The sequence below is a fragment of the Paenibacillus arenilitoris genome, from assembly GCF_014705655.1.
Lineage (GTDB): Bacteria > Bacillota > Bacilli > Paenibacillales > Paenibacillaceae > Pristimantibacillus > Pristimantibacillus arenilitoris.
Genome location: NZ_JACXIY010000025.1, coordinates 57,349 through 115,019 on the forward strand (window position 1 = coordinate 57,349; position 57,671 = coordinate 115,019).

At 57.3% G+C, this 57,671-nt stretch carries 48 protein-coding genes (2 of these 48 only partly in view); 9 read left to right on the forward strand and 39 right to left on the reverse strand.

The features are described from left to right. Positions 1 to 213 carry the beginning of a sensor histidine kinase gene (locus IDH41_RS20410; protein ID WP_190864307.1) on the reverse strand. It extends 1,128 nt beyond the left edge of the window, so the window shows 213 of its 1,341 coding nt (coding positions 1-213); it begins with the start codon at positions 211 to 213; its stop codon lies beyond the left edge, outside the window. Beyond that, the gene (locus IDH41_RS20415; RefSeq protein ID WP_190864309.1) at positions 203 to 901 is read right to left on the reverse strand and encodes a response regulator transcription factor; all 699 of its coding nucleotides are present in this window, start codon (positions 899 to 901) and stop codon (positions 203 to 205) included. The genes IDH41_RS20410 and IDH41_RS20415 overlap by 11 nt, the downstream gene beginning before the upstream one ends. Before the next feature lie 175 nt (positions 902 to 1,076). On the opposite strand from IDH41_RS20415, the gene IDH41_RS20420 reads away from it, so the two are divergent. The 3 genes from IDH41_RS20420 (at position 1,077) to IDH41_RS20430 (ending at position 5,239) form a co-directional block, all read left to right on the forward strand. Further along, positions 1,077 to 3,203: a multicopper oxidase family protein gene (locus tag IDH41_RS20420; protein WP_190864311.1), complete on the forward strand. Its 2,127-nt coding sequence runs from the start codon at positions 1,077 to 1,079 to the stop codon at positions 3,201 to 3,203. 166 nt (positions 3,204 to 3,369) lie between these two features. Continuing rightward, complete coding sequence (locus IDH41_RS20425; protein WP_190864313.1) at positions 3,370 to 4,290, forward strand: ABC transporter ATP-binding protein; 921 nt, start codon at positions 3,370 to 3,372, stop codon at positions 4,288 to 4,290. Continuing rightward, the gene (locus IDH41_RS20430; RefSeq protein ID WP_190864314.1) at positions 4,283 to 5,239 is read left to right on the forward strand and encodes an ABC transporter permease; all 957 of its coding nucleotides are present in this window, start codon (positions 4,283 to 4,285) and stop codon (positions 5,237 to 5,239) included. The genes IDH41_RS20425 and IDH41_RS20430 overlap by 8 nt, the downstream gene beginning before the upstream one ends. An 87-nt stretch (positions 5,240 to 5,326) precedes the next feature. On the opposite strand, the gene IDH41_RS20435 is transcribed toward IDH41_RS20430, so the two are convergent. The 5 genes from IDH41_RS20435 to IDH41_RS20455 are packed head-to-tail and all read right to left on the reverse strand — an operon-like array spanning position 5,327 to position 12,265. Beyond that, complete coding sequence (locus tag IDH41_RS20435) at positions 5,327 to 6,376, reverse strand: glycoside hydrolase family 18 protein (protein ID WP_190864316.1); 1,050 nt, start codon at positions 6,374 to 6,376, stop codon at positions 5,327 to 5,329. Positions 6,377 to 6,379: 3 nt separating this feature from the next. Beyond that, positions 6,380 to 8,986: a transglutaminase domain-containing protein gene (locus tag IDH41_RS20440; RefSeq protein ID WP_190864318.1), complete on the reverse strand. Its 2,607-nt coding sequence runs from the start codon at positions 8,984 to 8,986 to the stop codon at positions 6,380 to 6,382. A gap of 6 nt (positions 8,987 to 8,992) precedes the next feature. Continuing rightward, positions 8,993 to 10,018: a carbohydrate-binding family 9-like protein gene (locus IDH41_RS20445; protein ID WP_190864320.1), complete on the reverse strand. Its 1,026-nt coding sequence runs from the start codon at positions 10,016 to 10,018 to the stop codon at positions 8,993 to 8,995. A 46-nt stretch (positions 10,019 to 10,064) separates the two neighbouring features. Continuing rightward, positions 10,065 to 10,943 (reverse strand): sugar phosphate isomerase/epimerase family protein, encoded by an 879-nt coding sequence (locus tag IDH41_RS20450; RefSeq protein WP_190864322.1) that lies wholly within the window; start codon positions 10,941 to 10,943, stop codon positions 10,065 to 10,067. Positions 10,944 to 10,978: 35 nt separating this feature from the next. Further along, positions 10,979 to 12,265, reverse strand: coding sequence for an alpha-L-fucosidase (locus IDH41_RS20455; RefSeq protein WP_190864324.1), 1,287 nt, complete (start codon positions 12,263 to 12,265; stop codon positions 10,979 to 10,981). A 106-nt stretch (positions 12,266 to 12,371) separates the two neighbouring features. Here IDH41_RS20455 and IDH41_RS20460 point away from each other — a divergent pair, with 106 nt between their 5' ends. Further along, on the forward strand, positions 12,372 to 14,648 hold the full coding sequence (locus tag IDH41_RS20460) for a helix-turn-helix domain-containing protein (RefSeq protein WP_190864325.1): 2,277 nt from the start codon (positions 12,372 to 12,374) through the stop codon (positions 14,646 to 14,648). 71 nt (positions 14,649 to 14,719) lie between these two features. Here the strand turns inward: IDH41_RS20460 and IDH41_RS20465 are convergent, their stop codons facing one another. The 10 genes from IDH41_RS20465 to IDH41_RS20510 all read right to left on the reverse strand — a co-directional run bounded on the left by IDH41_RS20465 (position 14,720) and on the right by IDH41_RS20510 (position 23,612). After that, positions 14,720 to 16,354, reverse strand: coding sequence for an extracellular solute-binding protein (locus tag IDH41_RS20465; protein WP_190864327.1), 1,635 nt, complete (start codon positions 16,352 to 16,354; stop codon positions 14,720 to 14,722). A gap of 40 nt (positions 16,355 to 16,394) precedes the next feature. Next, on the reverse strand, positions 16,395 to 17,303 hold the full coding sequence (locus tag IDH41_RS20470; protein WP_190864329.1) for a carbohydrate ABC transporter permease: 909 nt from the start codon (positions 17,301 to 17,303) through the stop codon (positions 16,395 to 16,397). Between the two features lie 15 nt (positions 17,304 to 17,318). Next, on the reverse strand, positions 17,319 to 18,281 hold the full coding sequence (locus IDH41_RS20475; protein ID WP_190864331.1) for an ABC transporter permease: 963 nt from the start codon (positions 18,279 to 18,281) through the stop codon (positions 17,319 to 17,321). Between the two features lie 349 nt (positions 18,282 to 18,630). Continuing rightward, positions 18,631 to 19,461: an ABC transporter permease gene (locus tag IDH41_RS20480; protein ID WP_190864333.1), complete on the reverse strand. Its 831-nt coding sequence runs from the start codon at positions 19,459 to 19,461 to the stop codon at positions 18,631 to 18,633. After that, positions 19,458 to 20,429: an ATP-binding cassette domain-containing protein gene (locus tag IDH41_RS20485; RefSeq protein WP_190864335.1), complete on the reverse strand. Its 972-nt coding sequence runs from the start codon at positions 20,427 to 20,429 to the stop codon at positions 19,458 to 19,460. The genes IDH41_RS20480 and IDH41_RS20485 overlap by 4 nt, the downstream gene beginning before the upstream one ends. A gap of 236 nt (positions 20,430 to 20,665) precedes the next feature. Beyond that, positions 20,666 to 21,457, reverse strand: a complete 792-nt coding sequence (locus IDH41_RS20490; protein WP_190864337.1) for a pirin family protein — start codon at positions 21,455 to 21,457, stop codon at positions 20,666 to 20,668. A 166-nt stretch (positions 21,458 to 21,623) separates the two neighbouring features. Next, positions 21,624 to 21,914: a hypothetical protein gene (locus tag IDH41_RS20495; protein WP_190864338.1), complete on the reverse strand. Its 291-nt coding sequence runs from the start codon at positions 21,912 to 21,914 to the stop codon at positions 21,624 to 21,626. A 12-nt stretch (positions 21,915 to 21,926) separates the two neighbouring features. Beyond that, positions 21,927 to 22,685 carry a GNAT family N-acetyltransferase gene (locus IDH41_RS20500; protein WP_190864340.1) on the reverse strand — a complete coding sequence of 253 codons (759 nt, stop codon included), beginning with the start codon at positions 22,683 to 22,685 and terminating at the stop codon, positions 21,927 to 21,929. After that, positions 22,682 to 23,260: a hypothetical protein gene (locus IDH41_RS20505; RefSeq protein ID WP_190864342.1), complete on the reverse strand. Its 579-nt coding sequence runs from the start codon at positions 23,258 to 23,260 to the stop codon at positions 22,682 to 22,684. The genes IDH41_RS20500 and IDH41_RS20505 overlap by 4 nt, the downstream gene beginning before the upstream one ends. Continuing rightward, positions 23,250 to 23,612: a winged helix-turn-helix transcriptional regulator gene (locus tag IDH41_RS20510; protein ID WP_190864344.1), complete on the reverse strand. Its 363-nt coding sequence runs from the start codon at positions 23,610 to 23,612 to the stop codon at positions 23,250 to 23,252. The genes IDH41_RS20505 and IDH41_RS20510 overlap by 11 nt, the downstream gene beginning before the upstream one ends. 217 nt (positions 23,613 to 23,829) lie before the next feature. Here IDH41_RS20510 and IDH41_RS20515 point away from each other — a divergent pair, with 217 nt between their 5' ends. Beyond that, complete coding sequence (locus tag IDH41_RS20515; RefSeq protein ID WP_190864346.1) at positions 23,830 to 24,426, forward strand: NAD(P)H oxidoreductase; 597 nt, start codon at positions 23,830 to 23,832, stop codon at positions 24,424 to 24,426. After that, a complete protein-coding gene (locus tag IDH41_RS20520; RefSeq protein WP_190864347.1) occupies positions 24,419 to 25,861 on the forward strand; it encodes an MFS transporter in 1,443 nt (480 codons plus the stop codon). The genes IDH41_RS20515 and IDH41_RS20520 overlap by 8 nt, the downstream gene beginning before the upstream one ends. A gap of 94 nt (positions 25,862 to 25,955) precedes the next feature. Here the strand turns inward: IDH41_RS20520 and IDH41_RS20525 are convergent, their stop codons facing one another. From IDH41_RS20525 to IDH41_RS20535, 3 genes are all read right to left on the reverse strand, one after another. Further along, a complete protein-coding gene (locus IDH41_RS20525) occupies positions 25,956 to 26,660 on the reverse strand; it encodes an SGNH/GDSL hydrolase family protein (protein ID WP_190864349.1) in 705 nt (234 codons plus the stop codon). A 45-nt stretch (positions 26,661 to 26,705) separates the two neighbouring features. Beyond that, positions 26,706 to 28,658 carry a GTP-binding protein gene (locus IDH41_RS20530; protein WP_190864351.1) on the reverse strand — a complete coding sequence of 651 codons (1,953 nt, stop codon included), beginning with the start codon at positions 28,656 to 28,658 and terminating at the stop codon, positions 26,706 to 26,708. Positions 28,659 to 28,799: 141 nt separating this feature from the next. Continuing rightward, positions 28,800 to 29,426 carry a TetR/AcrR family transcriptional regulator gene (locus IDH41_RS20535; protein WP_190864352.1) on the reverse strand — a complete coding sequence of 209 codons (627 nt, stop codon included), beginning with the start codon at positions 29,424 to 29,426 and terminating at the stop codon, positions 28,800 to 28,802. Positions 29,427 to 29,612: 186 nt separating this feature from the next. On the opposite strand from IDH41_RS20535, the gene IDH41_RS20540 reads away from it, so the two are divergent. After that, on the forward strand, positions 29,613 to 30,284 hold the full coding sequence (locus tag IDH41_RS20540) for a cation transporter (protein ID WP_190864354.1): 672 nt from the start codon (positions 29,613 to 29,615) through the stop codon (positions 30,282 to 30,284). Positions 30,285 to 30,449: 165 nt separating this feature from the next. On the opposite strand, the gene groL is transcribed toward IDH41_RS20540, so the two are convergent. The 9 genes from groL to IDH41_RS20585 all read right to left on the reverse strand — a co-directional run bounded on the left by groL (position 30,450) and on the right by IDH41_RS20585 (position 44,718). Then, the gene (gene groL / locus IDH41_RS20545; RefSeq protein ID WP_190864356.1) at positions 30,450 to 32,087 is read right to left on the reverse strand and encodes a chaperonin GroEL; all 1,638 of its coding nucleotides are present in this window, start codon (positions 32,085 to 32,087) and stop codon (positions 30,450 to 30,452) included. A 68-nt stretch (positions 32,088 to 32,155) separates the two neighbouring features. Continuing rightward, a complete protein-coding gene (gene groES / locus IDH41_RS20550; protein ID WP_190864357.1) occupies positions 32,156 to 32,437 on the reverse strand; it encodes a co-chaperone GroES in 282 nt (93 codons plus the stop codon). 279 nt (positions 32,438 to 32,716) lie between these two features. After that, a complete protein-coding gene (locus tag IDH41_RS20555; RefSeq protein WP_190864359.1) occupies positions 32,717 to 34,840 on the reverse strand; it encodes an alpha-galactosidase in 2,124 nt (707 codons plus the stop codon). After that, complete coding sequence (locus IDH41_RS20560) at positions 34,797 to 36,383, reverse strand: extracellular solute-binding protein (protein ID WP_190864361.1); 1,587 nt, start codon at positions 36,381 to 36,383, stop codon at positions 34,797 to 34,799. The genes IDH41_RS20555 and IDH41_RS20560 overlap by 44 nt, the downstream gene beginning before the upstream one ends. Beyond that, positions 36,380 to 38,569: an AraC family transcriptional regulator gene (locus IDH41_RS20565; RefSeq protein WP_190864363.1), complete on the reverse strand. Its 2,190-nt coding sequence runs from the start codon at positions 38,567 to 38,569 to the stop codon at positions 36,380 to 36,382. The genes IDH41_RS20560 and IDH41_RS20565 overlap by 4 nt, the downstream gene beginning before the upstream one ends. Positions 38,570 to 38,726: 157 nt before the next feature. Continuing rightward, positions 38,727 to 40,319 (reverse strand): extracellular solute-binding protein, encoded by a 1,593-nt coding sequence (locus IDH41_RS20570; RefSeq protein ID WP_190864364.1) that lies wholly within the window; start codon positions 40,317 to 40,319, stop codon positions 38,727 to 38,729. A gap of 48 nt (positions 40,320 to 40,367) precedes the next feature. Continuing rightward, positions 40,368 to 41,252: a carbohydrate ABC transporter permease gene (locus IDH41_RS20575; RefSeq protein ID WP_190864366.1), complete on the reverse strand. Its 885-nt coding sequence runs from the start codon at positions 41,250 to 41,252 to the stop codon at positions 40,368 to 40,370. A gap of 51 nt (positions 41,253 to 41,303) precedes the next feature. After that, entirely contained in the window at positions 41,304 to 42,221 is a 918-nt protein-coding gene (locus IDH41_RS20580) for an ABC transporter permease (RefSeq protein WP_190864368.1), read from the reverse strand. A 229-nt stretch (positions 42,222 to 42,450) separates the two neighbouring features. Continuing rightward, positions 42,451 to 44,718, reverse strand: a complete 2,268-nt coding sequence (locus IDH41_RS20585; RefSeq protein WP_190864370.1) for an AraC family transcriptional regulator — start codon at positions 44,716 to 44,718, stop codon at positions 42,451 to 42,453. 223 nt (positions 44,719 to 44,941) lie between these two features. On the opposite strand from IDH41_RS20585, the gene IDH41_RS32285 reads away from it, so the two are divergent. After that, complete coding sequence (locus tag IDH41_RS32285; protein ID WP_190864371.1) at positions 44,942 to 47,392, forward strand: LamG domain-containing protein; 2,451 nt, start codon at positions 44,942 to 44,944, stop codon at positions 47,390 to 47,392. Positions 47,393 to 47,395: 3 nt separating this feature from the next. Here IDH41_RS32285 and IDH41_RS20595 read toward each other — a convergent pair whose 3' ends face one another. From IDH41_RS20595 to IDH41_RS20640, 10 genes are all read right to left on the reverse strand, one after another. Further along, on the reverse strand, positions 47,396 to 48,595 hold the full coding sequence (locus IDH41_RS20595) for a DUF2264 domain-containing protein (protein ID WP_190864373.1): 1,200 nt from the start codon (positions 48,593 to 48,595) through the stop codon (positions 47,396 to 47,398). Positions 48,596 to 48,611: 16 nt separating this feature from the next. Then, positions 48,612 to 49,742: a glycoside hydrolase family 88 protein gene (locus IDH41_RS20600; protein WP_397328313.1), complete on the reverse strand. Its 1,131-nt coding sequence runs from the start codon at positions 49,740 to 49,742 to the stop codon at positions 48,612 to 48,614. A 181-nt stretch (positions 49,743 to 49,923) separates the two neighbouring features. Further along, positions 49,924 to 50,514, reverse strand: coding sequence for a TetR family transcriptional regulator (locus IDH41_RS20605; RefSeq protein WP_190864375.1), 591 nt, complete (start codon positions 50,512 to 50,514; stop codon positions 49,924 to 49,926). A 79-nt stretch (positions 50,515 to 50,593) separates the two neighbouring features. Next, complete coding sequence (locus tag IDH41_RS20610) at positions 50,594 to 51,760, reverse strand: YhgE/Pip domain-containing protein (protein WP_190864377.1); 1,167 nt, start codon at positions 51,758 to 51,760, stop codon at positions 50,594 to 50,596. A gap of 285 nt (positions 51,761 to 52,045) precedes the next feature. Beyond that, complete coding sequence (gene tatC, locus IDH41_RS20615) at positions 52,046 to 52,798, reverse strand: twin-arginine translocase subunit TatC (protein WP_190864422.1); 753 nt, start codon at positions 52,796 to 52,798, stop codon at positions 52,046 to 52,048. A gap of 105 nt (positions 52,799 to 52,903) precedes the next feature. Beyond that, a complete protein-coding gene (tatA, locus tag IDH41_RS20620; protein ID WP_190864378.1) occupies positions 52,904 to 53,137 on the reverse strand; it encodes a twin-arginine translocase TatA/TatE family subunit in 234 nt (77 codons plus the stop codon). Between the two features lie 33 nt (positions 53,138 to 53,170). Next, a complete protein-coding gene (locus IDH41_RS20625; protein WP_190864380.1) occupies positions 53,171 to 54,226 on the reverse strand; it encodes a molybdopterin-binding protein in 1,056 nt (351 codons plus the stop codon). Then, on the reverse strand, positions 54,223 to 54,717 hold the full coding sequence (locus IDH41_RS20630; protein WP_190864382.1) for a MogA/MoaB family molybdenum cofactor biosynthesis protein: 495 nt from the start codon (positions 54,715 to 54,717) through the stop codon (positions 54,223 to 54,225). Before IDH41_RS20630 ends, IDH41_RS20625 begins: the two co-directional genes overlap by 4 nt. A gap of 41 nt (positions 54,718 to 54,758) precedes the next feature. Beyond that, positions 54,759 to 55,229 (reverse strand): cyclic pyranopterin monophosphate synthase MoaC, encoded by a 471-nt coding sequence (moaC, locus tag IDH41_RS20635; RefSeq protein WP_223829893.1) that lies wholly within the window; start codon positions 55,227 to 55,229, stop codon positions 54,759 to 54,761. Positions 55,230 to 55,286: 57 nt separating this feature from the next. Further along, the gene (locus IDH41_RS20640; RefSeq protein ID WP_190864385.1) at positions 55,287 to 55,892 is read right to left on the reverse strand and encodes a 5-formyltetrahydrofolate cyclo-ligase; all 606 of its coding nucleotides are present in this window, start codon (positions 55,890 to 55,892) and stop codon (positions 55,287 to 55,289) included. Positions 55,893 to 56,044: 152 nt separating this feature from the next. Here IDH41_RS20640 and IDH41_RS20645 point away from each other — a divergent pair, with 152 nt between their 5' ends. After that, on the forward strand, positions 56,045 to 57,671 hold the 5' portion of the coding sequence (locus IDH41_RS20645) for an ABC-F family ATP-binding cassette domain-containing protein (RefSeq protein WP_190864387.1). 311 nt of this gene lie beyond the right edge of the window; the window shows 1,627 of its 1,938 coding nt (coding positions 1-1,627); it begins with the start codon at positions 56,045 to 56,047; its stop codon lies beyond the right edge, outside the window.

The following is a 57,671-nucleotide window of genomic DNA, read 5'->3' on the forward strand; positions in this document are numbered from 1 at the left end:
GAACTTGGCGGCCGACACGTCGGCCCAGGAATGGCCGTTGTCCGCGTAATAATGCTCAAACTCCTCGCGCAGCGCCTCAAAGACCCCCTTATCCTCGAGATAGGACAGGTCGCGGGAAATATAAAATTGCACATGCGTGGCGGCAAGCAGAAACAACATAATAAATACGATCAAAACGCTCATCGAGAGAATAAGCTTGGTTCTAATCTTCATGCTCCGCTCCAAAACGGTAACCAAACCCGTAAACGGTTTGAATATATTCGGATGAAGGGCTGCCGGCCTCGATCTTCCTGCGAAGCTTGCTGATATGCGAATCCACGGTTCGTTCGTCGACGACGAATTCATCTACGAAAGCGTGCTGAAGCAGCTGCATTCTGCTATACACGCGGCCGGGTTTCGAAGCCAAAAGATGCAGGAGCTTGAATTCGGTCGGCGTTAGGCGAAGCTCCTCCGTCCCTTTGAACACCTGCATACTGACTTCATTGATGGTCAGAGCGCCTCTTCGAAGCACGGAGCCGGGCTCGTCGTTCCCGGTTCTGTTCATGCGCCTCAATAAGGAGCGAACTCGCGCGGAGAGCTCCCGCAGGCTGAAGGGCTTCGTCAAATAATCGTCCGCGCCCATCTCGAGGCCGACGATTTTGTCGGTTTCCTCGGACTTGGCCGTGACCATAATGATCCCGGGCGTTCCTAACCTACGCAGCTCGCGGCACGTATCCAGACCGTTCATCTGCGGCAGCATCCAATCCAAAATGACGATATCCGGTTTTTCCTTCGCAAAAAGCTGCACCGCGGATTTTCCGTCCTTCGCCGTAACGACGTTATACCCTTCGGATGCAAGGAACGATTCCATCAGCGACAAAATTTTAATTTCGTCTTCCACGATCAGCACTTTGATTCCCATTTCCGTCCTCCCGTCCGCTCATCCATCTTCATTTACACTTTATAGCAATTCGCACATCGCCACAACTCCCCGACAGCATCACCACAAGTTCGCAACACTTGGTTGTTAGGATGGCTTTAAAGAAATTAGCGGCGACGATACGCCGATTAAAAATCAAGCGTATGGAGTGATAGAAATGGCGGAAACGATCATTGGTTTGATTTTAACGGCGGCCATGGCCCTATTGTGGGGATTGGCCGGTTTGGCGGCGACCGGTCTGCCTTATGCCAAAAACGCGCGGCGATTGAAACGCGCAGCATCCTTTTTGCTCGCGATGAGCTATATCACCCTCATATTGTGCGCGTTGTGGTATGCGACGATCGCGATCTTGATGGTCCGAAGCGGCTGGCTGTTCGCGGAAGGCACCGTCAAAGCGGTTGTTCCTTTCACACTGGTCTCGGCCGGCTGCGTCGCAGCGGCTACCGTACCGAGACTGCGGAGCCTGCGAAAATCGGGCACGGAAGAGCCATTATCGCAGGAAACGATAGTCCAAGCCGCCCATCCCGCCGTGGCTTTGCCATACTATTCCGCCGCGCTGGCTTCCGGCATGGCTGCCTTCAGCCCTATTTTTGCGCAGGCCGTCCTGCCCGATCTATCCGACATCATGAACAGGCTTCTGCTCCTTGCTCTCCTGCTGCTCGTGCCTGCCTTGCTTATAAGAAGACGGCATCTCCTTGTTCGGCGCGGGGAAAAACGCCGCACCGGGCTTGGAATCAGGCTGTGGAACGCTATCGTTGCGGCCGTGCTGACGTCCCTCATAGGGATCGCCATAATCGTGGCTAACGTCATAACAGGAAGCCTGGCATCCAGGCTGCCGGAAGCATCCGATATGATGAACCATGAACATGTCGACGAAGGGGGCGGAAGTCCGACCTTGATGTCCGGTCTCCGGGGCCATGCCCACGTTCATCATGCGGTACAAAGAGACGGCGGCGCGAGTACCATAGAGGTGTCGGCCTTGACCGGAAATCTTTCCGCGCCGGCGGATGTCAAGTTTGAACTTGTCGCTCGGCGGCAACAGCTGACCCTCGCTTCCGGCGCCAAGATCAGCGCCTGGGCGTATAACGGAGAAATCGCCCCGGAGCTCCGCGTGCGGCAGGGGGACATGGTCGAAGTGAAGCTGGTGAATAAGGATATCGATAATGGGGTTACGATTCATTGGCATGGTTATAATGTGCCCAATGCGATGGATGGCGTGCCGGGCATAACGCAGGACGTCGTCAAACCCGGACAGTCGTTTGTCTATAAATTCCGGGCCGAGCAAGAAGGCAGCTATTGGTTCCATTCGCATCAGCAAGCTTCGGAGCAAGTGGCGAGGGGACTTTTCGGATCGCTTATCGTGGAGCCCGCGAATAAAGATAAGTCTTATGATGAAGAACTGACGGTCATCCAGCACCGCTGGGAGACGGATCAGGGACACAGGCACGCTTTCGGGACTGAGGACGGCATGCAATATGAGCAGATGAAACCGGGGACGAAAGTGAAGCTGAGGGTTATCAATACGCATAATCTATCGCAGAACTATATCCTTCAGGGAGCCGACTATCGAATCGCCGCCATTGACGGCGTGCGGATACGGGAACCGGGCCTGCTGCCGGACGGCACGGCCTTCCGGCTTGGATCGGGAGCGAGACATGATGTCGTCTTCACGATGCCGGATCATCCCGTCATGTTGCGAACAGGCGATTCGAATAACGGCAAGAAGGACCTTGCGATCGTGCTCTATTCGGGCGCGCGTCCGGAAGCGCCGAGCTTCGAGGCGGCATCCGGCCAGTTCGATCCGTCCCGCTACGGCCGGCCTGCGGAGAACGAAGAGACCTCCGCCGCGGCATTCGATCGCGAATTCGAAATGATCCTCGGCAACAGGATGGGTTTTTATAACGGGAAATTTCATTTCCTGTGGACCGTAAACGGCGAAGTGCACCCGAACACGCCTACCTTTGTCGTCAAGGAGGGAGAGCTGATCAAGACGACGTTCGTGAACAAAAGCTTGGCCGAGCATCCTATGCATCTTCACGGCCATCATATGACGGTACTGAAGAAGAACGGCAAGAAAGTGGAGACGCCATGGCTCGCCGATACACTTAACGTGCACCCGGGCGAAAGCTATGAGGTCGCTTTTAAGGCGAACAACCCGGGAATGTGGATGGATCATTGCCATAACCTGGACCATGCGGCGACCGGCATGATCCTGCATCTCATGTACGACCACGTTCGTCCATCCTACGAAGCGGGGACGCGGTCCGGGAACTTGCCGGATTGAAGGCCTTCGTCCTCGTGAACCGCGGCTGCATTGCGCTCTGCCGTCAATTTGCAAAAACGATCATCCTCGACCTGAGCCGGGGAAAATCCTGTTCGAAGGTCTGTTTTGCGGCCAAGCCTCTTCCGGTATAGTTCATATGAACAACAATTCTGGGAGGTTTTATCGCATGACAGAAGCCGTCTTACAGCTTCGCAACGTGACCAAATCGATCGGCGGACGCAAGATCGTCGACGATCTTAGCTTCGATATACCCGCAGGCGAAGTATTCGGATTTCTCGGACCGAACGGCGCGGGGAAGACGACGACGATCCGGATGATCGTAGGTTTAATCTCGATGTCGAAGGGCGAAGCCCTTATAAAGGGCATATCCGTCCGCGAGCACTTCGAGCTCGCCATGACGCATGTGGGGGCGATCGTCGAAAATCCGGAATTGTACAAATTTCTGACCGGCTATCAAAATCTCGTTCATTTCGCCCGCCGGCATAAAGGCGTTACGAAGGAGAGGATCAACGAGGTCGTTAAGCTTCTCGGACTTCAGAACCGCATTCACGAGAAGGTTAAGCGTTACTCCCTCGGCATGAGGCAGCGGCTTGGCGTTGCCCAAGCGATTCTGCATCGTCCGTCGCTGCTCATCCTCGACGAGCCGACGAACGGGCTCGACCCTGCGGGCATTCGGGAATTGCGCGATTATTTGCGCAAGCTGACGAGAGAAGAAGGCATCTCCGTCATCGTCTCTTCCCACCTGCTGTCCGAAATGGAGCTGATGTGCGACCGGGTCGCGATTATACAAGCCGGCAAGCTCGTCGATATCCGCTCGCTGCAGGAAGCTCGCAATTCGATTCAGTCGAAGATCGTGATCGAAGCCGGTGATATACTTGCCGCCCGGGAGCTGCTATCCGCCATCTTCGATGCAAGCCGCATTACGTTGAACGGCCATCTGCTTGAAATTGCGGCCGACAAAGCGGCCATCCCCGACATTACAAGACTTCTCGTCAGCTCGGAGATCGACGTGCTCGGCATACAAGCGGCGCAGAAGTCGCTTGAAGAACAGTTCCTCGAAATGACCGGAGGTGAGATGATTGTCTAGTCTGTCCAATCTCATTCGAAACGAAAATGTGAAAATTTACCGGCGTCCGCGTACATGGCTTATGATCGCCTTCCTCGTTTTATCGGTCGCGTTAATGAGCGGCATCATGAAGTGGGACGCAAGCCAAAGCGTTACGAGCGACTGGCAAAACGGCTTGATCGAACAAAACCGCGGCTTGCAGCAGGAACTTGAGCAAAACAAGGAGCTTTCCGAAGAAGATAAAACGCGCATCGCGAGCGAGATCAAGCTCAACGAATACTATTTGGAACAAGATTTAAACCCTGACGAATTGACGTTATGGAATTACGTGAGCACTTCGTCGTCCTTAACGATGCTGGCGACGCTTCTGACCGTCATTATCGCCGCCGATATGATCGCGGCCGAATTCACGTGGGGCACGATCAAGCTGCTGCTTATCGGTCCGGCTTCGCGCACGAAGATCATGATAAGCAAATACGTCGCTACCCTCGGGTTCGCGCTGCTGCTGCTCCTGTTGACCTTTGCTTCCGCTTACGCGGCCGGCGGCATACTCGAAGGCTTCGACGGAACAAGCCAGCCGATGATATCGATTACCGACGGCGGCGTGATCGAAGAAAGCTCCTATTGGTTGCATGCGTTGGAGAAATACGGCTTCTCCGTCGTATCGATGCTCATGTACGTGACGATGGCTTTCATGATTTCGTCCGCGTTCCGCAGCGCTTCGATGGCCATTGCCTTCTCGCTTCTGTTCATGCTGGTCGGCAGTTCGCTGTCGGCGCTTCTCAGCGGCTATAGCTGGGTCAAATATTTGCTGTTCTCCAACATCGATCTGACGCAATATATGGAGGGAGCGACGCCGCTAAGACCGGAAATGACGCTGTCGTTCTCGATCATGATTCTTGTCGCCTATTACATCGTATTCCAATTCGTAGCCTGGCTTCTGTTCACGAAACGAGACGTTGCCGCTTAAGGGCAACAACAAAAGCGCAAAAACCTCGGGCGCCGCTCGCAAGAAGCGGTACCCGAGGTTCTTTCTTTTATTCAGATGAAAAATGCCCTACTGCTGCCCGGATGACCCGAGTCCCTGATGGATCGCCTCAAGCAGCCGCCCCGTACGGTCGCAGCTGTACTCCCAGAACATCATGCCGCCAAGCCCGCCGCTCTTCACATACTCGCATTTATGCCGCAGCGATTGCTCGTCGTCGTAGGAGATGAAGGCAGCCCCGTCGAACAAATACGGAGCCTTCGCTTCGTCGTCCCAATAGCGGGCATATCCGTTCTTATCGATATATTCCGCCGCGAGAGCCGTAAAATCCGGGCCGTAGCCGCCCGTGCCGCCGGCCATCTGATGCAGTCCGTTGCCGCGATCCGGAACCTGGCGCCACATCCGGGAATAGAACGCCGCGCCGATCACGATCTTCTCCTTCGGCACGCCGGCGCGGACAAATAGGCTGACGGACGCGTCGACGCTGATGCGGAACAAATCGCCCGTCGGCGTATGCAAATTCGTATGATGCCCCGTCAGGATTTGAAAGCCGCCGCGCATGTCGTACGTCATGAGCTGCACGAAATCGAGATGCTTCTGCGCCTGATCCATCTCCGTGCCGTCCACGTAATACTGATCGGCGCCCGCGGCGATCGTCAGCAAATAACGGCGTCCGTCCCTCTCGCCCTTGCGGTCCAAGGCTTCGCGCATCGTTTGCAGCAGCAGCGTGAAATTGCGCTTGTCGTCCGGGCTTGCGGCGATGCCCGCCTCCCCGTAGCAAGGATATTCCCAGTCCAGGTCGATGCCGTCGAACGGATAATCGGCCAATACGCGAAGCGCCGATTCCGCCATCCGGCTTCTTCCTTCCGGAGTGGACGCCGCTTCGGAGAAGCCGCCCGCGCTCCATCCGCCGACGGACAAGAGAAGCGTCAGGTCGGGATTGATGCGCTTCATCTCTGTCAAATGCGCCGTGTTCTTCAAGTGGTCCGTCGTAATCTCGGCTTCCCGAACGTGGCCGAAGGCCACGTTCAGATGGGTCAATTTCAGCAAATCGTCCCGCGAAATTTCGGGAAGCACGTGATCGGATGCATAACCCGCCACGATAAACTTGTTGTTCGTCATCTTCTAATCCCTCCGATCCGCCGGCCGCCGTACACCGGATAAGGCAAGCATCGCTTCCTTCCCGGTTCCGATCCTGTAGCCTGACGCGGTATAACGAATTTGAGCCATGCCGTCAAGCACGGCCAGATGCGGAAAGCCAGCTTCCGCGGCCGGCGGCTGCGATAGCAATGCCGGCAGACTCGCGTCTACGTTCGTACGGACGAACACGGCGTTCGGCGGAAGCGCCGGATAGCCGGCCGGATCGATCCCGCCGTCCTCCGCCACGAGCACGATCGGCGCGCCAAGCTCGGCGAACGCTACGGCAAGCTCGCCGATTTCGCGAAGCAGATGCTTGGTCGGCTCGCGTTCCGGCTCGAGCCATGCCACGATCGCGCCGTCCTCCCCGATCAGCTCGCCGAGCGTTCGGTCGGTTCCGTCCGACATGACGTAAGCGTCGTCCCGCTCCACCCGGCCAAGCACGGGAAGCGCAAGCTCGGCTTCGCGGAAGGCGAGCGGAACAACGGACGTCTCTCCGTCGCGGATTTCGAAATAGGCAAACCGCGCCCGAACCGTCCCGTCCTTCAAGCGTATGCCCGTCGTCAGCCGGTACGGTCCTTCCTCGAGCTCGAGAGGCTCATCATAGACGTCCGATTTCCCGTGCGGGTAGACGAGCGTTTTGTAGACGCCCCCCTCCAGCCTCGCCAGCGTGAAGTTTTCGGCATACGATGGGGCGACTTCGCTCGAACGGAGCAGGCGAAGCGCGCCGCGAGCCCGCTCCTCCGCCGGTTCCGCCGTGCCATGCGCGAACAGCGCGTCGTGCCAGCCGCCGTCCGACCAATACTGCGGCTTCTGCTCGCTCGGATGCAGCCTTGCGGGAATGCCCAGGCTACGGCAGATCGCCACGAACAGGATCGCAACCGACAGCCGGTCCCCCTTCTTCAGCTTGAAGGTGCCCGCGGGCGTCCCTTTGCCTTTCAAATTCGGCAGGTCCTCCCATAGCCCGAACTCCTCGTCCAGCCGCCTCGCCAATGCGGCAGGGTCGGTCCGGAACGCGTCCGCTTCCGCTTCGGTGTACGCCGCCTGGAACAATTGCCGGTAAGGCGTAATCATCTCGTATAAGACGCGAGGACGGAGCACGTAGGGGACGAACAGATCATCCGGCAGTTCGCCTCGCCGCGAGAGGGAGCCGGTCAAATGATCGTCGAGCGCGGGGCGGAACGTATCGATCAAATCTTTCTCGTTCAAGCTCTCGAGCAGACGCAGCGGCCACTCGCCGTATTGCCCGGTCCGCTCCTGCAGGAAGGCGGCGAGCTCGCAGCCGTTCCCGCGCGCCTTGCGGAGCACGTCCCGCACCCGGTCCTCCGGAAGCCGGACGAGCCGGGCAAGCTCGGCCGCCTGCTCCTCGTTCATGTACGTTCGCTCGCCGGCCGTACGGATCCGCGTGCCCTCCTCGATCCGGCGGTTATGCGCCAGCAGCTCTTCCTCCCCGGGCTCCTCGGCCGCTTCCCCGCTCCTCTCCGGGGGAGGAAACATGTCGAAGTCCACCGTCCCTTCCGGCTGCCGCGAGCGGTCCAGCACGATGTCGACGATCCCGCCGTCCGCGGCCGACACTTTCCGCTCTCCCCACTTACCATCCTTCGCGGCCCGGATCATCAGGTCGCCGAAGCCGGTCTTAAAGGAAGCCTCCCCGAGCTCGTTTGCCGGCAGCTCCGCGATCGGGAACAGCTCGGCATAGTTGTAAAGCTCGAAATATACGGCGGCGCCGCCTGCCGGCAGCCCGTCTTCGCCCGTTACCCGAACGGCAACGGTTCGTGACGGCGCATAGCCGTCGATGAGGTTAATTTCCGTAAACCATTCATCGGCAAGCGTAACCGGCTCCGGTCCCGGATAATTGGCGAATACCCGCGTATTGACCAGCATCGCCCGCCTGGCAGGCGGCGTGAACCAGCCCCGGTCAAGCCTCGGCTCCGGTTCGCAGGCTCCGATGTAATGCCATGCGCCGTCGGCCCATGCCTCGACCCAGGCATGGTTATCGTCGCAATGCGCCCAGCGCGGCGTATACACCTGACGGGCCGGTATGCCGATGCTGCGAAGCGCCGCGACCGCCAGCGTCGACTCCTCGCCGCAGCGGCCCCGAGCGCAGCGGATCATCGTCAGCGGCGAGGCGGTTCGCAGGTCGCTGCCGATATAGGTCGCTTTCTCGTGGCACCAGTAGTTCGTCTCCAGAATCGCCTCCGCCATCGACAAATCCGCGGTTCGCGCCGCCAATTCGTTATGCAGCAGGCCGCGCGAATCCTCGATGTTCTCCGTATTGACCCGGTACGGAAGGACGAAGTGCAGGAAGAGGTGATCGGGCACCCGCGCTCCCCAAGGCGCTTTCCTCCGGATGTCGAGCGTCTGCCGCACATGGCTCAGAAACAGCGTCCCGTCGTAATCGGCCAAGTCGTTAGCCGGCATGTACGCGTACAAATATTTGAGCGCCCACGTCTCCTCGTCGGTCAGCTCCTCCTCGAAAATGCCGAACAGCTCTCGTTCCCTCGCCTCGGCAAGCTTCCGCTTCTCGCGGAATTTGCGCTCGATCAGCGCAAGCTTGCCGGGTTCCAATGAAAATACGGACGTTTGCTTCGCCATTTCCGCTCACTCCTTCCACAGCAGGCCGTCTTCCCGGATACAGAAGACGGACTTGCCGTCCGCGGACGGCGCCGATAGTTGAAACAGGCTGCGCGTCGTTTCGATCGCGGGGACGATGGTCCACGTCTCGCCTTCTTGCATAAGACTCGCCGCGTCCTTCGCGAACTCGCCGCGATCGGCGAAATAATTGCGCTGGCGGTAATAGAGCCTGCGCAGCTCCCACTTCACCCGCTCGTCCTCCGGCAGCGCAAACGAATGCGGCCCGTCCCCGTCCGCGAACAAGACGTAGCCCCACAGCTCCGGGTAATGCATATTGATAAGTCCCATCGGCGACCATACCCAGTTATCCTCGGGGAAAGGCTTGCCCGTATCCGGATTTACGATCTTGCGGTACTCGCCGTCCCGCTCCTCGGCCCGCCACTCGACGCGGGAGAAGTTGACGCGCCAGAACTCCCCCGCCGCCGGCGGGCGCCCGTCCGCGGCGCATTCGCGGAGAATGCTCCACGGCATGGCGACCTCGACGCTCCACCTGCGGTTATCCGCGCCCGGACGGTTCAGCTCGCCGTCGATATGGACCGCCGTCTTAAGCCCGCTGATGTCCCAGCCGTTCACCGGCGGTCCGCCGTCCCGATACGGCTTCACGAGCAGCAGGTCCCAGACGGTGTTAAGCGCGTTGATTTCGAACTCGTAGTAACGATGCGTGTCTCCGTCGGGATCGATGAATATTTCAAAATCGTTGTCGTAAAAAATAACCGAGTCGCGCTCCGTCAGCGTCGCCCATATTTGGTCTTCCATAAGTTCCGCGGCGAAGTAGAAATATTCGTCGTCCCACAGCATTTTGGCCCGCGTCCGCTTGGCGGGCTTCGGCCGAAGATCGCCTTCGATGTCGACGAAATCGTCCGTCCAGCCGGCCGCCTGCCAGAACGGCTTGTCGATCCGGCCGTCCAGCTCGGGCTTCCCTTCCGCCCGGCGGCAAATATAATGTTTTGGAGCATATTCGATGTTCGGCTCCGGAACTCCGCTTCGATTCATACGTTCCCCTCCGACCGCATAGTGATGTGCTGCATGCCCTGCTCCGCTAGACTTCGCATTCGTCCCAGAAACGCCGCAAATTGTCCATCGCGATGCGCGAGGCCGATTTGCACTCTTCCATGCCTTCGAACTCGACGGTAATATAGCCGTCGTAGCCCGACTGCTTGATCAGCTTTACGATTTTGCGAATGTCGATGTCGCCTTGCCCGACGATGGCGCCGCGCATGTAGTTGCCGTTCGAGGACAGGAACCATTCCCCGCCGCCCGGGTGCTGATCGTACGGACGGAAATAGAAGTCCTTGAAATGAATAAGCGACGCATAGGGCAGGTTCTTCATGACGCCGACGACCGGATTCTCGTCCACGCACATGAAATTGCCGACGTCGAGCGTCGTTTTGAAGTTCGGGCGGTCCACCTCGTGAAGGACGCGCTGCACCCGGTCGCTCGCCTGCACGCTGAAGCCGTGATTCTCGATCGTCGTTGTGATGCCGAATTGCGCCGCGTAATCGGCGATGAGCCGGCTCCCCTTCACCATCAAAGGCAGGTTGTCCTCGAACCACTTGATCGTCATGCACTCCCTCGGCAAAGTGAAGGCGGTCACATCATGGCGCATATGCTTCATCCCGAGCCGGCGCACGAGATCGACGTGCAGCTTGACCCGCTCCACCTCCGCGGCGAACGCCTCGTCCGACTCCTGGACGAAGTTCGCCGGCATCGAATAATTGGAGAGCGCGATGCCCGCGCTCTTCGCCTTCTCCCGGACGGCGTCCGCCAGCTCCGGGTTATCGACGAGCGTATAGCCGTAAGGGACGAGCTCCATATGCTCCCCTCCGTTGTCCGCAACCCACGAGATGGCGTCAAGAATGGTCATTTCTCCCGATTTCAACGCTTTCAGCAAGCTGTAAGAGCTTAATCCGATTTTCATCGCCGTTCTCCTCTCCGCTATGAATTTCCCCATACTCAGTTATGCGTCACGACCGCGCCGGACCCGCCGTACATCTCCAGCTCGCCCTCGAGCTCCAGCTTCAGGACGGTAATCTGCTCGTGCGCGTCCTCCGGCGTCATATAGATCCATGTCGTACCCGGAATATTGAACCAAGTCACGCCGCCGTGGATGTCGTGCGCCAGCTCCTTACCGGAATGAAGGACGGTGATCCGCTTGATCCGATTCGTCAGCCCCTTCAGGCACACGTTCTCCCTCGGCGCGTCGTAGACGAACAGGTACAGCGTCCCGCGGTCCTTCGAAACGGTGCTTCCGCCCAAATAATACCGCGTCATAATGCCCTCGTCCGTCCCGAACACCGCCTCTTCATGCGTTCGGATCCACTGCCCGAGACCGAGCAAAATCCGCTCCTGCCGCTCGTCGACCGTTCCGTCCTCCCTCGGCCCGATATCGAGCAGCATGTTGCCGCCCATGGAGATGCAGTCGCAGAACATTCTGATGATCTGATTCAGCGATTTATAGTTATGATCCGTCGGGACGTATCCCCACGAGGCGTTGATCGTCGTGCAAAATTCCCACGGTCCCTCCGGCCGCGTGATCGGAATGCCCTGCTCCGGCGTCTTGTAATCGCCGTGCCCTTGCAGCCGCGAATTGATGATGATATCGGGATTGAACGACTGCAAATACCGCTTGAACGCGGGCAAATTCCACTGCTCGGCGCTCCGCTCCCAATCGCCGTCGAACCAGAGCAGGTCCACGTTGCCGTAATTCGTCAGCAGCTCGGCCAGCTGGCCGTCGTTGAATTGCAAAAACCTTCTCCATCCCGCTTCGTCCTGAACGCCGTCCGCCGGACCGGAGAACCGGTTGACCTTGCCGAGGTCATCCGGCGCCTTGCCTCCCTCGAATACGCTCGGATAATCGGGATGCGACCAGTCGATGAGCGAGTAGTACAGGCCGAGCCGGATGCCTCTCTTCCTTACGGCATCGGCGTATTCCTTCACCAGGTCCCGCTTCGCCGGCGTCCGCCGAACGACGTTCAGGTCGCTATGCCGCGTATCCCACAGGGCGACGCCGTCGTGATGCTTCGTCGTCAGCACCGCGTACTTCGCGCCCGACCGCTCGATCAGGTCGGCCCATCGGTCCGCATCGAAATTCGAAGCCGTAAAGCCGTCCAATTGCTTCATGTAATCCTCGTAGGACATTTTGCCGTTGTAGAACGACCACGATTCCGCGACGCCGTCGACGGCGTAAATCCCGTAATGGATGAATATGCCAAGCTTCGCGTCTTGAAACCATTTTTGCATGCTGATTGCCACCTTTCGCCTTCTCCCGCTCTATGTCCAAATCTATGATTTGTTGGTATGATAAGAATCAGCTGTTTCGACAGAAGACTCATAGGGGGCCGAATGAATGAAGCGAAGCGACTTCAAATCCAGGCTGTTCTTAAAATATATATGGTCCTACTTGTTCATCCTGCTCATCCCGCTCGTGCTGATGACGCTGTTCATCTACCGGAACGCCGTCACGAATCTCCGCTCCGAAATCGAACAATCCCGGCTGGGCCAGCTGACGCAGGCCAAAGTGATCGTCGACGGCCGGATGAAGGAGCTCGGCGAGATCACCTCCCGCGTATCCTACGACGAGCGGCTGACGCCATACCGGATTCACGACCCCTATTACAGCGGCGAAGCCATCGAGGCGCTCGACCAGTATAAGGCGACCAGCTCGATCATCGGCGAGATGTTTCTGTACCTGCACAAGGATCCGAACATTTATTCCGCCAAAGGCTTGTCGAGCCTCGACGTGTTCTCGAAAAGCTACAGCTTCAGCAACTGGAACAAAGAGACCGTCTACGACGATTTGAACGGCGTGAAGTTCCCGACGATGCGGCCGGCCGACAAAGTCGTCCGCAACGCCCATCTGGAGGACAACATGCTCGCCTATCTCGTGCCGATTACGCCGTTCAGCCCGAACCCGCACGGCACGGTGCTTTATCTGATCAAGGAGTCCGAGCTTACGAGCCTCATCGATTCGATACTCGGCAGCTACCAAGGCTTCTCCTACATTTTGGACAACAACGGTCAAATTCTGGTCGACAACCGGCAGGGCGAGGCGCTTACGGCGGCCGAGGCCAAGTCGTTGCACGGCCTGACGACCGGCATTCACGACAGGGTGCTGAACGGCAAGCCGCATTCGATCGTATCCGTCAAGTCGGAGAATATCGGCTGGACGTACGTGACGGTCATGCCGAGCTCGCAATTTTTCAGCAGCGTCGTTCATGTCCGAAGCTTTATCGTCATGCTGTTCACCATTATCGTCCTTGCCGGGGCCGCGCTTGCCCTGCTGCTGGCCAGAATGCAATACCGGCCGATCTCGACGCTGGCGGAATTCGTCCATGCGAAGGCGAAGCCGAAGCATCCGGCCGAGGAGGCGCCGCTCTTCGGCAACGAGCTGGACCGCATCCGCAGCGCCCTGCAGGAATACAGCTCGCGCGTCGATTTGCAGGAACCGTACGCCCGCAACCACGTGCTGACCATGCTGCTCAAATACGGGAACGTCCAGAGCCTTACGCCGGAGCTTGCGGACGCCTTCGACCTTCACTTCGACCGCGCGCGCCATTTCGTCATCGCGATCGGCTGGGACGACGCGGGCGAGACGCAGGAAGAGCTTCACGAACGGCAGGAGAGGATCGAGCTGCTCACCCAGATCCAGTTCCCGGAGCTGCACGCGCATGCGTACGGCGCCGAACTTCCGCAGCTCGACCAGCTCGCGCTTATTATCAGCTTCGATGAAGTCCGGTCGATGGATGAATTCGCCCAAGTCCGCCATATCGTCGAAGCGGTGCGCGGCAACCTGCTGGAAACGTTCGACGTTACGCCGACAATCGGCGTCGGAACATGCTACGGGAGCCCGAATCAGCTTAATCAATCCTTCATCGAAGCGTGCTCCGCTCTCGAGCCGCGAGCGTCGGCCGGACACGGCACGGTCACCTACTTCGAGAAGCTGTCCCACGAGCCGGACCATACGCTATGGATGCCGAGCAACTCGCTCATGAAGCTGTCCCAGAGCTTGAAGCAGGGAAGCTACGACGTGGCGGCGCAGATGATCAGCCCGACGATCCGCGGATTGCGGGCTTCCGAGCTGTCGTCGCTGCTTCGCCGCTGCGTCTGCTTCGACATCCTGAACGCGATGCTGAAGTCCGCGGCCGAGGCCGGCATCCCTAACCTGATCCAGGAAATCGATCCGAACATGATCTACAGCCATTCGCTGAGCGAGCTCGAAAGCGGCTTCCTGACGCTCGCCTCCCGCATTTGCGAGCAGGTCGAGCGCAACAGCCGGAACGAAGAGCAGTCCCAAATGGATCAGATCGTCTCGTACATCGACGAGCATTATACGGACCATACGCTCAGCCTGGAGTCGGTCGCCTTCGCGTTCGCCATCTCGCCGTCGCATGTCAGCCGTACCTTCAAGGAGAAGATGGGCCAGAACTTCGTGCAATACATTTGGCAAAAAAGATTGGACGAGGTCATGCGGCAGCTCAAGGCGACGGACGATCCGCTGAAGGACATCATCAGCCGGGTCGGCTACCTGGACGCGCCGAACTTCATTCGGAAATTCAAGAAGGAAACCGGACATACGCCCGGCCAATACCGCAAGCTGTTCGCGGAGAACGATACCTTCTCATAGACAGGCACCCGGTCAGCGCTTCTCGCATGACCGGGTTCTTTCCTTTTGCCTGCTTCTTGCCTTAGACGGGCTTATTCGCCCGTGTTCCAGCGGTCGTACGCGCCTTGGTACAGCTCCGCGATCCGGTCGCCGCCCATCTTCTTGATCTGCTCGACGTACTTGTCCCAGTTCGCGAGCGACTCTTGGCCGGTTACGAATTTCGCTTCCATCTGCGTCACGTACGTGTTCAGGTCCGACAGCAGCGCCGAAGCTTCGGTCTGCTCTTCGTTCGTCAAATACACGTTCGGGTAAGGCGGCTTCGCGATCGGCGTCAGCTTCTCCGCGTTTTCCTTATCGATCCATTCGTCGAACTCGCTGCGGAGTCCTACCGCGAGATCGCCGGAATTGATGCCCGGCGTCAGGATGCCGTAGTTCGGCGTAATCGTGCCGCGGTATTCCTCGCGGTCTCCGCCGCCCGGAACCGGCAGCCATTCCTTTTCCTTCGCCTCTTTGTTCTTGTACTTCCACAGCAGGTTCTCCGGGCCCTGGTTGAACAAGGTGGCTCCCTCGTAGCTGTAGAGGTAGTCGACCCAGCGCATCGTCGCCTCCGGATTCGGGTTGCTGCTCGTAATCGCGAACGTGCCGTTCGCCGAGATGCCGGGATGCTTGCCGTATACCGGCGAGTCCGCGACTTCGCTCTTGACCGGCGTCATCATCGGGTTGTCTCCGCTCGGCTCGCCGCCCAGCGTGAAGTACGGGAACCAGTCGTTGAACAAAGCGATCTGATTGTTCTGTCCCTTCGCTTTCTTCTGATCGCCGGTCTGCGAGAACGTCTCGTGGTCGAGCAGTTCTTCCTGCCAGAGGCGGTTCATGAAGGTCAGGTAGCCCTTATAGCCTTCTTCCTGAGGCGTATAGTGCACCTTGTCGTTCTTATCCGAATAGACGACCGGGTCGTAGATGCCCCAGAAACCGAGGAAGAACATGCGCAGATCGTCCAGCTTCACCGAAGTGAGCGGAATTTCGTCCTTCTGGCCGTTGCCGTTCGGATCCTCTTCCTTGACGCGCTTCAAGAACGCGTACAGCTCCTCCGTCGTCTTCGGCAGCTCGGTTACGCCAAGCGCCTTCAGGAACTTGCCGTTGTACCACATCGGGCTGCGGTACCAGACGGCCGCCAGATCGATGTAAGGCAGCGCGTACATATGGCCGTCCGGCGTCGTGAACGACTTGCGGATATCCGGGTTTTCGTCGAAAATTTTCTTCAGGTTCGGCGCATAGCCTTCGTCGATGTATTTTTCGAGAGGGATCAGCACGCCTTGCGAGCCGTAGGTGACCTGCTCCGCCGGCTTCAAATCGGCCGCGTAAAAAATGTCCGGCAAGTCGCCGCTCGCGAACACGAGATTTTTCTTCGTCGCGAAGCTGTCGATCGGCGCATTCTGGAATTCCAGCTTGATGCCCGTCAGTTTCTCCATCTCTTGCAGAACGGGCATTTTGGTCCAATCCGCGACGCCGACGTCCTGGGACATCATGGACAGCGTAAGCGGTTCGCTGACGACCGGGAAGCCCTCCTTGCTTACGCCTTCCGTCGCCGCGGATTCCGAGTTGCCTTCCGCGGCGTTGCCGCCGTTCGGACTGCCTCCCTCATTGTTCGGCGAACCGCATGCCGCCAGCATGGACGCGAGCATCGCGGAGCTGAGGACAAGCGTTGATGCCATACGTAGCTTTTTCATCCGATAACCCTCTCCCTAAACAATTTTTTTATGAGCAAAATCAGCCCTTGACGGAACCGATCATGACACCTTGGACGAAGTAACGCTGCAGAAACGGATAGATGGCGATGACGGGCGCCGTCGCCACGATAATGACGGCGTACTTGACGAGCGCGGCGATTTCCGCCTTGTTGTTGAGCGCCGACGCCGTTGCCGCGTCCATCGCCCCGCTGCCTTGGGCCGACATCTCCTGCAGCACGAGAATTTGGCGCAGCACCAGCTGCAAAGGATATTTGGCCGCATCGTTCAAATAGATGAGCGCCGAGAAGTAGCTGTTCCAGTTGCCGACCCCGTAGAAGAGCGCCATTACCGCGATAATCGGCATCGATAGCGGCAGGATGATCCGCAGGAACAGACGCAGGTTGGAGCAGCCGTCGATTTGCGCCGCCTCCTGCAGCTCCTTCGGAATCGACGTTTGGAAGAACGTCCGCGATACGATGATGTTCCAGATCGACGCGGCCGAAGGAATGACGATCGCCCACATCGTATTGACCATGCCGAGCTCCTTGACGAGCAAGTAGGTCGGCACGAGGCCGCCGCCGAAGAACATCGTCACCATGAACATGCCCATGAAGAAGTGGCGTCCCGCGAAATCTCTGCGGCTCAGCGCGTAGGCCGCCGGCAGCGTGACGAACAGATTGATCGCCGTCCCGACCACCGTATACAGCAGCGTATTTCCGTAGCCGGTCCATATGCTGGACGTTTGGAACACGCGCTGGTAGCCTTCGAACGTGATGCCCTTCGGCAGCAGCCACATTTCCCCGGAGCCGACCAGCTTCGGGTCGCTGATGGACGCGCTGATCATATACACGACGGGGTAGGCCACGATAATAAAGGCCAGCAATACGTAAACGTAATTGAACGCAAGGAATAGCTTATCCCTGCCGGATTCTTTCACGGCGGATGTCATCGGTACCTCTCCCCTCTACCATAAGCTGTTTTCGTTCGTACGGCGGACGATCTGGTTCACGACGACGAGCACGATCGCGTTGATGACCGAGTTGAACAAGCCGATCGCCGTCGAGAAGCTGTACTGCGCGTCCACGAGACCCGAACGGTAGACGAAGGTCGAGATGACGTCCGACGCTTCCATGTTGAGCGAATTTTGCAGCAGCAGTATTTTCTCAAATCCTACCCCGAGCAGGCTGCCCATATTCAGGATGAGCAAAATGGTCATGGTCGGAACGATCGTCGGAATGTTAATGTGGCGAATCCGCTGAAAACGGGACGCCCCGTCGATGATCGCCGCTTCGTGCAGCCCGGGATCGACGCCCGACAGAGCAGCCAAATAAATGATCGTGCCCCAGCCCGCGCTTTGCCAGACGCCCGAGAAGACGTACATCGTCTTGAACCACCGCGGATCGGTCAGAAAATCCGGCGCATCGAAGCCGAGCCATTCGATCAGATGCGTGACCAGCCCCGTCGAAGGCGACAGGAACGTGATGATCATCCCGGCCATGACGACGACCGATATGAAATGCGGCGCGTAAGTGACGGTCTGTGCCGTCCGCTTGAAAGCCCCGTCCTTCAGCTCGTTGAAGGCGAGCGCGAGTATGATCGGAATCGGGAATCCGACGGCCAGTTCATACAGGCTAATGGTAAGTGTGTTCCATAACAAGTCCCAAAAGTAATAGGAGTCGAAAAATCGGATGAAATGATCGAATCCCGTCCACGGGCTTCCGAGAATCCCTTTCGTCGGTATAAAGTTTTTGAACGCGATTTGGATGCCGTACATCGGACCGTACGAGAAGATGAGAAAGTAGAAAAAAGCCGGCGCAATAAAAAGATACAATTGCCAATTTTGAACGACCCGCTTCAAGCCCTTGCTTCGAACCTTCCCGCGCTCCGGAAGCACGGTGCCCGTTACGGCGCCTCCAGCCTCCTGCATGGAACCGCTCCTTCCTGGTGTGTTGTAGTGCTGCCGCTTACCTATCCAACGATAGCCGACAAATTAAAATATCGTAAATATGTAATTTTCGCCGTTTGCATGAAAGCGCATCCCTATATAGGAAAGCGCTTAGAAGGCCGACTAGTCTGACAATTTCGGCCGGCGCGAAAAATGTGTCATTTTTGTTGGCGGATAAGCCCGGATCAGCCCAATCGCAAAAATAACCAATCGCTATAATGGTAACCATATAGCCATGACAATCGGAAAAAAGCCCATGCCGATCAGGCATGGACCTTTGTCGATGTCGTTACCGCCGCAATTTGCGGCGATAGGCAATGGCGATTTCAAGCTATTGCTTCGCTTTCTTCAGGTAAAGCCGGAAGGTAAGCGGCGCGAACGCCAGCGTGAGCAGGATCATGCCGCCCAGCGCCGCAATGAGATCCTGCGCCGTCGCGGTGCCGTGCATCAGCCCGCGCGCGGCCGTGGAAGCCAGACTGATCGGATTGTAGGCGACGATGCGGCCGAGCCAATCCGGCATGGTGGACGTATCCGTGAAGACGTTGCTCGTGAACATAAGCGGGTACAGAACGATGTACGTCATGCTCGTGATCGATTCCGTCTTCTTGACGACGACCCCGATGCAGGCGAAGATCCAGCTGACGCTGAAGGCGTACAGAATGACGAGCAGCAGCGCGAGCAGCGCTCCGGTTAGGCCGGCCTCCGGCCGGAAGCCGAGCAGCAGTCCGATGCCGATCGTCGTCGCGAGCGCGGCCGCGTAAGACAGCAGATTCACGAGCATCGTGCCGATAATGGCGGCCGGCTGCCAGAACGGGAGCGTGCGGAACCGGTTGAACACGCCCTTGTCGATATCGGTTTTGATCGCAATGCCGATGTAGACCGTCATCGTCGTCACCGTATAGACCAGCATGCCGGGCAGCAGGAACTGCAAGTAATGGCCGGTCGAGCCGGAGATCGCGCCGCCGAACATATAGGTGAAGATGAGCAGGAAGATCACCGGGAAAATAAGGACGTCGATCGCCATATAAGGAAGCTGGCTTACGGTGTGCCTCATCGACCGCCATGTGAACGTCGCGACGGCATGCAGCGCGTTCGGCCTTGCCGGTCGCGCGCTTACGGACAGAATGCGCAGCAGCTTCGAACCGTTCGTGCTCTCGCTCATGAGACCGCCTCCTCCGCCGCTTCCTCCGCCGGTCTGCCCGTGAGCGCAAGAAACACCTCGTCCAGGCTCGGCTGTCCGAGCGAGAACTGCGTCGTCGCGATTCCCGCGCGGGACAACTCGGTCAATACGCGCGCCGCCGGCTCCGGGTCGGACGCTTGCGCGGACAGCGTCGCGGGGTCCGCATGCAGCCGCACCTCGGCATTCAGTTCGCGCCTGAGCACCTGCTCCGCCAGGCTTCGCAGTTCCGGCCGGGCAAGCCGGATTTGAACGGTGCCGGATCCGACCAACGCTTTCAATTCGGCGGCCGTCCCTTCCGCAATGACGGTTCCGCCGTCGATGACGGCGAGGCGGTCGGCGAGCTGATCCGCTTCCTCCAAGTATTGCGTCGTCAGCAGGACGGTCGTCCCGCCCGCCACCAGCGTGCGGACGATGTCCCATACGCCGCTGCGGCTCCGCGGATCGAGGCCGGTCGTCGGTTCGTCCAGGAACAGAAGCTCCGGCCTGACGAGCATGGCTGCCGCGATATCCAGCCTTCGCCGCATCCCGCCGGAGTATTGGGCGGCCGGCCGGTTCGCCGCTTCCGTCAGCTCGAACGCATCCAGCAGTTCATCGGCCCTTGCATAAGCCGCTTTCCTCCCGTACCCCGTTAACCGTCCGAACAGCTCCAGATTATCGTGGCCGCTCAATCCTTCGTCCACGGCGGCAAACTGTCCGGTCAAGCCGACGATGCCCCGAACCGCGTCGGCATCGCGGACGACGTCCAGGCCGAACACTTCCGCCTTGCCCGCATCCGGACGAAGCAGCGTCGACAAGATGCTGACCAGCGTCGTCTTGCCCGCTCCGTTAGGTCCGAGAATGGCATAGACGGTTCCTCGCTCCACGCGAAGGTCGATCCCTTTCAGCACCTTTACGCTTCCGAAAGATTTTGTTAAGCCCTGCACTTCAATGGCATACCGTTTATTAGTCATTGCTCCTCCTTTATCGCTATGGCGGCCGGCGCCCGTCTTGCGGTTCCCCCTCCTTTCCGAGCGCCTTTCGCCATTTGATACTTCAAGCTTACTACATTAATGCAAATGGAAAGGTTCGATTATTTTCAATCGTCATTTCAGCCGTTTGCCGATCCAAAGCTTCCTGTGATTGTTTAAGGTTTCTTGCAAACGCAAAAAAGCTGCCGAAGCTTTCTTCGGCAGCTTATCGTTCACGATCATCTTTTGTGATAAAGCGGATAATCGACCTTCGAAGGTACTTTAATGAGGATCAGCCGCAGGATGTCGTCCCCGGTATTGCGAATGTCGACCGTCGTCTCCTCGTTTGCGGCGGCCACGATAAAATCTTTATGGCGAAAAGTTTCGGTCGCTCCCTTCGCTTCCTTCGTTTCTTCGCTTAGCTGCCCCCAAGTCCCTTGCCCGCGGATCGCCAGCGCGGTCAACGTGTAGCCCGCCTCCACCGTATGCCGGTAACGGCTGCCGGCTTCCACCTCGACGTCCCACATCCGGGCGTCGGCAACCAGCTGCACGGGAGCTCCGCTCCCGATGACCGTCTTCACGCGGTTTCCGTCTTCGTCGCTTGCCAGCGGAAAGTCCTCGTTCTCATATTGGCGGTAAGTCGGCATTTGCTTCACGGCTTGCGACAAATGCGGCTCGAACCAGATTTGAAACAGCTCGGAATCGGCGCTAATTTTCTCTTGGTGGCTGACTCCCGAACCGGTCTGCATCACCTGCGCCCCGCCTGCGCCTACCATACTGTCGGTGCCGAGCGTATCGCCGTGATGGGCGCTTCCCTCCACCACGTAGGTTATAATTTCAAAGCCTTGATGGGGATGCAGGCCGATCATCGCCTCCTCGGTCGAGGTCGCCCATGCCCAGTAAAACAAAGGGCCTACCCGTTTGATGACCGAGCCTTCGCCCGGAAAGCCGATCGGCTTCTGCTCCTTGATCCGTCCGCCGTCAAATGCGCCGGTTCCCTGCATCGCAGGCGTGTATACGAGTGGTTGCATAGTTATCCGCCTCCTGATCGTTATTTATCTTTACTTTAATAATCTTTAATTTAAGATAAATATACAACGGAATTCGGTATTTGTCAATCGCACAGGAAGGCGGCGCCTTGACGGCCGATGACCCGATAAGTCTTCAGCTGCCGCGGCGCTAGCAATGGCTGAACCGCTATTCTTCTTCATCCTTGACGAGGCCGAACTCCGTTTTTCGAGGCAGCTTCGCGGAACGCAGCGCTTGATAAGCTTCGAGCATCTGCGGCACATGCTTTCTGGTCAGCACGAGGCCGCGGATCATGTCTCTAAGCGGGATCAGCAGCTCCATCTTCATGGAGGCGAGATCCTCGGGCGTCAAGCCGATCGCGACGTTAAATTGTTTTTGGAACGCTTTAATAATTTGAGCTTGATCCTCCGAAGTTATGCCTTTCAGCAGCGCTTTGATCTGATGCTCCTCGAACCTCATGCCAGGCCTCCTTTAACGGGCGTACATTTGAATCCATGCCGGCCAGTAGCCTAAGCTTGCGGCCAATTGGCGCGACCGCAGATTGCCGACTTCGGTTGTGTAATAAGGGACGATTCCTTCGTTCAGAACAGCCTTCGTCAACGTCCCCACGATCGCTTTGCCGATGCCCATGCCTTGATATTCCGGCAATACGTCGACGCCGATTTGCCACATGCGCCCGCAATCCTCGGACGCTCCGGCAATGCCGATTATGGTCCCGCCGCGCTCTGCAACCGTCGCGATTCGGTCGGAGCGGGCGCTATCCGAGCGAAACGAAAGCGCGTGCTTGAATGCAGCATGCCGATAAAGGCCGACGATATCGTTGTCTTTGTAAGTAACCAGATTGATGCCATCCGGGATAGGAAAGTCCTTAAGATCCGCCGACGAACAAACGTATTTCTGATCCGGTCCGGCAAGCAATTGCTTATCGCGCTGCACGAACGCCGAGATTTCGCCGACGGTTCGCGCCGCAAAAATCTGCCCGTCTGCCTCGTTGCCGAGCGCTTGCCTCGCCCATTCCAGCCTTTCGCGGTTACAAGAGACGACGACTCCCCGTCCCATCGTCACGATCGTTAACGATTGCTCGCGAATCGGGAAACGGAATCTTCCTCCCCTTATTTCGGCTTGCCTGATCGAGACGCCGTCCACGTCGAAATCGGCTTCGTCGCATGCGAGATCCGCCGCCAGCACGGCCTTGACCGTTTGAATGACGGTTTTCCGGTCGAGCATCATTGCTCCGGTGCCCCCGCCTCATCGTTCGGTGCTCCGTTAAGTACGGAGAGCTGCTCGCTTTCCTCCAACCAGCGCTTCACCCTGTCTTCCATCTCTTTTCGCAATTCCTCGCCGCTCCCTCCCCCTTTTAGCGCCTGCTCCAAGAACGGCTCGGGAAACATATTTTTTAAAGAATCCGTATATTGATTGCCGTCCATCGGTTCCGTATACCCGGTGACCACGTATCCCGTTTCTTCCTTCTTCAAGCGAATGACGGCCGGCAGCGAATGCCCCGCTTGATTTTCCAGCCCCGTCGCTCTATTGAAACCGCCGAAATAGGAATGCATATAGACGCTGATGATGCCGTCGGACTCGCTCGCGCCGTATACTTTATGAACCTCGAACAGCTTCTCCGCTTGCTCGTACACGGAGCCGTATTTCCGAACGATATAATCCGAAATCGCCTCATGCATCTCTTCGGTCACTTGCCGCCCGCCGCCGGCCGGCTGTTCGACCGGTGCCTGTTCCCTGCCGTTCGAGCAAGCGCCAAGCACGCATGCAACAGTAATCAGGAATACAATGAGTTTAAGCTTCACCCGAATTCCTCCCGTTACTCTCGCGAAACTCCCCCTGCATATATTTTTCTCCCCATTCGCACATCTGATCGAGGATCGATTGCAGCGACCTTCCGATTTCGGTCATTTCATAAACGACTTTGGGCGGTACTTGACTGTAAATTGTCCTGAAAATAATGTTGTCCTCTTCCAACTCCCTCAGCTGTTGGGTCAACATTTTTTGCGTAATGTCCGGCATCGCCTTCTTAAGCTCGTTCGTTCGTTTCGGTCCGTAAGACAAATGGCACAGGATCAGCGTTTTCCACTTCCCTCCAATGACATCGATCGTCGCCTCCGCCGGGATCGTATACCTTCGTTTCGGCTGCGGTTCCATAGTTGACCCCTCCTTTATGGCTAGCATAGTCATGTTAATCCAGGCACTTTTTAGTACCTATATAACCTTATGGTATTAATGGCACAATAAAGTGCGTTCTTCCCTTTTCCCATTATATGCTACATAATCGCCTTACACCAGCATAGGTGTTGCAGGATCCGCGGACCATTCTATTGACACTTTGCTGAATCTTGACAAGAAAGCAGGGATTTCTTATATGAACGTTTTGACCGTCGTCTCTCATCCGAGAACGAACTCCTTTACCTTTGCCATTGCCGACCGTTTCATGCAGGGGCTTCGCGACGCGGGACACGAGACCGAGCTGTTGGATTTGCACCGCAGCGGATTCGATCCGGTACTTTGGGAAGCAGATGAGCCGGATTTTTCGGGAAAGCGAAAAATCTATTCCCCCGAAGTCGAAGCGGAAATGGAACGGATGAGGAAGCACGATGCGTTAGCCTACATTTTCCCGATCTGGTGGTACAGCATGCCGGCCATGCTGAAAGGGTATATCGACCGCGTTTGGAATAACGGATTTGCTTACGGCTCCTCCAAGCTTCATCATCGGCAGGTGCTTTGGCTGGGACTCGCGGGCGCCTCGCGGGATCACTTCCGGAAAAGAAACTATGACGGGATGATCGAGCGGCAGCTCAATGTGGGCATGGCGGGCTACGCCGGCATTCCGAACTCCAGGGTCGAAGTGATGTACGACACCTTCGAAACGACCCCGGGACATCATGAACGGCTGTTGTCGCAAGCCTATCGGCTTGGTCTGCATTATGCCGAAATAAAAGGAGACGCGGCTCATGAATAATAAAGAATCCTTCACTCCTCAAGCAAAGAGCGGCAAAGTATCCTGGGGATTGCTGCTCGTATTATGCGGAGCGATTTTCCTTGAAGGCATCGACGTATCGATGATTAACGTGACGCTGCCTTCAATCCGTACCGAGCTCGGGATGTCCACCGGCGCGCTTAGCTGGGTTGTGAGCGCCTACGTCCTCGGTTACGGCGGCTTCATGCTGCTGGGAGGGCGGGCCGCGGATCTGCTTGGCAGACGACGCATGTTTCTCGCCTGGCTCTTCGTGTTCCTCGTCTTCTCCGGACTGGGCGGATTCGCCACCGAGGGGTGGATGCTCATTATCGCGCGTTTCGTTACGGGGGTGGCCGCCGCGTTCATGACGCCGGCCGGCCTTTCCATCATTACGACCAGCTTTCCGGAAGGACCGCAGCGCAACAAGGCGCTTTTGGTCTACGCGGGAACGGCCGCTGCAGGCTTCTCGCTTGGCCTCGTCGTCGGAGGCTTGCTGACGTCCGTTGATTGGCGATGGGTTTTCTTTGCTCCGGTTATTCTGGCCGCCGTCATTCTCGTCTCCGCCTACGCGCTCATCCCGCGAACGGCACGTCCGGAGCGATCAATGCACGGCTTCGATTTCGGCGGAGCGATCAGCGTGACGGGCGCGATGCTGCTTCTCGTTTCGGCCGTGGTCAATGCTCCCGACGCGGCATGGGAAGTTACCGTCGGCACGCTTGCCTTAGGTCTCGCGTTCTTGGCGGCATTCGTCGCCATCGAAAGGCGCTCTGCAGCGCCGCTAATGAGACTCGGCCTTCTCCGTTCCGGCGCGCTCGTGCGCGCCAATCTCGGAGCGGTATTGTTAGCCGGCTCCTTCTTCGGCTTCCAGTTCATCGCCGTCCTGTACCTGCAGGAGCTGCGCGGCTGGTCCGCGTTCGAGACCGGCCTGGCGCTCTTGGCGGTCGGCGTCGACGCCATCCTCGCGCCGACGCTAACTCCCCGGCTGGTTAGCCGGTTCGGCAACGTGCGCGTCATACTCGGCGGCTTGGCTCTCGCCGCGGTAGCCTATGCGTTGTTCCTTCCGGTAAGTCTCGATTGGAGCTACGCGGCTATGTTTCCGACCATGATCCTTACCGGCATCGCTTTTGCGCTGACCTACGGGCCGCTCACCATTGCCGCCACGGATGGCATCGCGGAGGAAGAACAAGGACTTGCGAGCGGTCTGGTGAGTACGTCGATTCAGTTCGGCGCGGCGCTCGGCCTCTCGGCGGTGACGGCCGTCAGCATCATCGCCACCGGAAGCGACGAATCGCCGCAGGCGGCATTGGAAGGATATCGTACCGCCCTGCTCGTGCCGGTTGCGGCAGCCGTTCTAGGCGCCGCCATTACCGCGATAGGACTTCGCAAGCGCGACGGATCTAGAGCGGCAAATAAAGCAACGGGTGTTCATAGCGGATAGGAGAACGACAGAAATCGAAATAGACCGCGTTCCTCGACATGAGGGCGGTCTATTTCTTTTCGAGGCAGGCTGCACAGCGAAGGTATTTTATGCGCTAAACCCGCCGATTCGCAATTTGGATCATTTTCTCGTAAATCGGAACAAACGGACTCTCCCATTCATCGGGGACGGGAAGCTCGGAAAGCCCGAAGCTGCGGGATATATATTGTGCCATGGCCAGATTGCCCAAGTGGTTGACATGCAGCCAATCGCGCATGAGCTTCTCGTAATCGTTCGGATACATGCGGTAATAAGGCTCGAAAAAAGAATATTGGTCGACGAGCTTCAAGCCCATTTCCGCAGCCAACTCTCGGTTTGCCTGCATATTCGCCTCGAATCGCTCCCGGAAGCCGGGCATGGCATTCGAATAAACGGGACAATAATAGGTTTGCAGCACCGGGATCGCTTGGTAGGAGCGAATAAGGGAACAAATCTTTTTAAGCCGCTCGGCATATAACGCTGTCGGTATTTCGATGGAGGCATCGTTGCCCCCGATGGTAACAATGACAAGCGACGGCCGCAAAGGCTTAACGTCCCGTTCCATGCGATCGAGCAGCTGGATGGTCGTTTCTCCGCCGATTCCCAAGTTCGTTACCGTAACATGATTGCCAATCTCTTTTCTCAAATTGATGTACAGCCAGTCGACCCAATTATGTTTTCCGTCGTTGGCGAGCGATAACTCGGTATTGCTGGAACCGAATGCGCATATCCGGTAGGATTTATCCGACTGCTCTTTCCACTGTTTAATAGGCTCCCACATGTTTATCCCCTCCCGATAAGCTCCTGTACTTTGTCCAATCTCCCGCTACGGCTTCCGCGGGACGTGCATCATCGGCTCCGCCTCGTCCCATCTGACGGAATAACCCGCACCCTTCGCGCAAAAGATCGACGAGGACGTATATTCGGGATCGGCGTCCTTGTCGTAACCGATACGTTCGATTGCCTCTTGCTCGTTATGGCACCGGTCGTATCCCGCCACGCTCAGGCCGATTCGGCCTCTCCCCTGCGTGAAGGAGGCCAGTGCCGCGCCGTAATCCATGAACGTCGCGACCGGCGATTTGCCGGTGACGGTTGCCTTGTTCCCTTCCGTCACGGGAGGCTCGAAGCTGCCGTGCGCTTTCTGAATATCCGTCAATACGCGTCCGATATGGTCCAGATCGACCGTTATTTTGAACTGATAATACGGCTCCAACAGGACGTTCTCCGCTTTTTCCAGCCCTTGCCGAAGAGCCCGGAAAGCGGCCTCGCGAAAATCGCCGCCGTGCGTATGCTTCTGATGCCCACTGCCCGTCAGCAGCGTAAGACGGATATCCGTCAGCGGAGATCCCGTCAGCAGTCCATGATGCTCCCGCTCCAGCAAAAATTGCCCGACCGCGTTTTGCAGGCCGGCCGGCAGCTCCTCGACATGACACGCGCTCTCGTACGAAACCCCGCTATCCCGCAGCGCCGGTTCGATGAGGAGATGGACCTCCGCGTAATGGCGCAGCGGCTCGAAATGCCCATAGCCCCGCACCGCCGACTCGACGGTTTCCTTATACAAAATCTCGGGCTGGCCGAACCGCACCCGCAGCTTGAAACGTTCTTGAAGCACATGCTCCAGCACCTCCAGCTGGATGGCGCCCATCACATGCAGCTGGATCTGCTGCAGTCTCTCCACCCATGCGACGTTCAAGGCCGGGTCCTCCGCCTCCAGCATCCGAAAGACGGCGAGCGCTTCCTTGCTATGCACATGGGGCTCCAACCCGACGCTCGAACGAAGAGCGGGAGCCGTCTCGTAACGCGCCTTCTCCCTCCGGACGCCGATGCCGTCGCCCGTTTGCGCTTCCTCTAAGCCGATAATCGCCACCAGTTCTCCGGCAACGGCCTGCTGCACCTGCTCGTAGCCGCTGCCGTTATACCTCCTGAGCTGCGTCGCTTTGTCCGACAAGCCCTCGCCGTAACGCACCTCGTCCCTTACATGCATTCGCCCGGCCAGCAGCTTGACGAACGTCACTCTCGTTCCCGAGTCGTCGTACCGGATTTTATAGACGCGTCCGTCGAGCTCGGCCGACGCATCGTAATTCGTTTCCGTCAAGACGTGGAACATCTCCAGAAACGATCGGACGCCGATATCCTGCAGCGCCGAGCCTCGGAAGCAAGGATACGACCGTCCCGAACGAATCATTGCGCGCAAGCATACCAGCCAGCGCTGCGCGTCGAAGCCTTTCTCCGCGTACTGCTCCAGCAGCTCCTCGTCCCGCTCCGCCAGCCATTCGGCGAGCTCGTCCGACATCGTCCGCCCGTCGAACGCGTCCGTCATATCGAACAAGTCCGGCGTCAGATTACGGCGAAGCTCCTCCATGACCCGCACCGGATCCGCCCCTTCGCGGTCCGTCTTGTTCATGAAGAAAAATACGGGCACCCGATTTTTGCGGAGCAGCTGCCATACCGTTTCCGTGTGCGCCTCGACGCCTTCAACGGCGCTGACGACGATGACGGCGAAGTCCATCGCTTGGATGGCCCGCTCCATCTCCGGCGAGAAATCCGCATGCCCGGGCGTGTCGATGACGAAATAAGCCGCCCCGCGATAGCCGAATGCCGCCTGATCGGCAAATATCGTAATCCCGCGCTGCCGTTCGATCTCGTGACTGTCCATGAACGCGTCCCGATGATCGACCCGTCCACGCTTCTTGATGCTGCCCGCATGATAGAGAAGCTGCTCGGTAAACGTCGTTTTCCCGGCATCCACATGCGCCAATATGCCGAACGTTTTGTTCATCTCCAGCCGACCGCCTTAATTCCGTTCTATCTTGCAGACGTCATTATAACATAAATTCGCGCATCCCGTGCCCGGCTTGCATTCATCCCTTTGTATATTCATTGAAGCAAAAGATTGTCAAGACCCCTTCGATGACAAGGGTTAGGAACAGTCCCCACCCATCCCGGGTCCGAGTCCGAACAAATGCTTCGCTGCGCTGCCAACGATATGAGTAATCATCAGCGCGATCGTGCAGGCGGATTGCTGCATGCCAGACTGTAGCCAGTGTTGAATGATGCTCAGATTGGAAGCGGCAAAATACGCGATCATAAAGTCCTTTGGAATAACCGTTTGCGCCAAATTCGGTTGCGACTCAACCATTTTGGCAATGTGATTCCTTTTCAAAAATTCCTTAATTCGAACCGCAAACGCCGGGTCGCCTTTGGGACCAAGAATGACCCGAAAAAAATCGGCATTAGCGGCATAGTACTCGATGACGCGAACCATGTTTGGATCCGGTTCGTTTCTGGCGGCATAAAACACGTACTCATGCGGGTCGAGTGCCGCCATTTTTTGCACCAGTCCTTCCCAAACCTCCGTTCTTACCTCGTTAAGCATTTCGCTCGCATTGGAATAGTGCAAGTAGAAGGTGCCTCGGTTCATATCGGCCTTTTGCGTCAGATCGCTGACGGAAACATGCTCGATTCCCTTTTCTTCTATGACCTCAACCAATGCTTTTCGTAAAGCTTTCCTCGTTTTAGCTTTTCGACGGTCCATTTTTGTATCCACTTGTTAAAACCCTTTCGAAAAAATTTTTGTGTTCCTGAACATTCTTTATAAAAGGTGTGGATTAAGCAACAAGGTTTTGAATTTTTGATCGTTGCATTCATGCTAACCCTATTATAATATACAGGCATATACGTTAATCAACAGTATTGTCGTGAAATGCACAGTCCAAAATCGAGGAGTGAAGTGATGGAAATGCGAAATACGCTGCCGGATATTCGAAAGGTACGTGTGCTTGAGGAACCGATTGATAAGGTGTGGAAGAGCATTTCCACCTCGGAAGGAATCGCCTTATGGTTTGTGGATAATGATTTTGCACCTGTAGAAGGTCACATTTTTTATATGGATATGCATAAGCCGCAGGGCAAGACCGATTGCAAGGTTACGCGGGTTGAACCGCAGACTCGTCTGGTGTACAAGGTCGGTCAGGATTGGAGCTGGACGTTTGAGCTAAAGGATTTGAGCCAGCGAACGGAGTTGACGTTTATTTGGTCCGGTTGGGAGTCTAGCAAGAGAACAGAATTCGGCGTGCCCCACACGGAGATCCATGGACAACTAATGGAAGGAACGGACGTGCTCATGAACAGTATGTCGAGAGCGATTCGAAAAATAGGAGCGCGTAAGCAAGGAAACGCCACCCCTTCAGGCAGGGAAAACAGGCAGCAAGCAATCCTTCATGTGAGCGGGATGGCTTGTGAAAACTGTGCCCGTTCCGTTGAAAAAGCGTTGCACGAAATCGGAGCGTCCGGAAAAGTTCAGTTAAAGCATAAATTGGTGAATGTCGACTACGATGAAAGTGTGGTCTCATTGGAAGCTGTAAAGGATGCCATTCTGGATTTGGGGTACGAGATCAAAGCCTAACGCATAGATATACGCCGTAGACCACTCCGTTTACCTTATTAGAAAAAAACAGAAGACACCTTGAAGCGATTTCCATCACTCCAAGGTGTCTTCATTTTAATCGATGTGGGCAATCCATATTACCGAGAAGAGAATCCCTTGCTGCGCAAGGGATCAGCCCCTATATTACATCATGCCGCCCATTCCGCCCATGCCGCCCATGTCAGGCATGCCAGCGCCAGCTGCGCCTTTCGGCTCAGGCTTGTCGGCAACAACCGCTTCGGTCGTCAGGAACATCGCCGCAACGGAAGCCGCGTTTTGCAGCGCGGAACGCGTTACTTTGGCAGGGTCGACGATACCCGCTTCGAACATGTTCACCCATGCGCCGGTAGCCGCGTTGTAGCCTACGCCGATGTTCTCGTTTTTCAGGCGCTCAACGATAACGGAGCCTTCTTGGCCCGCGTTGGCCGCGATCGTGCGGATCGGCTCTTCGAGGGAGCGAAGCACGATGTTGACGCCCGTTTGCTCGTCGCCTTCCGCTTGAACGGCAGCGACTGCGTTGTATACGTTAATGAGGGCCGTACCGCCGCCCGATACGATGCCTTCTTCAACCGCTGCGCGAGTGGAGTTCAGAGCATCCTCGATGCGGAGCTTGCGCTCTTTCAATTCCGTTTCGGTAGCCGCGCCGACTTTGATAACCGCTACGCCGCCGGCCAATTTGGCCAGACGCTCTTGCAGCTTCTCGCGGTCGAAATCGGAAGTCGTGTCTTCCAGCTGCGCTTTAATTTGGTTAACGCGTGCAACGATGTCAGCAGAGTTGCCGCTGCCGTCAACGATGATCGTGTTTTCTTTCGTAATGCGCACTTGGCGAGCGGATCCGAGCTGTTCAACCGTAGTCGATTTCAGTTCGAGACCTAGTTCTTCCGTAATGACTTGGCCGCCGGTAAGAGCAGCGATATCTTGCAGCATCGCTTTGCGGCGGTCGCCGAAGCCAGGCGCTTTAACCGCTACGCAAGTGAACGTGCCGCGAAGCTTGTTCACGATCAGCGTCGCTTGCGCTTCGCCTTCCACGTCTTCCGCGATGATCAGAAGCTGCTTGCCGGATTGAACGACTTTCTCCAGAACCGGAAGGATCTCTTGAATGTTCGTTACTTTTTTGTCCGTGATCAAAATGTAAGGGTTGTCGAGCACCGCTTCCATTTTGTCCGTATCCGTGATCATGTACGGCGAAACGTAGCCGCGGTCGAACTGCATGCCTTCTACCACTTCAAGCTCCGTTACGAAGCCTTTCGACTCCTCTACCGTGATAACGCCGTCGTTGCCGACTTTCTCCATCGCTTCCGCGATCAGTTGGCCGACTTCTTCGTCAGCGGAAGAGATCGATGCGACTTGTGCGATCGATTGCTTGCCTTCGATTGGCTTCGAGATCACTTTCAGCTCTTCAACCGCAGCTTTAACGGCTTTCTCGATGCCTTTGCGGATAACCATCGGGTTAGCGCCGGCGGTCACGTTTTTCAAGCCTTCGCGAATCATCGCTTGAGCCAGCACGGTTGCCGTCGTCGTGCCGTCGCCCGCTACGTCGTTCGTTTTGGTCGCGACTTCTTTCACGAGCTGGGCGCCCATGTTTTCAAAAGCGTCCTCGAGCTCGATTTCTTTCGCGATGGATACGCCGTCGTTCGTGATGAGCGGGCTTCCGAATTTTTTCTCCAATACGACGTTGCGGCCCTTAGGACCAAGCGTTACTTTAACCGCGTTCGCAAGCGCGTCAACCCCGCGAAGCATCGCGCGGCGCGCGTCTTCGCTAAATTTAATTTCTTTAGCCATGATCAGTAACCTCCCGAAAATTATAGTAAGTACTCGTCCGTCTTCTATGTGACCCTATGAGGGGCGGCTTATCCAAAAATCGCGTGAATGTCGCTTTCTTTCATGATCAAATACTCTTTGCCTTCGTATTTGATTTCAGTGCCTGCGTATTTGGAGAACAGAACGCGGTCTCCTTCTTTTACTTCCAAAGCAACACGAACGCCATCTTTCAGCGTACCGCTGCCAACTGCGATTACTTTACCTTCTTGCGGCTTTTCTTTCGCCGTGTCCGGCAACACGATACCGCTAGCAGTCGTTTCTTCTTTCGCGATTGGTTCGATCAATACGCGTTCACCCAAAGGTTTGATCATTGAAAATAGCCTCCTTCTAAATTTGTCGCTTCTTTTTTGTTAGCACTCGTAAGCTTGAAGTGCTAACAACCATTTTTATCATACTCATTTTCGCTTTCGATTTCAAGTGTTTCGTTTTAAATTTCCGTTAACGAAATCTCCGGGAAGATCGGGCTTCGAGCATAAGCTCATCGGGCTAGCTTCCCCATGCTTCCATCTCATGATGCAAATCGATAGATCGCGCCGCAAAAAAAACCGCCCGCGGCTTTCTCGCGGGCGGGTCGTGCCTATCTTTCTATTCTACTTCTCGCTCACGCCGAAAAAGACGATCGCCGCGTCCGCCCGTTCGAAGCGAGCTTCGATGACGGCGCGGCCGCTGCCGTCGAAGACGACCTTGGCATTGTCCGTATGCCACACTCTCGCATCCGCCTGGCGGGCCGTAACATACGTATGCCGGACCGGGCGGGGCCGGTCGAACGGCATGCCGAACGAATTGGCGAACAGCACCACCGCTCCGCGGCCGCTGGCCGCGTTTATTTTCTCGTAAATCTCGGGATTGCTCCCGGCTTCGCCCCGGGTTACCGGATAGCTGGCCGTGATGTCGTCCCGCACTTGCTTGTAGAGCGTAAGCAGGTTCCGGATCCGGTCCGCCCCTTCCTCCGATACCCGCAGCAAATCGCCCCATATGCCGTTATGGCCGAGGATCAGGGAGGCTATGCTGATGTTCTGATTGGATGCGGGGTCGTCGGGAAAATAGTGCGTAAGAAACAAAATCGAAGGAAGCCACCTGTCATAAGCGTACGCGGAACGGCACAGCATGCTGCGCGCGGGCCCCGGATGAAAAAAAACATTATAATTGTAAAATTCGTCCGAACCGTCCGCGGGAATGTCGAAATTCGGAAAATACGGGCCGTTATTGATCAGAAAATATTTTCCCGCCTCCAGGAAAGACAAGCCGACGCACCGGTAGTCCTCCGTCACGTCGAAATCGACGATCGCCTCCGGAATCGCGGCGGCGACCTTCCGCGCGATCTCGACAAGCTTCAAGCTGAGCAGAAAAGAAAAGCGTTCGCCTCTCTCTTCGGGCGTCGCATGCTCTCCTCCATGATCGTGACGAGGGTCGTTGCAGCCGTATTGGCTGATCGCGTCCCACTTGAAATAGACGACGCCGAGACGTTTGGCGAGCTCGATGAGCTTGTCGGCGAACGCCTCGCCGTACGGGCTGACAAGACACATCCTTACGCTCGCTTCCGTTTCCCATATGGCATGCGGCTCCTCCCGCACGCCGTTCCAGGATACGATGCAGGACTCATACGCCTTGTAGGCTTCGCTGGTCAGCGCGACGGCCTTCGGGTCAAACCATAGACCCAGCTTCATGCCGTACCCGTCGAGCTTTTCCTTGATGCGGGACAGGCCGTCCGGGAACCGCTCGGGAGAGACGGACCAGTCGCCCGTTTTCACGAACCATCCGGTATCGATGACGAATACGTCGATGCCGAGCCGGTGGGCGGCGTCGATTTCGTTCAAAATATGGATCAGGTTCATCGAATCGAGATACCGTTTCTTGTTCCAATACCGGTTCCTCTCCTGAAAATTCCAGGTGTTATAAAAAATATAAGGAGTCCGGGAAGCCGAATGCTCGCTCATATGGCGCAGCACGAACGTCCGGTAAGCCTCGGCCAGAGAGGACGCGTCCCCTTGCACGGCGCCGAGCTGCATCCATACGGTACGATAGCCGCGGTCCGCGTCCACCCGCTCCATATGGCAGTAATTCCCCTTGATCGCCTTCATCGCCAAAGCAAGCGACCGCGCGCGATGCGCCTGAAACCCGATGTAGAGGTCGGTCGACGGCGAGCCGTGCTCGTACGCCAGCAGCATGGCATAGCGGTCATTGGAAGCGACGGCCAAAGGTCCGGCGAATACCGCTTCATGATCCAGCTGCCGGTCGGTTACCGGGTTTTCCGTCAGCCGGTATTGATGCGCGAGCTCGTTGAAATCCGACAATCGCACCTCCAGCAGCCGCTCGTATCCTTCCAGCTCCAGGCGCGCATATTCAACATGGTCCGTTCCTCCGTTTTTCGTCAAAAACCGTTCTTCTCCGCGCGCATATAATTGATAGGCAAAACGAACGACGGGACTACCGTCCCAGGTCCGGAAGATCATCTCGAGCACGAGCCCTTCATCCCCGAGGAATTCGCCGCGGAAGCGGCGCTCCGTCCCGCCGCCGGTCAGCCGCGCCGGCTGCCCGGCCTCGCGAATGCACGCAAGCTCCGCCTCGTGCACCTTGCCGCCGAGCTCGAAAGCGGGCGGCCGGACGGAATACGATTCCCCGGACGGTTCCAGCCGGTACGTCCACAGCGCGTCCTTTTGCCCCTTGATGTCAATCCGGTAAACGTCGTTGCCTATAGTCAAAGCTTCCTTCATCGTAACCACTCCCGTCGTTATCGTTCGGCGGTCCGGCGGGCAGGCTCGACAGAAATTCGTCGATTTGGCGCTGCAGTTCGGTTTGAATCCGTTTGACGTACGCCCCGGCCTCGCTCTTGAAGGCATCCCACAGCCGCTCCGGCTCCGCCGCCCCGTTGACCAGCACGCTGTAATAGCGGTTTTCCAGCCTTTGATATTGAAGCAGCTCGCTTGCAACCGGTCTGCCGTCGAAGGAAAAGCCGGTCAGCCGGTCTCGCCTGAAATTGCCGCCGTCCTTAATGAACCGGTTCGCGCGAATCGCGTCCGCGTCCTGCGAGGCGTTCAGCCGGTCGTGGGCGGGATTCCAGATCCACGCATAAGGAAACCAGGAATAGCCGGTACCGAGCGGCCTGTATAGCCCCTCCCCCGCGTCCTCCCAATCCTCGCCTTCGATTCCGTAAGCCAGCAGATCGTAATTTTCTTTCCTGTTCGCCCAGTCCAGAAACGCGACCGCCTTCTCCTTCTTGAGGCTGGAAGCCGGAACGGCAATGAAATTGCCCTGCACGTAGTTGGACACGTTGCTTCCCGGCGTAAACCGGTAGAACGTGACCGCCTCCAGCCGCGCCCCCGGCACGCTAGCCTCCAGCTGCCGCTGAAGCTCGCTCGGCACCCCGAAATCGTTCGACGTGCCCACCGCCTGCCTGCCCGCCGTCAACAAATCGTAATTGCTTCTCGTTGCCATTATATCCGGATCGATAATCCCGTCCAGATAGAGCTTTCGCGCGTGCTGGACATAATCCCAGAACAGCGGCTCCATCCGGTCGAACAGATTGTATACTTTGCCGTCGTTGTTTTTGTAGTAAAGCACGGCGCTCTGCCCGAGCGCGTGCGTGGAGCGGATATGCGTATCGTAATCGAAGCGGAGCCGGATGCTCGCTTCGCCCGAATCGCCCGCCGTGTTGGCCGAGAACGGAACCATGTCCGGATCGTTCTTCTTCACCGCATATTCGAACGCCACAAGCTCCTCGTAGCTCGAGATCGGCGGAATGCCCAGCTTCTCGCGAATATCCCGCCGCACCAGATAGGCATGGTTGCCCGAAGGCGTGCCGGACTGGTAGGCGCCGAGGGGAATGGCCATGATCCGCCCGTCGATCCGATTCGCTTCCCACATCGTTTCGGGTCTCGTCCGGACGATCTCGGAGCCGAACTGCCGCAGCAGCACATCCAGCGGCTCGTAATAGCCCGCGCCGGCCATCCGGTTCAAATGCAGCCAGGGCGCGTCGAAGATCAGATCGACCTCCTCGCCCGTCGTCAGCAGCAGCTCCGTCTTTTGCGCCAAATCCGGCCACGCGACGAACTCGATGTCAAGCTTCACGTTCAGACTGTCCTTCATCCGCCGCTCGGCTTCCGCGATAACGGCATCCATCCTCTCCGGTCGGCTTCCGGGCAGCACGATGCGCAAAGTGACCGCCTCCGGCTCCGCGTTATCCGGAGAGCATCCCGCCGCCGCAAGCAGGACGGCGATCGTACAGGCGAGCAGCAGCCATCTGCCAAGCCGCTTCATCGTTCATTCCCCCCGCCTATGTCCGAGTGCCCGGCTTTCGAATATTTGCGGTATTCGCTCGGCGTCATGCCGGTCGTTTTCTTGAACACCGTAAAAAAGTGGCTTTTGGTCAAAAAGCCCGCCATCTCGGCGATCTCGGTGATGGAGGAATCGGAATTCCCCATGAGCTCCTTCACGTAATTGATTCTGGTCATCAGAATGTACTCGGCCAGCGTAACCTGCAGATGATCTTTGAACAGCTGGCGCAAATACCCCGGAGACAAAGAAACATGGTCGGCAATATCGTGCACGGACAGGCCCGGATTGTGGAGATTCGTATGAATGTAGGTCAAAATCTCCTTCACACGCTCTTCCTTGACGCTGACCGGCTGATTCAGATTCCGCCCCAGCTGCTGAATGATCGCATGCGCCTCCCGGATCAGCCAATCCTCCAGCTCGCCTAGGGAACCGAACCGGTCGACGAAGCTTTGAATGCCCTCCTTCGACTCCAGGGAGGTCAAATGCCCGAACGCCCGGTACAAGCGGTAGAGTAGAAGCTTCAATTGAAACCGGCACTCCTCGTAGGCAAGGCTCTGCAAATGCCGGAAGAGCTCCCCTGCGCGCTTCTCCACCTGCTCCTTCCTGCCGAAGCGGATCGTATCCAGCAGGGCGTTCAGCAGCTCGTCTTCCTCGGTGAAATCCAAAAGCGTGGAATAGGCGCCCAAATCCTTCTCTTCGTATACCTTTCGCTCTCCGGTCAAAAACTTCAGCAGCGTAAGCTCCAGCGCGCGGTTATAAGCCATTCGGAAATCGTCGTCGGCATGCAGCTTGCCGCTTAACGATATAATGGCGTCAATATTCAAATAATTCGAAATTTGGTCCGACGTCTCCTCCAGCGCGCGGACAAGCACGGACGGCTCCGGCTCCCGGCAGCCGATGACAAAAGCAAGATGGTCCGAACCGAAATCGACGCCGAAGACGGTTCTTCCGTTTTTCCCCACGATCTCCGCCGCGATGTTTTGAATCGCGAATTTCAGCAAATTTCGGGAGAAGAAGCTGTATTTGTCGCAAAAGGCTTTGTAATCGTCGATGCGGATGATCGCGATGTAGTAGCACGGATGCCCGAGCAGCGACGTTTCCGCGGCCAGCTCCCGTCTATGGATTTGCAGCAGCCTGCCCTGAAGCAGCCATTGCCTGACGGCCTCCGTCCGGATGAGCTGCTTGTGGTTATCGACGAATTGGCGCAAGTCGACTACGCGCTCCTCGAGCAGCCGGAACCTCCGGTAAGCGCTGCGCGTGTTCCAGAACAGCACCGTCAGCAGCAGAAGGAGAAGCACCAGGGAGCTTCCGAGCAAGGCTCTCTGTACCCTGTCGGCCTCCTTCGTCATGCCGGACATTTCGGTCAAATAATAGATCGTCCAGTTCTCTGCGAGTACGCCGGTATAGCCTACCGACCACTTCCGCCCGGCTATCTTCGTTTCGTACTGGCCGCTCTCTCCTTGCGGACCGCTCCTCAGCGCCTCCTGAAGCTCAGGCGTGTCCAGTCCGAGAATGATCCGGCCGCCCGCGTCCGTCACGACCGTCTCGATGCCCTCTTCCCCGCTGCTCTGCAGCAGGTAGGTTTCAAGCGAGGTCCGGTTCAGGAGCAGAACCAAATAACCGTTATACGAAACCCCGCTTCGCGATGACGGCACGATCAGCGCCTGATGCGTCCTGCCGTTAACCTCGTGGGAGAAGTAATGCAGAGACGCATCGCTGTGCTCGGACAGGCGGCGGAGAATATTGCGGTCGTAAAAATCGTCGAACGTATGCTTGCGCGTCCGGTAATCGATGACGCTGCGCGTCTTCCTATTGATCAGATAGGCGGACTCGATGAACGGCTCGCTCGCGATATATTTGGTCAGCGCGGTCAGCGCGTCGTTTTGCAGCAGTCCCCTGTTTTCGTCCTCGGACGCCTGCAGCCAGTTCTGAATCGAGGCGTCCTGGTAGATGCTCAGACTGTCGTGCTTCAGCCGATCGGTCACGAACTCGACGTTCTGCTGCGTATGACTCAGCTTGTGCCGATTAAACCGTTCGATTTCCTGATAGGCATGATTCGAGAAGAGCCGGGACAAGTAGATCGAGAAAGGGGCGACCAGCAGCGCAAAGATTAGAGCGATGAATAGAAACAGGCGCATATAGGGCCGTTTGGGCCAAAGCTGCCTCAAAGCCGCACCTCCAGTCATGGGGCAATGGCGCCCCATACGCTGGGCGATTGCGGTATCCTCCCCCCATTGTACTATGTTTCCCAGCAAAGGAGTACAAGGGATAGCGGCGGACCGCATGCGCCGCTACTAACGCGCCGCAGGGTCCGCCGGCTCCCGGTTACTTGCCTTTCGCGGCGAGGAACGCATCCATTTGCTTCTGCATTTCCGCCACGATTTTGTCGGTTCCCGCTTCGTTCATCCGTTTGATATATTCGTCCACCGCCTTCTCCACATCCGCTTCGAGGCCGAACAGCAGCTTCTTGCCGTATTCGTCGTACACCGCCTGCCGCGCGGTCAATTCCAGCTTGACGGGCTCCGTGTCGAAGGTAAAGCCGGCGACCAGAGGCATGACATTGTTCGGGTACTCGACATCCGCCTTCGTGCCGTCGGCCAGCGCCTTGTTCGTATCGAAGGTGGAAGGAAGCCTCCACTGCGATCTCCAGAGCGCCCAGCGCCCGTTCCATTCCAGGTATCCGTTCTGGGCGTCCATGCCTTCCGGGTAGGCTACCGTAGCGGTGCCGTCAACCTGCTCAATAACGTAGGTTTTGTCTTTGATGCCGTACATGACCGCGTTGTAGTTGTCCTGGCTCGCGTTCATCCACTCCAGGAACATCATCGCCCGCTCCGGATTGGCCGCGTTTTTGTTAATGCCGAGAAGGTTGCCCGCGGAGCCGGCCAGAGCCGATTTGCTGTCCGGGTACATCATGTAGCCCTTCTTCTCGCCCGGCCCGTTCATGGTGCGGAACGCATCCTCCGTCCCCCTGATGACCGCGGCGTATTTGCCGGAATCGATCCCGTTCACCGTCTCCTGCGGCGCGTTCATGGCGTTTTTCGGAATCCAGCCCTTCTCGTACCACGTTCTCCGGATTTTCGAAGCCTCGAGGAAGGCCGGCGTTCTTTCGAGCGGCACGATCGTCACCTTCGGATCGTTCAGGTCGAAGGTCAGATCGAAGTTGCTTTGGCCGAATTCCCGGCCCAGGCTGTACTTGGTCGCGAGCGCGTTCATCGCATTGTCCCAGTTGTTGATGCCTTGCGTCACGTTGTTCAGGGCCAGAATGCCGGGCTCGTTCTTCGTGACGATATCGAGATAGTTTTCCAAATCCTCCATCGTCGACATCTGCTCCGGAATGTTGTACTTTTTGCGCAAATCCTCGCGGATCGTCGCGTAAGCTCGGTGCGTGGACGGATTATCGGTCGGAATGGCCATAATTTTCCCGTTCACCTTCGCCCATTCCAGGTTGTTGGTGTCAATCAAATACTTTTTCAGATTAGGCGCGTACTGGTCCATCAGTTCGTCCAGCGGCAGCAGGGCGTCGTTCTTGAGCATTGTCGGGAAAATAAACCAGTTGGCGTCGAAATACAAATCGAAATTGTCCCCGGAGGCGGCGAGCAGCTTCATCTTGTCCTGATAGTCCGCCCACGGAATGAAATTAACGTCGAACTTGGCGTTCAGCTCGCTTTTGCTCATTTGCTCGACGTTTGCCCATACCTCCTTCGCCTGCGGCGGCTCGGAGCCGACGAAATAGATTTTGAGCGTAACTTCCTCCAGCGCCTGAGGCTCGCCGCCCGGCGACGCCGCAGGCGGTTCCGGCGCCGACGCGGACGGCGGCGTTCCTTCATTGCCTGCGTTACTGCAGCCCGAGAGGGCGGCGACCAGCATCGCGGCGACGAGCAGCCACCGCGTGAACCCCTTTGCCTGAATCTTTTTCACTGAAATTCCCCCTTCTTCATCTATGCCAACCTGCGAGCAGGTAAAGGCCTATCCTTTGACTGCTCCTACCATTAAACCCTTTACGAAATACTTCTGAAGGAACGGATACAGAAAAATAATCGGTCCGATCGTGATGATGGTCGCCGCATACTTGATGCCTTCCGTCGGCAGGCGCTCGCTGCCGATGATTTTCGTCGCGTTCTCGCCCTGGGCGAATATCGCGTTGGATACGATTTCCCGCAGCAGCAGCTGCAGCGGCATGAGACTTTTCTCCTCGTTCAGCATGATGCCGAGCCACCAGTCGTTCCAATATTGAAGGGAAATGAACAGGGTGACCGAAGCCAGCGCGGGAATGGAGAGCGGCATAATGATCCCGAAAAAAATGCGGAGCTCCCCCGCTCCGTCGATCTGGGCGGACTCCCCGATTTCATCCGGCAGCGACTTGAAATAATTGCGCAGCAGGAACATGTACCACGCATTGGCCGCATAAGGGATGATGAGCGCCAGCAGATGGTTGCGCAGGCCGAGGTACTGGGTCGTAACAATGTACCAAGGCACGATCCCCCCGCTGAACAGCATGGTGAAAAAGCAGTAGAACGCCAGAGAGTTCCGGTATTTGAGCGTTTTCTTCGCGAGCGGGTAGGCCAGCAGGGCATTGACCATCAGGCTGAGCGCCGTGCCCAGCACCGTCACCGCGAGGGTGATTTTGTAGCCGTTTACGACTCTTGCCATGTCCGAGAACAGCAGCTTGTAGGAATTCAGGCTGAGAAGCTCCGGGACAAACGATATCCCTCTTTCGATGAGCGCGTTCTCGTCCGTGAACGAGGCGATGAAGGTCAGGACGAACGGGATCAGGCAGGCGAGAGCCGCCAGAGACAGCAAGCCGATCAGGGCGGCCTGCAGTCCTCTTTCAGCCGTCGTTGGCGGACGCATGGGGTCCCCTCCTTTCATTTATAAGTGCGAAACTTATAAACGCTTATATTTCTAAAAAATGCTGCCCTCATCCTGGTATTTGCGGGCGATCTTGTTGCTCGCCAGCACGAGGACGAAGCCGATGACGGACTGATACAGCCCGACGGCCGAGGACATGCCGACGTCTCCCAGCTTTCTCAGCGTCCGGTACACGTACGTGTCGATGACGTCCGCCGACGGATAAAGAATCGAGTTCTCCCCGATGATCGCGTAGAACATTCCGAAATCGGCATACATGATTTTTCCGATGGCAAGCAGCGTCAGTATCGTTGCGGTCGGCATCAGATGGGGAAGCGTAATATGCCGGATTTTGCTCCATTTGCCCGCGCCGTCGATGTCGGCGGCCTCGTAATACGTCGCGTCGATGCCGGCCAGCACCGCCAGAAAAATAATGCTCGTATAGCCCGCCGTCTTCCAAATGCTGATGAACGTCATAATGAAGGGCCAGGCTTCGTACGAGTTGTACCAGTCTTTGGCGGCGATGCCAAGCAGCTGGAGCCCCTGGTTGATCAGCCCGTAATCAAAATTGAATAGGGCGTAAGCGAACACGCCAACGACGATCCAGGAGATGAAATAAGGCAGCAGGATACTGGATTGAATCGCCTTCTTCACCTTGAGGAACCGGACCTCGTTCAGCAGGATCGAGAGTACCAAGGCAAACAGCGTTCCGAAAAAAATAAACGAAAAATTGAGGGCGAGCGTATTGCGGGTTACTCTCCAGAACGCGTCCGACGAGAAAAAAAATTGAAAATTGCCGAGCAGCGGCTTCGCCCAAGGACTTCCGAACAGGCCGCCCGAGAAGCTGTATTGCTTGAAAGCGACAATGACGCCGGCCATCGGGAGGTAATTAAATAAGAAAAACAGCAGGACGCCCGGCAAGGCCATCAGGTAGAGCGTCCGGTTTTTGGCCAACTCCTTTCGTAAATGCATTCGTTCAACTCCTTCCATCGTGTAAATAAAGCGTTTTCTTCCCGACGCCCTCATTGTACGGAGCCCCTGTCTTCCCGGGCAACAACGAACGCTGCGGAAACGCTCCGAATGCTCCTCATCGTCGGCTCATATTTGTAACGGCCGAGTCCGATTATTCATTTTCGGTGTATACGGCTGTGCGCCGCTCTCAATAAAAAACCTGCGAAAGAGCCGCAGGTTCCAGCTATTTCTAGCCGTTAAGCTCCCGGTACGACAGCGGCGTCATGCCCGTATCCTTCTTGAAGGCGTAGAAAAAATAATTTTTGTTCAAATAGCCCGTAAGCTCCGCGATTTCGCTGACCGCCAGCTTCGTTTCCTTCAGCAGGTTTTTGGCGCGCTCGATCTTGATGCAGCGGATATGATCGTTAATGAACTGCCCCGTCGTTTCCTTGAACAGCTTGGCGAAGTAATTGGCGGAATAGCCGAATTTCCCCGCGATCGCATCGACCGTCAAATTAACGTCGCCGTAATTTTCGCCGATATAATCGATGGCCTCCTGAATCATCTTTAGCGTCTTCGCATTGTTCTTGCCGGCGTTCAGCTCTTCGATTCTGCTCCGGTGCCGCACGAACAGATCCATGTACCACGTCTTCCAATCGTCCAGCACCTCAAGCTCGTCGAGCTTGCGGTAATCGTCCCGGAAATCGAAGGACCCGTTGTTTTCTCCCATGATGCCGTTGACCGTCCGTATGCAGCTGACCGCCAGCTGCAGCAGAACGAGATGGGCGTCCGAGCAGGCCTGGGTCTGCAGAGCTAGCTCCAGCCGGTCCAGCGCCTCCGGCAAGCCGGCTTCCTTGCCCAGCTTGATGCAGTCGATCAGCGTCCGCTCGATCTCGGACGGATACTGCAGCTGGGAAGCCTGCCGGCTGTCTGCATACGACTGCTCCAACAGTTGTCCGTACCCTGCCGTCAGCCTGCAGTCGCTGAGTCCCAGCGCATGTTCGTAGGAGAGCCCCAGCTCCCGCAGCGTTTCCGCCTGCCTTCCGACCGCGATCGTCAAGCTGCGCCCCAGGGCACTCAGCGACTTTTGCTGAATGTCCTTCAGCCTCTCGCGCAAAACGTCCATATCCGGATAGGCGTCCGCGTCTACGATCAGCGCTATTTTCCCGTCCTCCAGCATGACCGAATCGATACATTCGGCCTGCTGGAGGCAATCCTTGGCGATTTGCTCGGCCGTTATCACGTAGAGATGCCTGTGCTCCGGCTTAACCTTGTAATATTCGTCCACCCGCAGCAGGATGACTCTCCGGTTGACCGCTTGGTCATGGAATTCATACTGCTGCGACTTCTCCTGCAAATAGCTATCGTCGAACGCTCCCGTAAGCAGCCGCTTCAGAAAGCTATGCCTGAGCTCCCGCTTGTTCTTGTCGTTATGCTCGGCCAGCTCCTTCATCCTCTCCAGCATGTCCGCGACCCCATCCATAATATAATCCAGCTCGCTTTGCCTGTTCCCGCTTCGTTTTCTCACCAGCTCGGATTTGTTCATTCGCTTGATGAACAGATCGATGGGCGAATAGATCGTTCTGGCCATGAACGCGATCGGAACGATGCTGAGCAACAGAACGGCGCAGCCGATGTACAGAATCGGATTCGTCTTCTCAAGCACGAACGAGGTCAGCTCGCTCCGGTCCGAAGCGGCGAGCAGCGTCCAGCCTGCAGCGTCCACCGGCATGCTGCTCACCGTATAGGTTCGTCCGCCAATCGGAAGGCTTGCGCCTTCCCCGCTGCCGGCTCGGGATAGAACTTCTTCCAGGCGGGCTTTGTCCCGGAGGATGCCGGCAGCCGGACCTTGCACGCTCGAGGCGAGCAGCTCGCCGTTCTTGTCCAGCAGGAGCACGTCCGAGGCTTCGCCGGCTCCGGGCATGCCCGCGGCGAAGAAGTCCGGGACGTTGATGACGATGCTGTGCTCGATCGTTTGGCCGTCCGGCGCGTACTTCGTATACACGTAGGAAATCACTTTTTGCGCAGCCTCTCCGGAGGCGCCCGGAAGCTCCCTCGCCATGACGTTTTTGCGCTCCTGTCCCGCATGGATAACTTCACGGTCGGGGAAGCCTTCGTAGTCCGCCCCTCCCGACTGCGTGGATACGAAATAGCGAAGCTGCCCGCTGTAAATGTACATCGAATGAATGCGGGAATGGATATGCTTAAACCGCGAGAATTCGGTTCTGACCTTGTACTCCTCGTACGGGTCCCATTCCGGCTGATTGAGGAAGCTTTCCACGACGGGATTGGAGATCACCGAAATGAACAGGTAATCGACTTCTTCGTTAAGCTGGCGGATCCCCATCGAGATGCGGCTTAAGCTGTCCCGATAATCGCTGGTCGCCTCCTTGTAGGCGGCTTCCATATAAATGCTTCTGAAAACGACGGTGAGCAGGATCACGATAATGAACGACAGCATGATGAAAAACGAAATGAGCTTCCAATAGATGATCTTTTCGCTTATCCGATTTCTCATCGCAGAATATCCCCCTTTTTTCCGCTAGATGTACCTAATAGCGTAGCCGGAACGGGGGTCGGGCGCCTAGTTCTGATCGTGCAGCATCGGGTATTCATTGTGCAGGTGCTCCGGAACCGGCGGATTCAGCACCGCAGCCGTAAGAAGAGCACTATGCTTTTGGGAGCGCATTCCATAAGCTGTTCACAGGAACGCGAAATCGTTTGGAGAGGTGATGATTATTTTGCTGCAAAAAAATCGTAAGACAAGCCGGCTTCCGCTAGGCAGGCTGATTTTGTCCCTCTGCTTGATGCTACAGGCCGTCCCGTTTTTCCCTGCTCCCGCCGCCCATGCGGCTGCGGATACGTTCGAAGAGCGCGCCGCGCAGCTGCTCCATGCGTTTGCGGCCGCAACCCCGGACAGCTTCCATAATCACGTGTTTTTCTATGCCCAGGCCCGATTCGCCACGAATACCGACGTAAGCACGGCGCTCGCCTGGGTCGATTCGCTGAATAACGGCAGCCATCCCGGTGCGATGTTTTATTATTTGAACGATATCGAGACGTATTTGAAATTCGGCCACTTTTATTCGGAACAGCTGAAGGCCAAGGTGAAGGCGGATTTGACGACGGGCGCCGGCGTCACCTATTACACGTCGAACGGAACGACGGAAAACCATAAGCTGATGTACAAAACGGCGGGGTATCTGGTCGCGCAAACGTGGCCCGATTGGTCGAACGCCGCATCCGAGCTGGCCGGCAACAAGGCGGAGCTTGAGCAGATCATGGACCAGTACGTGCACAAGGGGCTGGCTGAATACGATTCGCCTTCCTACAATGCGATAACCGTTAATTGTTTCATGCTGCTGGCCGAATTCGTGCAGGACCCGGAGCTGAAGCGGAAGGCGAGGATGACGCTGGAGTGGGTGCTGGCCAATACCGGCGCGGAGTGGAGCGGCGGCTATTCCATTTCGTCGACGCTGCGCGTCTATCCCGTCAGCGTTACGCCGCAGGAAGGGGCCGCATCGACCATTCAGAACTGGCTGCTGTGGGGCGGCAGGACGCCAAGCTATCCGGCCTCGATGAGCGATCATAACACGGAGGCTCATTACGCCGTGTCAAACGCGACAAGCGCGTACCGGATGCCCTCCATCCTCGAGCGAATCGGACAGGACAGAAGCGTGCCTTACGTCCACAAGGAGAACGGGCATTGGAATACGCGCACGAGCAAATACAGCTATATAACGGACAAATTCGGGCTCGCGAGCCAGGTGGAGATCCAGAATATGGGCTGGTCGGACCAAGCCCGCCGCTGGCTGGCCAGATGGGATTCCGACAAGCCCGGAAGCACCTTCTTCATGACCCACCCGAGGCTGGCCGGCGACTATAAGGGAGCTACCGTTTATGAGCAGGTCATGCAGCATAACGGCGCCTTGATCGGCGTATACAAAATTCCGGGCAGCGGAACGATCGACGGCACGAATCCGATCTTGCCGTATATCGAAGGGCCGATCTCCACGCAGGCTGCAAAGCTGATGACGGAAGAGGCGGGGTGGATTTTCATCCATGGAGGCAGCGCGATGCTCGCGGTCAAGCCGGTAAAGGGTTACACGTGGGCGGCGGACCGCACAATCAATTCGCAGCTGTTCAAGACGCTGCGCAGCGAGTTCAACAAAAACGGGATCGTGCTCGAGGTCGTTCCCGCAAGCGATTATGCCCTGGCAAGCGAAACGGGACTGCCCGAAGCCGAACGGTTGTCCGGCGAGCTGTCCCGCTTCAAGGCCGATATTCTCGCAACCGTCGTCATTGACGCGTCGCATCTGGACGATACGAATCCAAGGCTGATTTATACGTCTCTATCCGGCGACCGGTTGGACATGACGTATCAATATACCGGCATGTACAACAACAACCGGAAGCTGAACGGTCAGCCGGTCGCCTACGCGAGCTGGCCGCTTATGAGCAATCCCTATATGCACCAGGACTACAACGGAAATTTGCTGACAATCGCGCACGGCGGAGAAAGCTATGTGTACGATTTCGGCGCATGGACGGTCTCCTCCGCCAATTCCCCGCTGCTAAGATGGAAGTTCGACGAGCAGTCGGGCGCCGCCGCCTTCGATACGAGCGGCAGCGGACTGCACGGCGAATTGCGGAACGGCCTGACCTTCGGCGCCGATACCGTTGCCGGCAGGTCGGGCGATGCGCTGCAATTCGACGGGCAGGATGACGTGGTCCGGCGCAGTCTGACGTCTGTGTCCGGCTATCCTTTCACTTTATCCGCCTGGGTGAAAACGAACGCCTCCGCCAATCAGACAATCCAGTATTTAGGAGACGGCTCGGCGTTCGATCAATACGTCCGGGTCGGCATCAACGGCGCGGGCAAAGCGTTTCTCGACCTGCGCAACGGATCGGCAAAGACCGTCTACTCCCAAGGGCCGATCCATGACGGCGAGTGGCATCTGGTTACCGGCGTGTTCGAGAGCGAGTCGAGCTCGATTCTCTACGTCGACGGCGCAGCTCAAGCGGTACTGACGAACGGGGGAGCGCTGCCGGCCTTGAACCGGGTGGCGGCGGGCGCGCTCGACCGCTCGGTGCCCGCCGACCGGTTCGCCGGCTCCATCGACGACATGCGCCTTTACGCCTCCGCGCTGAGCGCCGCCCAGGTCATGAATTTATACAACGGACTGAACTAGCCGCTATTTCAAAGCCGAATCGATCGGGAACGCCTGTCCGGACCATGCTTTCTTCGAGGTCCACGGCTCCGGTGCCCCGCTCCAGAACGGATGGGCGGCATCGAGGCCAAGCGGCAGGAACACCTCCGCGCACAGATAGGCGCTTCCCGTCGAGACGTAACGCTCGGCTACGCCCGGCTGATGTCCGCAGAAGCCGAGCGTCAGCCAGCCGTCTTCCGTGAAATTCCCGGGCATTTCCAGCGTTCGCGCGATCGCGGCGGTAAGCGCGCAGCGGACCTGCGCGGCGCTTACCTCCTCCGGCAGCGCGCTTCGCAAGGCGCTCTGCGCCAGGCTGTGGAACGCGCCGAAGCGGTATGCGAGCGAGCGCCCGATCGGCGGATAGGTTCCGTCAGGGGCGATGAGCCGCTCCTGCACGGCGGCGTAGCGCCTGGCGCGGGCCGCGACGGCCGGCTTCATGGCTTCCCATTCCGCATGCTCCCCGCCTACGGCATCCAGCAGTTCGACGAGCATCGGCTGGATGACGAAGCTGTTGTAATAGTCCCAATGGAATTCGGGACCGTCTCCGTAGGCTCCGTCCCCGAGGTACCACTGCTCGTGCTGCTTCAGCGCGTAGTCGATCCGCATCGGATCCCAATCGTCCTCCCCCAGCTTGTACAAGGCCGCTTCGATGATCGCCGCGAACAGCAGCCAGTTCGAAAATACCGGCTTTCTCGACCGCGTAAGCTTCAGAGCGGCGACTGCGTTCGCCTTCACGCGCGGCTCCAGCAGCTCCCGCAACTGGATTGGCGCGCGCAGCAGCGCCAACGCAAGAAACGCCGCATCGACGATCGGCTGGTAGCCGTCGCCGAAGTTCATGTAATCGGGCGATTGCGGATCCGTCCCCGCGTCGATCGCCTCGCGCGCAAGCGCGGCATACTCCCGGCGCAGCTTCTCTTCCGTACCATCCGCACCGGCATGTTCCAGCCAGGGCGCCATCCCGCTGAGCAGCCGCCCGAGCGCCTCCAAATGCGTATACTTCACCCGGTCCGCGAGCAGAGAGGCGGTGGAATCCGCGCCTGCAGCAGCGCATTCTACCGGCATGTCCGCCTTCAGCCTGCGCTCTCCGAGCGCGCGCAGCACCGGATCTCCGATCCTGATCATCTGGCGTACCCAATACTCCCTGCAATTTCCGCCGTTATTCGGCTCGTTATGATCCGCATGCATAATTCCGTACCTCCATCTACCAGAATGTATCCGATTGGCCCTTCAGCCTGGCCAAGCCTTCGACAAAGAAGTAGTCGCCGTATATAAGCGGCACGTCGATGTTTCTCCGTTCCGGATAGTGGCTCGTTCCGTGCAGGATCAAGCCCTCCTCGGCCGGATCGTCCCATGCGCCGTAATTTTCGTAGAGGGAACGCAATATGCGCTCGCCGCCTTCCCGGTACATGCCGGCTTCTTCGGCCGGAACCGCCGCCGCGATTTCAAGCAGGCCGCAAGCGGCGCAAGCGCCCGCAGACGTATCCCGATAACGCTCGACGCCCGGCGGAAGCCGGAAATCCCAATGCGGTACCGCATCCTCCGGCAAGCTCGCCAGGAAAAAATGGGCGGCCCGCTTCGCCGCGTCCAAATACTCGTCCTTCCCCGTATAACGGTAGCTGAGCGCCATCCCGTAGATCGCCCAAGCCGTGCCGCGCGACCATGCCGAATTCGGCGCGAAGCCCTGTCCCCCGTTCACTCCCGTGCATTCGCCGGTATCCGGGTCGAAGACGACGATGTGGTTGACCGAGCCGTCCGTCCGGATGAAATGCGCGAGCGCGGTATCCGCGTGCGCCGTCGCCACATGCTTGAACCGCGGATCGCCGGTCGTCTCGCTGGCCCAATACAGCAGCGGCAAATTCATCATGCAGTCGATAATTGCCCAGCCCTCGTTCCGGTCTCCTTCGCCCCAAGGGTTCCATGCTCTTATGTATCGGCCCTTCAGGTTAAACCTTCCGCTCAGCACGCTGGCCGCCAGCAAGGCGCGCCTGCGCGACCGGTCGTCGCCGGTCAGCTTGTACTTCGCCACGCTTGTAAGCGTCCACATAAATCCGATGTCGTGATCAAGCCGGTCATAGCCGGTCAGCACCTCGTCAAGCTGCCGTTCGCACGACTCGGCGATTTCCTTGTACCTCTCTTCGTTCGATGCGGGATCGCGGTACAGCAGCCAGAGCAGCCCCGGCCAGAAGCCGGCCGTCCACCAATGCGGCGCCTCCAGCGCGTACGCACCGTCCACGCTCGCATGCGGAAATCTGGCTCCGATCCTCTCGCTCGTGCGAAGCACCTTCGCGTGCGTCTTCATCCACGCCTCATGCGCCCAATGCTCGTTCTCCATCGACATGCAGCCTCCCTGGTTTCTCCTCATTGGTTCATCCGGAAAATCGAATGAAAGGTTGCGCCGCCATGTCATTCCTTTTACAATCGGCGCTTCATCCATTATACTCCATTCCTTTTTCCCCAAGGTACCCGCAGCGAAAAAAACCGCACGCGGCATTCCCGCGTACGGTTCTCTTTGCTTATTCGCCGGTATATTGCAGAGCGCCCAACACGAACACGGTTAAATCCTCCGCCAGCGCTTCGGACGTCGGCTGGCCTTCTTCCAGAATCACCGACCAATAGTCCGTATTGCGATGGAACAGAAGCGTGCCTACGACAGCCATCAACGCATTGTCCAATGACCGGAAATGGAACAGCCCCTGCTCCCGCCCTTGCGCCAGCCAATGTCTAAGCATTCGCCATATCGGCATGACATGCTGGCGGATCTTTTGAATGCGATCGGTGTTCATAATAATTTCCTGCTGGATGATGCTGATGAGCTGGTTGTCGCTATTGCGGAATGCCGTCACCTCTCGAATGATCAGCTTTACGCCTTCGACGGGGTCCAGCGTCGGATCGACCGTCGCAAGCTGGTCGTTCGGGAAGAACGTCTCGAAGAGCGCGCCGAACATGTTTTCTTTCCCGCCAAAATAGTACGAAACGAGCGCGACGTTCGCGCCCGCCTCCTCGCAGATTTGCCTGACGGTCGTCTTCTCGAATCCGTGCTGCGCGAACAGCTTCTTCGCCGCGAGCAATATTCTCATCTTGATATCCGCGTCTCCCGTTGTCATTCGAAGGGCCCCCACCAACCTTATTTTCTTTTATTTTGAAGCATAGCCCGACGATTCGCAAGGCGGTTGTCCCGCCCGCTTACTTTCCATGCTGGCTCGCGATGGCCGCGACCGGCTGCGACCGGGGCGCCTGGCGCTTCGCCGCGACCGCGAATACGCTTATCGCGACGGCGACCGCCGCTATGACGCCAAGCGCTAGCGCATCCGAGCTAGGCGAAGGACCGCCGAACAACAGGTTCATGTTCCCTTCTACGGCATAGGTCGCCGGAAGCATGTCTCCGAGCGCAATGTAGAAATCGGACAGCAGCTCGCGCGGCACGATGGCCCCGGAGGATACGAGCTGAGCCGACAGCGCCATAATATTGAACAGCATGCCTCCCATTCCGAACAAATAGAGGAACATCTGAGACACGAAGACGAAAGTCAGCAGGAACAGCAGCTGGAACAGCCACAAATGCAGGAACCCCTGCGCCATTTGTCCGCCGAACGATGCAAGCAGCGTCGAGCCGACTAGCGATACGACGATCGCCGCGCCGATATTCATTACGCTTCTAGCGGCGAATCTTTGCCATTTGCCCGCTGCCTGGCCGACCGCCAGCGCCGACTGCTCGAAGTTCATGCCCATAATCATCGCGCCGACGTAAGAAGCGAGCACCATCATCATCGGCACCATTTGGTTGTTCATGCCGTCCACGACGTTGGTCGACCGAATGTCCGACGTGACCCGCTCCGACAAGCCCCGCGATGCCGCGGCCGCCTGGTCCGCCGGCATATGCAAGCCGCCGAGCACCGTCTGCACGCCGCCCGCGACGGCTTGGCGGTTCACCTCGGCCGTTATCTGCGCAGCCGCGCCGGTCATGATGCTCTTGATCAACGCCGGATTCGACTCGTTAATCAAGTATTGGATCGACGCTGTTCCATCCGCAGCCGTCGCTTTCATGGAGAAGTCGCCCGGAATGTATACGACCATTTGCAGCTCGCGTTCGTTCAGCCTCTTCTTGGCCGCTTCCAGGCTGCTCTCTTCCCGCATGTCGAACGGCAGGTTTTGAACGAGGCCGGACGCGACCTGCCGCCCCATCTGCTCGTCCTCGTTCACGACCGCGATGCGCAGCTCGCCGACCCGCTCGGTCACGCCGTCGTAACCCGTCATCCAAATGGCCGAAAAAACAATTTGGAACATGAGGGCGGTAACGATGCCGATCCATGTGGTCGGGCGTTTCATAAAAGCTTGCAAAGCGTTTTTCATTTCTCTCCACTCCCGTCTCTCTTTAAACATTCGTTTAAAACATTTGTTTAAAACGTTTGTTTAATTATTGCGCACGCTAGGTTGTTTTGTCAACGGGGGTTTTGTGGAACGAACTGCAGAACGTGCAACCGGCGCGATCTACCGAATAAAGCGGCCAAAAACAAAAAAATGACGGCGCAAGGATCTTCCCTTGGCACCGCCATTTTCGCATCGATTTTTTGTATCAAACGAGCAGCTCAACGAGTAAACAGGCTTTGCGATCAAGCAGACAAGCCCGCCATTCCGTTACGCTTTATTCAAAGATTCCCCGTATTCCGCTTCCCACTTCGCGTCCGCCGCAACCTGCTTACGGTATACCGTACCCGACAAAAACACGCTCGCTTCGTACAAGAGGATGAGCGGAATTGCCACAAGGATATCGGATATGAAATCCGGAGGCGTAATCAAAACTCCGATAAAAATCATTATAAAGTAAGCAAGCCTGCGCATCTTACGAAGCCGCGCCGGATTTACGAGCCGGATCGCCGTTAGAAACATGATGACGAGCGGCAGCTCGAACAGAAGCGAGATCGGAATCAACAAATTGAACATGAACTGAAAATATTGCGCGATCCCGAACGTTTCCTCCAGGTTCAAATGCTGCGACACCGTTCGCGTGAAATTGAAGGCGAGCGGGAACACGACGAAATAAGAAAAGGCCAGTCCGATCAAAAACATAAGGAGCGCAAATGGCACGTACTTAAGCGTGGAGCGCTGCTCGTTAACACGAAGCGCCGGCTTCACGAACGCCCACAGCTGATAGGCGATAAAAGGCAGCGCGATGATTAACGCGATGACGAGCGCGAATTTCATGTACATGCCGATGCCGTCCCAGAGCGAGAACGTATGCAGCGAAATCGTGTTCGCCGGCTTCTGGCTCATCAGAAAATTGTAGGCCGGCTCTGCGAGGATCAGGCCGACGACCAGTCCCAGCGCGACTACGATGAGCACGTAGACCAGCCGCTTGCGAAGCTCTCCCAAATGCTCAAGCATCGGCATGAGCCCTTCCTCGCGGATGAGCCGCTTGCCCGAATGTTCCTCTCCCAAATCCTCTTCCCTCCTTCGCCGCGAATCTGCTACCGCTCAAGAAAAAAGCGGGCCCGATTATTCCGGCAGCCGCTTGTTGTCTTTCTCGTTATATTCCGGGCGATCGACCTCTACGCGGTTCGCTTGTTTGTCCTTGCGGTCGTCGTCGTCCATAATATCTCTGGCGCCGGACTTGAATTCGCGCAGCGTGCGTCCGAATGCGCGTCCGAGCTCCGGAAGCTTGTTCGGGCCGAACAGCAGCAAAGCGACCAGCACGAGCAATATAATACCCGTTGCACCTATACCTGACATCTCGTTAACCTCCTAAAATTTACTGCCATCACGTTAGCAGCCGTACAAACCGCCGTATCCCATCTCGACGATATCTTCGCGAACGATCGCATCTCCGGCCAGTATGCGGGGCAGGAGCACGTCGAACGACGTATAAGGATCATGCATGACGCAGCCCGGCAAGCCCATGATCGGCACGCCGTCCAAATAGCCGACAAGAAGCATCGAGCCCGGCAGCATCGGCGTTCCATAGCTTACGATATCCGCCCCGGACGCTTTGATCGCGCCCGGCGTCCGGTCGTCCGGATCGACGGACATACCGCCGGTCACTAGTATCATATCATACCCTTTGCCGAGCAAGTAGTGTATTTCCATGACAATTGTTTGTCGATCATCGGGCGCAAACCGCTGCTCGGCAACCTCCGAGCCAAGCGCCTCGAGCTTGCCCTTGACGGCCGGGCCGAATTTATCCTCGATTCGGCCGTTAAATACTTCGCTTCCCGTCGTAAGCAGCCCCGCTCTCAGCTTGCGGAACGGACGAACCCGAATCGGCGCGGCGCCGCCGCTTGCTGCGCGGTACTCCTCGGCGAGCCGTTCGACCGCCTCGACCTTCGCCTTCGGCACGACGAGCGGTATCGCCCGGGTCGCGGCGAGCTGACCGCCCGGCTTCACGACCGACTTCGATTTTACGGTCGCCAGAGCGATCTCGCCCAACTCGTTAACGGCGTCAACGATCCCTTTATCGACCTCGGCAAGACCGAGCAGCGTCGATTTCATGCCGACCTTGCCCTCGTGCGGCTCCGTCAGTTGCAGATGCTCGCCGTAAAGCGCCTTCGCCATCCGCAGCGCCGCATCGTCTTCATGAAGCTCGTTCTCGCCAAGCTCCATAATATAAATATGTTCTTTGCCGATATCGAGCAGACTCGGAATGTCGGCTTCCGTCACGACATGCCCTCGCTTGAACAGACGGCCCTTGAACTGGCCGGGAACGATGCGGGTCAGATCATGCGCCAGCCGCATGCCGACCGCGTTATGGACGGATACTTCCCTAAGTACCGTTGTCCCTTGCCGGACGACCGTTTCTCCGTCTTGCCGGTCCGTTTCGCTCATAAGCTATGTTCTCCGAGCTCGCCGGACAAGATGCCCAGCGCGTGCGGCAGCTGATCCATGATCGCCATCAAGCTTTCATGCACGCCCTTCGGGCTGCCGGGCAAGTTGACGATCAGGGAGCTTCCCCTGATGCCGCATACGCCGCGGGACAGCATCGCCCTCCTCGTCTTCTGTAGCGCTCCCATCCGCATCGCTTCCGCGATGCCGGGTACCGCCCGGTCAATGACCTTCAGCGTCGCTTCCGGCGTGACGTCGCGCGGAGCAAGACCCGTTCCGCCGGTCGTCAGCACAAGGTCGGCATGGAAATACTCGGTCATTTCGATGATCGCCGCCATAATCTCGTCCTGCTCGTCCGGTACGATGCGATAGTCGACGATTTCGCCGCCCAGCTCTTCCTCAATCAGTTCGCGAATGACTTGGGCGCTCGTATCTTCGCGTTCCCCGCGCGAGCCTTTGTCGCTTGCCGTTAATATTGCTACCTTCCACCGCATATACCCTTCCTCCCATCCCTAGTCCGATTGTGGGTTCAAAATCAAGAAATCCGGTAATCTCCGCTTTTGCCGCCCGTTTTGGAAATAAGCCGCGTCGGCCCGATCACCATATCTTTCTGCAGCGCCTTGCACATATCGTATATCGTAAGAGCCGCACATGACACAGCCGTCAGCGCCTCCATCTCGACACCGGTCTTGCCCGTCGTCTTCACGGTTCCTTCTATGTAAAGCTCATCCGTTCCGTTATCGCTGAACGCGATGTTAATGCCGGTCAGCGGAAGCGGGTGGCACATCGGTATCCAATCGGACGTCTTCTTGGCCGCCATGACCGCGGCCACTTGGGCAACGGCGAGCACGTCGCCTTTGCCGACTTTGCCCTCTTTGATCCGCTCAAGGGTTTCCGGATTCATCTTTACCGACGTTTGGGCGACTGCCGTTCTAGAAGTGACTTCCTTATCGGAGATGTCCACCATCCGGGCCCTTCCTTGCTCGTTGAAATGCGTCAGCTCCAACGCCACCACTCCTTCGTTCTTGTTCGCCGGATCTTGCTGCTCCGGCGCTGGCATCCGTTATGCCATATATACCGTTCTCTCCGTCAGCACCGCATCCATCGGCAAGTCATGCGCTTCCCTCGGAATTCGGTCAAGCAGCTGCGCTTCGAACGCCGCGCCGATCCATGCGATACGACCGTCAGCCTCCCTCTGCTGCAGCGCGGCCGCGAACCGGTCGTAATAACCGCCGCCGTACCCTAATCGACCACCGCTGCGGTCGAACGCGAGACCGGGCACGAATACCGCTTCCGGCGCATAGCCGTCCTCGATCGGGAGCGTCACAGCCGGATTAGGCTCCATAATGCCGTACGCCCCCGGGATCAGCTCGCCCCAGCCGTGCAGCACGTGCAGCGTCATCGTGAAATCGGCCGCCACGCATCGCGGGACGATCACCGTTCTTCCCGTCTGCCAGCCCCATTCGATCAAGCCCGACAGATCAAGCTCGCTCCGAAACGGCACATAAGCCATAAAAGACGAGGCGGACCGGCTTTCCAAGAAAGCTTTGGCCCGCTCGCACGCCGCCTTCGACCATACTTTGCGAAGCTCCTCCGGCAAGTCGTTCCGCTTCTTGGTCATTTCCCTGCGGATGAAAGCTTTATTATCTCCTATATTCTGCTCTGCCACCCGATTCACCTGTTCGTTTTCGCATCGTTTTGTTTCGTTATTTGTAGTTTACCACTGTTATACAACTTTCGCCAATGCCGGGGCTCGTTTATGGTACACTATTATTATTGGGCAACGACAATTGTTTACATTGATCAGGTGGAGGTTTCAACATGCTTCTTCAAGTTTCCAACATTACGAAAAGCTACGGCGTGAACGTCGTGCTATCCAATATTTCGATGCAGGTGCAGGAACGCGAAAGAATCGGGCTTGTCGGCGTGAACGGCGCGGGCAAATCGACGCTGCTCAAAATTATCGCGGGCGAAATGTCCGCCGATTCGGGAGCTATACACAAAGCGAAGGAAACTAAAATCGGTTATTTGGCGCAAAATAGCGGTCTCCAATCCGACCGGACGATCGAAGCGGAAATGCGCGCGGTATTCGCCCATTTGATCGAAGCCGAGCAGGAGCTGCGCGAACTGGAAGTCAAAATCGCCGATCCGGCCCTTCACGACGACGAGAAACGGTACGCGGACACGCTTGACCGGTACGCCAAGCGTGCCGACTGGTACCGGGAGCAAGGCGGCTTCGAGATCAATACGCGAATCAACAGCGTGCTTCACGGCATGGGCTTCGGCAGCTTCCCCCCGGATACGCTCATTTCCACCTTAAGCGGCGGTCAGAAGACGCGGCTCGCCTTGGCCCGCATCCTGCTGCAGGCGCCCGACCTGCTCATGCTGGACGAGCCTACGAACTATTTGGACATCGAGACGCTTACTTGGCTGGAATCGTATTTGCGCGGTTATTCTGGCGCGATACTCGTGGTTTCGCACGACCGTTACTTTCTCGATGCCCTTACGCAAACGATCGTCGAGATCGAACGTCATACGGCGAAACGGTACACCGGCAATTACAGCCGCTATATGGAGCTGAAAGCGGCCGAATTCGAAATCAACATGAAGCAATACGAGAAGCAGCAGGAAGAAATCAACCGAATGGAAGAGTTCGTGCAGCGCAACATCGTTCGGGCATCGACGACTAAGCGCGCGCAGAGCCGGCGGAAGGCGCTCGAGAAGATGGAAAGGATCGACAAGCCGCTCGGCGAATTGAAAAAAGCCCACTTCGCGTTCGAAATCGAGCGCCAAACCGGGAAGGACGTACTGGCCGTGAACGACTTATCCATTACCTTCTCCGGCAAAAGTACGCCGTTGTTCGAGCATGTATCCTTCCAGCTTACCCGCGGCGAAACCGTTGCCTTAATTGGCCCGAACGGCATCGGCAAGTCGACGCTGCTGAAAGCGATCGTCGGCCAAATCGAACCGAATGCCGGCACCATCCGGTTCGGCACCCATGTCAAGCTCGGCTATTACGATCAGGAGCAGACGAGGCTTAACGGACAAAATACCGTTCTCGAGGAAGTATGGGGCGCTTACCCCCACATGGAAGAAGCACGTATCCGTACGGTGCTTGGCAACTTCCTGTTCAGCGGCGAAGACGTGCTGAAACGTATCTCGTCCCTTAGCGGCGGCGAGAAAGCTAGAGTGTCCTTAGCCAAGCTCATGCTCGCGCAAGCCAACGTCCTCATCTTGGACGAGCCTACGAACCATCTCGATCTTTTCAGCAAGGAAGTGCTTGAGGCGGCTCTTCTCGACTATGAAGGCACGCTGTTTTTCATTTCGCATGACCGGTATTTCCTCAACAAAATGGCGGAACGGATTGTCGAACTGAGTCCGCAGGGCATCGAGCATTTCCTAGGAAATTATGACGAAATGATTGAGAAAAAACGTGAAATCGAGGAAG

What these genes read in the sequence shown, in the direction of transcription:
- IDH41_RS20415 (WP_190864309.1), bottom strand. Translation starts at nt 901, where the DNA reads ATGGGAATCAAAGTGCTGATCGTGGAAGACGAAATTAAAATTTTGTCG.
- IDH41_RS20420 (WP_190864311.1), top strand. Translation starts at nt 1,077, where the DNA reads ATGGCGGAAACGATCATTGGTTTGATTTTAACGGCGGCCATGGCCCTA.
- IDH41_RS20425 (WP_190864313.1), top strand. Translation starts at nt 3,370, where the DNA reads ATGACAGAAGCCGTCTTACAGCTTCGCAACGTGACCAAATCGATCGGC.
- IDH41_RS20435 (WP_190864316.1), bottom strand. Translation starts at nt 6,376, where the DNA reads ATGACGAACAACAAGTTTATCGTGGCGGGTTATGCATCCGATCACGTG.
- IDH41_RS20440 (WP_190864318.1), bottom strand. Translation starts at nt 8,986, where the DNA reads ATGGCGAAGCAAACGTCCGTATTTTCATTGGAACCCGGCAAGCTTGCG.
- IDH41_RS20445 (WP_190864320.1), bottom strand. Translation starts at nt 10,018, where the DNA reads ATGAATCGAAGCGGAGTTCCGGAGCCGAACATCGAATATGCTCCAAAA.
- IDH41_RS20450 (WP_190864322.1), bottom strand. Translation starts at nt 10,943, where the DNA reads ATGAAAATCGGATTAAGCTCTTACAGCTTGCTGAAAGCGTTGAAATCG.
- IDH41_RS20455 (WP_190864324.1), bottom strand. Translation starts at nt 12,265, where the DNA reads ATGCAAAAATGGTTTCAAGACGCGAAGCTTGGCATATTCATCCATTAC.
- IDH41_RS20460 (WP_190864325.1), top strand. Translation starts at nt 12,372, where the DNA reads ATGAAGCGAAGCGACTTCAAATCCAGGCTGTTCTTAAAATATATATGG.
- IDH41_RS20465 (WP_190864327.1), bottom strand. Translation starts at nt 16,354, where the DNA reads ATGAAAAAGCTACGTATGGCATCAACGCTTGTCCTCAGCTCCGCGATG.
- IDH41_RS20470 (WP_190864329.1), bottom strand. Translation starts at nt 17,303, where the DNA reads ATGACATCCGCCGTGAAAGAATCCGGCAGGGATAAGCTATTCCTTGCG.
- IDH41_RS20475 (WP_190864331.1), bottom strand. Translation starts at nt 18,281, where the DNA reads ATGCAGGAGGCTGGAGGCGCCGTAACGGGCACCGTGCTTCCGGAGCGC.
- IDH41_RS20480 (WP_190864333.1), bottom strand. Translation starts at nt 19,461, where the DNA reads ATGAGCGAGAGCACGAACGGTTCGAAGCTGCTGCGCATTCTGTCCGTA.
- IDH41_RS20485 (WP_190864335.1), bottom strand. Translation starts at nt 20,429, where the DNA reads ATGACTAATAAACGGTATGCCATTGAAGTGCAGGGCTTAACAAAATCT.
- IDH41_RS20490 (WP_190864337.1), bottom strand. Translation starts at nt 21,457, where the DNA reads ATGCAACCACTCGTATACACGCCTGCGATGCAGGGAACCGGCGCATTT.
- IDH41_RS20495 (WP_190864338.1), bottom strand. Translation starts at nt 21,914, where the DNA reads ATGAGGTTCGAGGAGCATCAGATCAAAGCGCTGCTGAAAGGCATAACT.
- IDH41_RS20500 (WP_190864340.1), bottom strand. Translation starts at nt 22,685, where the DNA reads ATGATGCTCGACCGGAAAACCGTCATTCAAACGGTCAAGGCCGTGCTG.
- IDH41_RS20510 (WP_190864344.1), bottom strand. Translation starts at nt 23,612, where the DNA reads ATGGAACCGCAGCCGAAACGAAGGTATACGATCCCGGCGGAGGCGACG.
- IDH41_RS20515 (WP_190864346.1), top strand. Translation starts at nt 23,830, where the DNA reads ATGAACGTTTTGACCGTCGTCTCTCATCCGAGAACGAACTCCTTTACC.
- IDH41_RS20520 (WP_190864347.1), top strand. Translation starts at nt 24,419, where the DNA reads ATGAATAATAAAGAATCCTTCACTCCTCAAGCAAAGAGCGGCAAAGTA.
- IDH41_RS20525 (WP_190864349.1), bottom strand. Translation starts at nt 26,660, where the DNA reads ATGTGGGAGCCTATTAAACAGTGGAAAGAGCAGTCGGATAAATCCTAC.
- IDH41_RS20530 (WP_190864351.1), bottom strand. Translation starts at nt 28,658, where the DNA reads ATGAACAAAACGTTCGGCATATTGGCGCATGTGGATGCCGGGAAAACG.
- IDH41_RS20540 (WP_190864354.1), top strand. Translation starts at nt 29,613, where the DNA reads ATGGAAATGCGAAATACGCTGCCGGATATTCGAAAGGTACGTGTGCTT.
- groL (WP_190864356.1), bottom strand. Translation starts at nt 32,087, where the DNA reads ATGGCTAAAGAAATTAAATTTAGCGAAGACGCGCGCCGCGCGATGCTT.
- groES (WP_190864357.1), bottom strand. Translation starts at nt 32,437, where the DNA reads ATGATCAAACCTTTGGGTGAACGCGTATTGATCGAACCAATCGCGAAA.
- IDH41_RS20555 (WP_190864359.1), bottom strand. Translation starts at nt 34,840, where the DNA reads ATGAAGGAAGCTTTGACTATAGGCAACGACGTTTACCGGATTGACATC.
- IDH41_RS20560 (WP_190864361.1), bottom strand. Translation starts at nt 36,383, where the DNA reads ATGAAGCGGCTTGGCAGATGGCTGCTGCTCGCCTGTACGATCGCCGTC.
- IDH41_RS20575 (WP_190864366.1), bottom strand. Translation starts at nt 41,252, where the DNA reads ATGCGTCCGCCAACGACGGCTGAAAGAGGACTGCAGGCCGCCCTGATC.
- IDH41_RS20580 (WP_190864368.1), bottom strand. Translation starts at nt 42,221, where the DNA reads ATGCATTTACGAAAGGAGTTGGCCAAAAACCGGACGCTCTACCTGATG.
- IDH41_RS20585 (WP_190864370.1), bottom strand. Translation starts at nt 44,718, where the DNA reads ATGAGAAATCGGATAAGCGAAAAGATCATCTATTGGAAGCTCATTTCG.
- IDH41_RS20595 (WP_190864373.1), bottom strand. Translation starts at nt 48,595, where the DNA reads ATGCATGCGGATCATAACGAGCCGAATAACGGCGGAAATTGCAGGGAG.
- IDH41_RS20600 (WP_397328313.1), bottom strand. Translation starts at nt 49,742, where the DNA reads ATGGAGAACGAGCATTGGGCGCATGAGGCGTGGATGAAGACGCACGCG.
- IDH41_RS20605 (WP_190864375.1), bottom strand. Translation starts at nt 50,514, where the DNA reads ATGACAACGGGAGACGCGGATATCAAGATGAGAATATTGCTCGCGGCG.
- IDH41_RS20610 (WP_190864377.1), bottom strand. Translation starts at nt 51,760, where the DNA reads ATGAAAAACGCTTTGCAAGCTTTTATGAAACGCCCGACCACATGGATC.
- tatC (WP_190864422.1), bottom strand. Translation starts at nt 52,798, where the DNA reads ATGCCGATGCTTGAGCATTTGGGAGAGCTTCGCAAGCGGCTGGTCTAC.
- tatA (WP_190864378.1), bottom strand. Translation starts at nt 53,137, where the DNA reads ATGTCAGGTATAGGTGCAACGGGTATTATATTGCTCGTGCTGGTCGCT.
- IDH41_RS20625 (WP_190864380.1), bottom strand. Translation starts at nt 54,226, where the DNA reads ATGAGCGAAACGGACCGGCAAGACGGAGAAACGGTCGTCCGGCAAGGG.
- IDH41_RS20630 (WP_190864382.1), bottom strand. Translation starts at nt 54,717, where the DNA reads ATGCGGTGGAAGGTAGCAATATTAACGGCAAGCGACAAAGGCTCGCGC.